Origin of the sequence: Candidatus Methylomirabilis sp., from assembly GCA_036000645.1 — a bacterium.
Classification (GTDB): domain Bacteria; phylum Methylomirabilota; class Methylomirabilia; order Methylomirabilales; family JACPAU01; genus JACPAU01.
Map to the genome: position 1 here is coordinate 1 of DASYVA010000226.1, position 43906 is coordinate 43906.

General features: G+C 71.7%; 43 protein-coding genes. 23 read left to right on the forward strand and 20 right to left on the reverse strand.

From position 1 onward, the window contains the following. The 7 genes from VGT06_13060 to VGT06_13090 form a co-directional block, all read left to right on the forward strand. Positions 1-464, forward strand: a 464-nt coding sequence (locus tag VGT06_13060) for a patatin-like phospholipase family protein (GenBank protein ID HEV8664049.1), incomplete at its 5' end; no start/stop codon positions are given. Then, positions 457-2007: a transglycosylase SLT domain-containing protein gene (locus tag VGT06_13065; protein HEV8664050.1), complete on the forward strand. Its 1551-nt coding sequence runs from the start codon at positions 457-459 to the stop codon at positions 2005-2007. The genes VGT06_13060 and VGT06_13065, both read left to right, overlap by 8 nt. Positions 2008-2099: 92 nt before the next feature. After that, positions 2100-2723: a transcriptional repressor LexA gene (gene lexA / locus VGT06_13070; protein HEV8664051.1), complete on the forward strand. Its 624-nt coding sequence runs from the start codon at positions 2100-2102 to the stop codon at positions 2721-2723. A 123-nt stretch (positions 2724-2846) separates the two neighbouring features. Continuing rightward, positions 2847-3017: a hypothetical protein gene (locus VGT06_13075; GenBank protein HEV8664052.1), complete on the forward strand. Its 171-nt coding sequence runs from the start codon at positions 2847-2849 to the stop codon at positions 3015-3017. A gap of 234 nt (positions 3018-3251) precedes the next feature. Next, positions 3252-3701 carry a hypothetical protein gene (locus tag VGT06_13080; GenBank protein HEV8664053.1) on the forward strand — a complete coding sequence of 150 codons (450 nt, stop codon included), beginning with the start codon at positions 3252-3254 and terminating at the stop codon, positions 3699-3701. A 19-nt stretch (positions 3702-3720) separates the two neighbouring features. Continuing rightward, a complete protein-coding gene (locus tag VGT06_13085; GenBank protein ID HEV8664054.1) occupies positions 3721-4164 on the forward strand; it encodes a DUF3568 family protein in 444 nt (147 codons plus the stop codon). 62 nt (positions 4165-4226) lie between these two features. Then, positions 4227-5174, forward strand: a complete 948-nt coding sequence (locus VGT06_13090) for an AAA family ATPase (GenBank protein ID HEV8664055.1) — start codon at positions 4227-4229, stop codon at positions 5172-5174. Between the two features lie 9 nt (positions 5175-5183). Here the strand turns inward: VGT06_13090 and VGT06_13095 are convergent, their stop codons facing one another. The 4 genes from VGT06_13095 to VGT06_13110 are packed head-to-tail and all read right to left on the reverse strand — an operon-like array spanning position 5184 to position 8520. Further along, entirely contained in the window at positions 5184-5453 is a 270-nt protein-coding gene (locus VGT06_13095; GenBank protein ID HEV8664056.1) for a hypothetical protein, read from the reverse strand. Next, entirely contained in the window at positions 5446-6126 is a 681-nt protein-coding gene (locus tag VGT06_13100; protein HEV8664057.1) for a ThiF family adenylyltransferase, read from the reverse strand. Before VGT06_13100 ends, VGT06_13095 begins: the two co-directional genes overlap by 8 nt. Before the next feature lie 10 nt (positions 6127-6136). Beyond that, entirely contained in the window at positions 6137-6805 is a 669-nt protein-coding gene (locus VGT06_13105) for a hypothetical protein (GenBank protein ID HEV8664058.1), read from the reverse strand. Then, positions 6802-8520, reverse strand: a complete 1719-nt coding sequence (locus VGT06_13110) for an ATP-binding protein (protein HEV8664059.1) — start codon at positions 8518-8520, stop codon at positions 6802-6804. The genes VGT06_13105 and VGT06_13110 overlap by 4 nt, the downstream gene beginning before the upstream one ends. A gap of 171 nt (positions 8521-8691) precedes the next feature. Between VGT06_13110 and VGT06_13115 the strand changes: the two genes are divergently transcribed. Then, a complete protein-coding gene (locus VGT06_13115; protein HEV8664060.1) occupies positions 8692-9555 on the forward strand; it encodes a M23 family metallopeptidase in 864 nt (287 codons plus the stop codon). A gap of 9 nt (positions 9556-9564) precedes the next feature. Then, a complete protein-coding gene (locus tag VGT06_13120) occupies positions 9565-10497 on the forward strand; it encodes a cytochrome c oxidase assembly protein (protein HEV8664061.1) in 933 nt (310 codons plus the stop codon). A gap of 117 nt (positions 10498-10614) precedes the next feature. On the opposite strand, the gene VGT06_13125 is transcribed toward VGT06_13120, so the two are convergent. Beyond that, positions 10615-10989: a hypothetical protein gene (locus VGT06_13125; GenBank protein HEV8664062.1), complete on the reverse strand. Its 375-nt coding sequence runs from the start codon at positions 10987-10989 to the stop codon at positions 10615-10617. Between the two features lie 139 nt (positions 10990-11128). Between VGT06_13125 and VGT06_13130 the strand changes: the two genes are divergently transcribed. The 3 genes from VGT06_13130 to VGT06_13140 are packed head-to-tail and all read left to right on the forward strand — an operon-like array spanning position 11129 to position 15136. After that, a complete protein-coding gene (locus VGT06_13130) occupies positions 11129-12064 on the forward strand; it encodes an AAA family ATPase (protein ID HEV8664063.1) in 936 nt (311 codons plus the stop codon). Positions 12065-12074: 10 nt separating this feature from the next. Next, positions 12075-13076 (forward strand): DUF58 domain-containing protein, encoded by a 1002-nt coding sequence (locus tag VGT06_13135; GenBank protein HEV8664064.1) that lies wholly within the window; start codon positions 12075-12077, stop codon positions 13074-13076. Further along, on the forward strand, positions 13073-15136 hold the full coding sequence (locus VGT06_13140; protein ID HEV8664065.1) for a DUF3488 and transglutaminase-like domain-containing protein: 2064 nt from the start codon (positions 13073-13075) through the stop codon (positions 15134-15136). Before VGT06_13135 ends, VGT06_13140 begins: the two co-directional genes overlap by 4 nt. 4 nt (positions 15137-15140) lie before the next feature. Here VGT06_13140 and rpe read toward each other — a convergent pair whose 3' ends face one another. From rpe to VGT06_13165, 5 genes are read right to left on the reverse strand one after another with little or no spacing between them, the layout of a single operon-like run. Further along, positions 15141-15800 (reverse strand): ribulose-phosphate 3-epimerase, encoded by a 660-nt coding sequence (gene rpe, locus VGT06_13145; protein HEV8664066.1) that lies wholly within the window; start codon positions 15798-15800, stop codon positions 15141-15143. 10 nt (positions 15801-15810) lie between these two features. Beyond that, positions 15811-16539, reverse strand: coding sequence for a PASTA domain-containing protein (locus VGT06_13150; GenBank protein HEV8664067.1), 729 nt, complete (start codon positions 16537-16539; stop codon positions 15811-15813). Beyond that, positions 16536-17891 carry a 16S rRNA (cytosine(967)-C(5))-methyltransferase RsmB gene (gene rsmB / locus VGT06_13155; GenBank protein ID HEV8664068.1) on the reverse strand — a complete coding sequence of 452 codons (1356 nt, stop codon included), beginning with the start codon at positions 17889-17891 and terminating at the stop codon, positions 16536-16538. The genes VGT06_13150 and rsmB overlap by 4 nt, the downstream gene beginning before the upstream one ends. Beyond that, positions 17884-18813 carry a methionyl-tRNA formyltransferase gene (fmt, locus tag VGT06_13160; protein ID HEV8664069.1) on the reverse strand — a complete coding sequence of 310 codons (930 nt, stop codon included), beginning with the start codon at positions 18811-18813 and terminating at the stop codon, positions 17884-17886. The genes rsmB and fmt overlap by 8 nt, the downstream gene beginning before the upstream one ends. Beyond that, a complete protein-coding gene (locus tag VGT06_13165) occupies positions 18804-19259 on the reverse strand; it encodes a Mut7-C RNAse domain-containing protein (protein ID HEV8664070.1) in 456 nt (151 codons plus the stop codon). The genes fmt and VGT06_13165 overlap by 10 nt, the downstream gene beginning before the upstream one ends. Before the next feature lie 125 nt (positions 19260-19384). Between VGT06_13165 and VGT06_13170 the strand changes: the two genes are divergently transcribed. The 3 genes from VGT06_13170 to radC all read left to right on the forward strand — a co-directional run bounded on the left by VGT06_13170 (position 19385) and on the right by radC (position 22856). Further along, entirely contained in the window at positions 19385-20674 is a 1290-nt protein-coding gene (locus tag VGT06_13170) for a CBS domain-containing protein (protein HEV8664071.1), read from the forward strand. 197 nt (positions 20675-20871) lie between these two features. Beyond that, the gene (locus VGT06_13175; protein ID HEV8664072.1) at positions 20872-22113 is read left to right on the forward strand and encodes a divalent metal cation transporter; all 1242 of its coding nucleotides are present in this window, start codon (positions 20872-20874) and stop codon (positions 22111-22113) included. Then, a complete protein-coding gene (radC, locus tag VGT06_13180; GenBank protein ID HEV8664073.1) occupies positions 22113-22856 on the forward strand; it encodes a DNA repair protein RadC in 744 nt (247 codons plus the stop codon). The genes VGT06_13175 and radC overlap by 1 nt, the downstream gene beginning before the upstream one ends. A gap of 55 nt (positions 22857-22911) precedes the next feature. Here radC and VGT06_13185 read toward each other — a convergent pair whose 3' ends face one another. The 4 genes from VGT06_13185 to VGT06_13200 form a co-directional block, all read right to left on the reverse strand. Next, a complete protein-coding gene (locus VGT06_13185) occupies positions 22912-27441 on the reverse strand; it encodes a PKD domain-containing protein (protein HEV8664074.1) in 4530 nt (1509 codons plus the stop codon). Positions 27442-27936: 495 nt separating this feature from the next. Continuing rightward, positions 27937-28065, reverse strand: coding sequence for a zinc-ribbon domain-containing protein (locus VGT06_13190; protein HEV8664075.1), 129 nt, complete (start codon positions 28063-28065; stop codon positions 27937-27939). Further along, the gene (locus VGT06_13195) at positions 28062-28532 is read right to left on the reverse strand and encodes an SH3 domain-containing protein (GenBank protein ID HEV8664076.1); all 471 of its coding nucleotides are present in this window, start codon (positions 28530-28532) and stop codon (positions 28062-28064) included. Before VGT06_13195 ends, VGT06_13190 begins: the two co-directional genes overlap by 4 nt. Beyond that, a complete protein-coding gene (locus VGT06_13200) occupies positions 28492-29313 on the reverse strand; it encodes a tetratricopeptide repeat protein (GenBank protein HEV8664077.1) in 822 nt (273 codons plus the stop codon). The genes VGT06_13195 and VGT06_13200 overlap by 41 nt, the downstream gene beginning before the upstream one ends. Before the next feature lie 350 nt (positions 29314-29663). On the opposite strand from VGT06_13200, the gene ftsE reads away from it, so the two are divergent. The 5 genes from ftsE to tsaD all read left to right on the forward strand — a co-directional run bounded on the left by ftsE (position 29664) and on the right by tsaD (position 34931). Beyond that, positions 29664-30329 (forward strand): cell division ATP-binding protein FtsE, encoded by a 666-nt coding sequence (ftsE, locus tag VGT06_13205; GenBank protein ID HEV8664078.1) that lies wholly within the window; start codon positions 29664-29666, stop codon positions 30327-30329. Continuing rightward, positions 30329-31228 (forward strand): permease-like cell division protein FtsX, encoded by a 900-nt coding sequence (locus VGT06_13210; GenBank protein ID HEV8664079.1) that lies wholly within the window; start codon positions 30329-30331, stop codon positions 31226-31228. The genes ftsE and VGT06_13210 overlap by 1 nt, the downstream gene beginning before the upstream one ends. Then, positions 31225-32430, forward strand: a complete 1206-nt coding sequence (locus tag VGT06_13215) for a peptidoglycan DD-metalloendopeptidase family protein (protein HEV8664080.1) — start codon at positions 31225-31227, stop codon at positions 32428-32430. Before VGT06_13210 ends, VGT06_13215 begins: the two co-directional genes overlap by 4 nt. Positions 32431-32491: 61 nt before the next feature. Continuing rightward, on the forward strand, positions 32492-33805 hold the full coding sequence (locus VGT06_13220) for a S41 family peptidase (GenBank protein HEV8664081.1): 1314 nt from the start codon (positions 32492-32494) through the stop codon (positions 33803-33805). A 25-nt stretch (positions 33806-33830) separates the two neighbouring features. Beyond that, positions 33831-34931: a tRNA (adenosine(37)-N6)-threonylcarbamoyltransferase complex transferase subunit TsaD gene (gene tsaD, locus VGT06_13225; protein HEV8664082.1), complete on the forward strand. Its 1101-nt coding sequence runs from the start codon at positions 33831-33833 to the stop codon at positions 34929-34931. Positions 34932-35070: 139 nt separating this feature from the next. Here tsaD and VGT06_13230 read toward each other — a convergent pair whose 3' ends face one another. The 5 genes from VGT06_13230 to VGT06_13250 form a co-directional block, all read right to left on the reverse strand. Beyond that, the gene (locus tag VGT06_13230; GenBank protein ID HEV8664083.1) at positions 35071-36045 is read right to left on the reverse strand and encodes a peptidylprolyl isomerase; all 975 of its coding nucleotides are present in this window, start codon (positions 36043-36045) and stop codon (positions 35071-35073) included. Then, entirely contained in the window at positions 36042-36950 is a 909-nt protein-coding gene (locus VGT06_13235; GenBank protein HEV8664084.1) for a peptidylprolyl isomerase, read from the reverse strand. The genes VGT06_13230 and VGT06_13235 overlap by 4 nt, the downstream gene beginning before the upstream one ends. A 63-nt stretch (positions 36951-37013) precedes the next feature. Then, positions 37014-40448 carry a transcription-repair coupling factor gene (mfd, locus tag VGT06_13240; GenBank protein HEV8664085.1) on the reverse strand — a complete coding sequence of 1145 codons (3435 nt, stop codon included), beginning with the start codon at positions 40446-40448 and terminating at the stop codon, positions 37014-37016. Between the two features lie 72 nt (positions 40449-40520). Then, complete coding sequence (gene rfaE2 / locus VGT06_13245) at positions 40521-40994, reverse strand: D-glycero-beta-D-manno-heptose 1-phosphate adenylyltransferase (protein HEV8664086.1); 474 nt, start codon at positions 40992-40994, stop codon at positions 40521-40523. Between the two features lie 50 nt (positions 40995-41044). Further along, on the reverse strand, positions 41045-41302 hold the full coding sequence (locus tag VGT06_13250) for a hypothetical protein (GenBank protein ID HEV8664087.1): 258 nt from the start codon (positions 41300-41302) through the stop codon (positions 41045-41047). A 175-nt stretch (positions 41303-41477) separates the two neighbouring features. On the opposite strand from VGT06_13250, the gene VGT06_13255 reads away from it, so the two are divergent. From VGT06_13255 to VGT06_13265, 3 genes are read left to right on the forward strand one after another with little or no spacing between them, the layout of a single operon-like run. Continuing rightward, positions 41478-42038 (forward strand): sigma-70 family RNA polymerase sigma factor, encoded by a 561-nt coding sequence (locus tag VGT06_13255; GenBank protein HEV8664088.1) that lies wholly within the window; start codon positions 41478-41480, stop codon positions 42036-42038. Further along, complete coding sequence (locus tag VGT06_13260; GenBank protein ID HEV8664089.1) at positions 42025-42525, forward strand: zf-HC2 domain-containing protein; 501 nt, start codon at positions 42025-42027, stop codon at positions 42523-42525. The genes VGT06_13255 and VGT06_13260 overlap by 14 nt, the downstream gene beginning before the upstream one ends. Beyond that, positions 42522-43106, forward strand: coding sequence for a DUF3106 domain-containing protein (locus tag VGT06_13265; protein ID HEV8664090.1), 585 nt, complete (start codon positions 42522-42524; stop codon positions 43104-43106). Before VGT06_13260 ends, VGT06_13265 begins: the two co-directional genes overlap by 4 nt. Positions 43107-43111: 5 nt before the next feature. On the opposite strand, the gene VGT06_13270 is transcribed toward VGT06_13265, so the two are convergent. Then, a partial coding sequence (locus VGT06_13270; protein HEV8664091.1) for a hypothetical protein occupies positions 43112-43906 on the reverse strand: 795 nt, incomplete at its 5' end.

Genomic DNA, 43906 nt, shown 5'->3' on the forward strand with positions numbered 1-43906 from the left:
CGCCCCTGACCGATGCGCTTCTGGCGAGTTCGGCCCTTCCCTTGCATTGTCCGGTGCTCGTGGGGGGAACCCCGTACTATGACGGGGGGCTCGCGGGCAATCTCCCGGCCCTCGTCGCGCTGGATCGGGGGTACCGGGTTCTCCTCTGTATGCCCCTCGGGGTCGTCTTCCGCCGGGAGCCGGGCTGGCGGGGGCTCCTGCCGTGGAAGGCGGTGGATGCTCTCGGATGGGCCATGATGCGGCGCGAGATCCGGGCCTGTCGGGCGGCCGGGGCGAGGGTGCTGGAGGCCTACAGTGCAGCGGTGGAAGCGGAGAGCGTTTTTGCCTTCGATCGCCTTGACAAGCTCGAGGAAGAAGGGTATAAGGCGGCGTCCTTCGTCGTCCCATGCCTCCAAAGAGTGCTGGCGGCACGAGAGCCAGCGGGCGGCTGGCCACCTGTCTCGCCCGAGGAGAGGGATGTCTGACCCGATCCAAAGGCTCCGCCAGATCCTCCTGACCGTTCTCCTCGTTCTTCTGCTCCCCTTCTCGTTCTCGGCGCCGGCCGCCGACGACGGACCGCCCGCCACGAGCATCCGCCCCGGCCCCGATGGCCCCACTGGAGGCGAGGCGTCGAGGGGGGGTCCCCCTCCCGCGAGCGCCGAGACCGAGGGGCCATTGGCCAACGGTGGGCCGGCTGCCACTCCCGCGCACACCGAGGCCGCCACCCCCGTGCCGGGCGAGGAGGAGACGGTCCCACCCGGCAGCGAGGAGAGCCAAGAACCCCTCCCCGGCGACGCCGTCCCCGCGGAGACGCTGGTCACACCCGAGGACGCGAGCGTGCTGGACCAGGCTGAGGCGGAGACGGAGCCAGCGGAAGGCACCCCCGAGGAGGAGGCCTTCGGTGTTCCGATCGAGCTGAACGACAAGGTCCGGGCCTACCTCGATCTCTTCACCGGAGAACGCCGGGACCGGATCCAGGAGGCCTTCGACCGGGCCGGGCGCTACCTCCCCATGATGCGGGCCATCTTCCAGGAGCAGGGCCTCCCCCGCGACCTGGTGAACCTGGCCTACATCGAGAGCGCCTTCAAGGTCCGCGCCTACTCGCGGGCTCGGGCTGCCGGGATCTGGCAGTTCATTGCGGGGACGGGGCGGAAATACGGCCTGCGCGTCGATTGGTGGTTGGACGAGCGGCGGGACCCGGAGAAGGCCACCCGGGCGGCGGCGGAGTATCTCAGCGACCTCTACGGAATGTTCGGCTCCTGGCCGCTCGCCATCGCCGCCTACAACGCCGGCGAGGGCAAGGTCGCCGGCGCGATCCGCCGCCAGAAAACGACGGACTTTTGGCGCCTGCGCCTCCCCCGGGAGACGAAGATCTACGTCCCGGCGTTCATGGCCATGACGATCCTGGCGAAGGATCCCGCCCGGTATGGGTTCGTCCCTCCTGCCGAGGAGGTGACCCCCACCGAGCCGCTCATGCTCGGAGAGCCGCTCGACCTCCGCATCGTCGCTCAGGCCGCGGGGGTCGCGCTGGAGGACCTCCGGACCCTGAACCCGGAGCTGAACCACCTGGTGACGCCGCCCCACAGGTCTGACTATCGGCTGCGGGTCCCGGCCGGTTCCGCCGCGGAGTTTGCCGAGAACTTCGACGAGATCAAGAAGACGCGCCGGGTGACCTGGCAGCGTCACCTCATCCGCCGGGGGGAGACCCTCTCCCAGATCGCCCGGCGCTACGACACCTCCGTCCCGGTCCTGATGGACCTGAACCGCCTCCCGAGCCGCCATCGCCTCCGGGCTGGGCGCTCCCTCGTGGTTCCGCTGATGCACCTGGCGCTCGCCGAGGAGAACGGCTCCACCCGCCCCCTCCCGAGCGCGGAGAGCAGCCCCCGCACGTACGTCGTCAGGCGAGGGGACAGCCTCTGGCGGATCGCCCAGGTCTACGACGTGTCCACCGGTGAGCTCCAAAAGTGGAACGACCTCGAGGGTACGGTGATTCACCCCGGCCTCCGCCTCCGGATCCACCCCGAATAGTCCCTCCCGCTCTCGACGCAAACCCCCTTGACAGGCTATACGTTTGTATAGTAAATTCCTCCCGGCGGGCTTCCCGTCTCCGAGAGGGCACTATGGCACAGGGACTGACGCCAAGACAGCGCGAGGTCCTGGAGTTCATCAAACGGTTCCTGGAGGAACAGGGCTATCCCCCCACGGTCCGGGAGATCGGCCGACATTTCGGGTTTGTCCCCCGGTCGGTCTTCGATCACCTGAAAGCCCTGGAGCGAAAAGGATACCTGAAGCGGGAAGCGACCAAGTCCCGTTCTCTGCAAATCACGGATCCCGCTTTCCCCGGCCGCCGCCTCCCCCGGCCTCGAGAGGTTCCCATCGTGGGACGGGTTGCGGCAGGGCGCCCTCTGCTCGCGGTGGAGAACCTGGAGGGCGCGGTTCCCCTCCCGATGGAGTGGACCAACGGGGGCGAGGTCTTCCTCCTTCGCGTCCAGGGGGACAGCATGGTCGGCGCGCACATCCTCTCGGGGGACCTCGCGCTGGTGCGGCGCCAGGAGAGCGCGGAGAACGGCGACATCGTTGTGGCGCTGGTGGAGGAGGAGGCAACCGTCAAGCGCTTCCAGCGTTCCGGCCAAACGGTCACGCTTTTCCCCGAGAACCCCGCCATGGCCCCCATCACCCTCGTCCCGGGAGCCCGCTTCGAAATCCTGGGGAAGGTGATCGGCGTCTTCCGCCGCCTCCCATAGCGCCGGCCTGAGCGCCGTCATCCCACCCGGGCACCCTTCTTGCACTCGTCCCTCCCGGCTCGCATCGTCCCCCGTTCGCCTCCGCGGACGGGCCGGGTCTCATCCCCGGGTCTGGAGGGTGGTATGGCGGAGACGAGGCAGAAGGGAGCGGGGGAGGGGAACAGCATGTTCGGGCTTCTCCTCCCGGTCCTGCTCGCCCTGGTCCTTGCCTTGGTGCTGAATGCCTTCTCGGAGGTCCCGCCCTCGGCCCCGGACGCTCCCTCCTCGGCCCCCCGGACGAGCGACAACCGGTGAACGGACCTGATTGGCCTGGGAAGCCCCCCGCCGCCGGGGTGGAGAAAGGTAACACGGGGTCTTCCGAGGCCGCTCTGTCAAGAGGGGCAGGGCTTTAAACCCCTGCCAGTTCCCAGGGTCCAGCCGACCCCGGCCGGTTGCCCAGCCGGGAACGGAAGTTGCAACTCCCGCGAGCCAGCTGCGTACCACGCGCGAGTCCGGCCGGGCGCGGGACGCGAGATGGAGGCTGCTCCCATGGTCCTCATCCATAGTTTCTCGTTCCTCAAGCAGGTGATGGTGCCTCACGTCCGCCGTCTCGCAGAGCGCTACATTACCATCCTCGCCCTCTCCCCGGAGGGCCGGACGCGCCAGCTGCGGCTCTCCCGCCTGCGCCTCGCCGGCCTCGGGATGGCGGGAGCCCTGCTCCTGGGCGTGGCCGCCTGGGGGTTCCTCGGCGAGTTCCAGGTCCGCGCCCAGCAGTACCGCGTGGCCGCCCTCCGAGAGGAGAACCACCTCCTCCTGATCCAGCTCCAGCAACAGGCCGCCCTCATCCAGGCCCTCCAGGGGGAGATGGGGAAGCTGCAGGCCTTCGAGGGGCAGCTCCGGATCCTCTCGGGGCTGGAGCCGGGGACCGAGCCGCTCGTCGGGGTCGGCGCAGGGGGCGGGCGGGAACTCCACCAGCAGAAGCGCCAGGCACTGCGGTAGCGGCCCGAACGAGCGGGCCATGCGCTGTCCCCCCCGTCTGCTCCCCCTCCTGATTGCCCCCTTGCTCCTCGGCACCGGTTGTGTGGCCGCCTCCGCGGTCGGCTCCGCCCTCGGCGCCGCCTTCAGCGGCATGGCCTATCTCTCCAACGGAAACGCCGAGCGGACCTTCGTGGTCAGTCTGCCGGAGGTCTGGCAGGCCAGCGTCGCGGTCCTGCGCCTGATGGACCTGACCATCAGCGAGGGGACGCGGGACGAGCAGACGGGAGAGCTGAAGGGAGCCACTCCGGACCTGACGGTTACCCTCACCATGAGCAGCGTCACTGCCCGGGCCACCCGGGTGACGATCGAGGCCGTCGAGGCATCCTACGGGAAGGACCGGGCCACGGCCGCCGAGATCCTCAACCAGCTCGCCCTCCTCCTCCCACCCACCCCGTCTGCTCCCCCGCGCCTCCAGGGCGATTGACCCACCCGGGGGGATATGGTAAGGGAGGGACAATCCCTCCGGCGCCACGCCCAGGAGCCCCCATGCCATCCCCCAAGTCGAGCCGCGCCGCACTCCCCGATGTGACCATCCGTCGTCTGGAAGATCTCCTGGCTACCCTCGCGAAGCGCTTCGGCGATCTGCGGGGGAAGGTGGACATGGACCCGCGGCCGGGGGTTACTCTTCAGGAGATCGGGGGGCTGGCCGCGGCCAAGCGGGAGATCCAGAGCCTTGTCTTCGGCCTGCGCCAGCCGGACCTACACAAGCGGTGGGGGACCGTGCCAGCCAAGGGCGTGTTCCTGTACGGGCCCCCCGGCACCGGAAAGACGCTTCTCGCCAGGGCGCTGGCCCACGAGGCGGAGGCGGTCTTTTACCACCTGCGGATCCGCCATATCGCCTTCAAGTGGTACGGGGACTCGGGCGACCTGATCCAGGAGGTCTTCCAGGCGCTCGGGGGCAACGGACGGTGCGTGCTCTACCTGGACGAGATTGAGGCGCTCTCCTTCGACCGGATGTTCCCGGGGGAGGAGGCCCGGGCGGCCAGCCGCCGCGTCATCACGGTGGTCCTGGAACGGCTGGAGGCCCTGGCGGGGATGGAGGAGACGCTGGCGGTCGCCTCCACGAATCGGCCCGATGCGGTGGACCCCAGCCTGGTGGGCCCCGGCCGGTTCGCCCGGCTCATCGAGGTCCCGCTCCCGGACGGGGACGAGAAGCGGGAGATCCTGGCCCTTCACCAGCGGCGCGCCGAGGCGGCCGCCGGGCGACCCCTGTTCCAGAACGTGGACTACGACGCCATCCTGGCGCGGACCGTGAAGCTGAGCGGGGGGGATTTGGCGGAGATCGTCCAGCGAGCGCTTGAGGAGAAGGCCCGGTGCGAGGGCGCGGGGGAGCAGCCCGGCCCCGTGGAGACCGACGATATCCTCCGGGTCATCGAGGACTACCGCCGGATCAAGGAGGTGGTGGAGAAGATTCGCTACGGCCAGTATCTGTGAGGCCGCCCCTCACGCGCAGCCCTTCTCCCCCGCCAGCCGCACGAACTCGAGTTGCTGTCCCGCCTGCAGCAGGTGACCCTCCGCGACCACTTCCCCGCCCACGACCGCGACCGCCCGGGGGCTGATGTTCAGGGGCTGGGCGAGGGCCTGCCGGATCTCTGCCACCGTCCGCCCGGCGACGTCCACCTCCAACGCGTGGATCCCATAGAGGATCCGCACCGTCGTCGCCGTCCGGCCCGCCGGGCCGGTCGCGCTCGCCTGCCGGAGCTCCTCACTCACGGGAACGCCTCCGCTCCACTGGCTGGCTCCTGCCGGCCAGGATGTCGAGGTACACCTCGCCGTACCGGATCCCCCCCTGCTGCCAGGCGTAGAAGGCGTTCAGCATGGCCGACGCCACGGCCAGGTTCGTGAAGAGGAGTTGCGGGGCCCCCGCAGCGGCCGCCGCGTCGCAGGAGGCGTCGGCGGGGGAGCCGTCACCGGGGAATGCGATCTCGGGGTGGAACCGGGTGAGGGGAGCCGAGAGGTCCCGCCCCCCCTCGCGGCAGTAGACCTGCACGTTCCCGTCTGTCCACTCGTTCCCCCCCGAGATGAGGAGGAGGTCGGCCAGCCGCTCGCAGTGGTCACTGATCACCTTCCGGGTCCGGTGGTTGTCCACCCCGAGGAACACCACGTCTCCACTCCGGATCCAATCGGCCGCATTGGCGGCCGTCACAAACTCCGGGACGGCCCGAACGGAGAGGCCGGGGAATTCCTGAGCCACCTCCTCCGCCTTCACGCGCGCCTTGTTCCCGGCGGCCCGGAAGCCTTGCCGCGGGAGGTTCCGCTGCTCGAAGGCGTCTCCGTCCACCAGAGTCAGGCGGCAGCCGGTCCCCGCGTAGTACAGGTACCGGGAGAGCGGCGGGAGGAGGGCGCAGCCGATCCCTCCCAAGCCGATCACCTTGATCTCGAGCATCCCCGCCCCCTCAGATGGCCGCCGGCGGCCCCTCTTCGTGGATGTCCCGGGGAACCTCCTCCACGTGCAGGCGGCGCAGCCACGCGGGATCGGCCGGCAGGCCCCCATCCCCGGGGAGGGCTTCGAAGACCTCTAACGGCGTGAGGGGAAACCGGCGGCCGTCCACCACCAGCGAGCAGGCGTAGGTGGGTCGCCGATCGAGCGTCCCCACGGTCACGTGGAGGCCATCCGAGTGCCGCTCGTCCCAATCGTCGAGATCCGAGTGGAAGGCCTGGGCCCCCGCATGACTGTGCAGGGTGCCGACCCGGATCAGGCCCGGGGGGCACGGCCCGATCTGATAGCGGGCATGTCCCCCGGCCACCACCTGCTCCGGCACCTCCAGCTCGAAGGCCGGCCCCTCCGAGCGGCAGAGGAGGAGGGCGACCGCCTCGGCCTGATGGCGCCGGTAGACCTCCCGGAAGAACCCCAGGGCTCGGGCCAGGAGCGCGGCGGGGACCCGTGGGCCGCGCCAGCGGACCTCCTCCTGCGCTGGGGCGAGCCAGGGCAGGCCCCGAGCCGGCGTGCAGGAACTGAAGACGGGGGTCCGCTTGACCAGGAAGAGTCCGTCCCGGGTGAGGAGGTAGTAGACCGCATCGGCCGGCTCCGCAAAATCGGCCCCCTTGAGATAGAGGGGGATCACGACCGCCCTCCCCGCTGATACCGGGGGGGAAGAAATCGGCGGGAGGAGCAGCAGGCCACCGCCATCGCCTCCTGAACCCGGAGACTCTCCGCGCTGAGCGCCGGGATGAAATCCTCGATGGCCCACCGGTAGTCCGCCTCCTCTATCGCCGGCTCCCCCCGCGCCCGCGCATGCCGGTAGGCGCGCAGGGAGATCTCCTCGATGTCCGCCCCCGTGATCTGGCCGGGATGCGAGGCGTCGCAGTGGGCCGCCAGTGCCGCGAAGTCCACCCGCCCCACCGGGAAGGCGTGCTTGCGCGGCATCACGGCAAAGATGCTGGCCATCTCGGCCGGGTCCGGGAGGACCAGCGGGATCCGCTCGGAGGCCCGCCCGGAGCGCTGCTCGGCCACGTCGAGCCGGTCGGGCCGATTGCTGATCCGGATCCAGAGAACCTGGCCCTGGATGCGGGGGTTGCCCGTGAAGTCGAAGCGCATCTGCCGGAGCCGGTTGGAGACGCCCGAATCGGCGGACGCCTCATCCCGGGAATGCTCGCTCTGGTCGGCCTCATCCTCCACCACCACCACGGGGGTCATGGACCGCAGGGCCTGGAGGATCTTCCAGTAGTTCCGCTCCGACTGCCCCACCCACCGCTCGCGCGCGTTGATCACCTTCACGAAGTTGAAGCCACACTCGTACGCGAGCGCCTCCGCGAGGGCCGTCTTCCCCACGCCGGGGGGCCCGACGAGGGTGATCCCGCGTGGGACCAGCTTGACCTCCCCCTCCCGGAGGGCTGCGATGACCTCGCGGAAGAAGGCCTTGACCGGCTCCAGGCCGCCGATGGACTCCAGGCCGAACGCGGGCTCCAGGACCTCCAACATCCCCTGGAACTCCTGGCGGAGGAGCTCCCCTTTCCGGGCCTTCACCTCCTCATGGGCGAGGGGCCGGGCGCGCCCCGCCGCCTCCTTCAGCAGGCCCTCCAGCTGGACGCGGGAGAGGCCGGCCGAGGCGGTGGCCAGCTCCTCCACGGTGAGCCCCCCGTCCCGCCCGTCTCCGGCTGCCCGCGCCCGGAGGAAGGTGAGGCGCTCGCCGTGGTTCGGCAGGGGGATCTCGAGGGCCTCCACCCGGGAGCTGGGATCTCGCAGGCGTGGGTGCAGGTCGGTCAGGGCACTCACCAGGAGGAGAATCGCGGTCCCGACCGCCGCGAGCCGTGGTTCCTCCGCCCAGCGGAGGAGGGCAACCAGCGTCCCGCGATCCTCCTCCGACAGCGCGGCCAACTCGCCCGCCGGCACCAGCGTCTCGGCGAACTCCAGGATGAGGAGCACCTGCTCCTGCTCCTCGTCCGGGAGACAGAAGCTCCGGAGCGCGCGGTCCAGGAGCGGGACCACCTGGGCGGGCGCAGTCGGGAGCCGGCGCGTCCCCTCGGGCTCCCCCAGCGCCTGGGCGGCCCGCTCTCGGAGGGCCTCGGGGGAGCCCGGAGGGGGCGGTCCGTAGCCTACGAGGGCCCGGAAGCGGGCCTCGGTCGTCCCGTCGAGGAAGGAGAGACCCGCCGACCGGTTGTAGCAGATGACGCGGGCCCGATGCCCGAACCGCCGGGTGAGGAAGGTCCGCAGCAGGACAAACTCCCCCCCGAGCGGGACGTAGTCCGCCACGTTCCCGTGCAGGAGGAAGACGGAGCCGGTCCCCGCCCCGACCTTCGCCTCGAGGGACGCGACCCAGTCCGGTGAACCATCCCGCATCGCCGGTTCCTCTTCTCCCTAACTAGCGGATTTTCCTCGCGCCGCCACTATAGCGGAGCGAGGCCGTCCGTGTCAACGGCGGCGCCGGACCGTCCGAGAGCCTGCCTTGACAGGGCCGGATGAGTATGTTTTCCTGACCCCGCCATGCACCGAGCGGCGGCATCTCGATCCTTGACCCTCCTGACGCTCGCGGTGCTCCTCGTCCCCCGGGGGGCGGCGGCGGGTCTGGCCGCGACCATCTCCCATGCGGAGGCCCGCCAGGGGGACATTCTCGTCGTGCGCGTCAGCGTCCCGGAGGCCCCCGAAACCCTCCAGGGGAGCTTCGCCGGGCGGCCCCTCCTCTTTGTTCCGGAGGGGGACGGCGCGTACCGGGCCCTCGCCGGGATCGACCTGCAACAGCCGCCCGGAACCTATTCGGTCACCCTCCACTGGCGTCCCCCGGAGGGCGACGTGACGCACGAGGTCCCGGTCACGGTGCGGGATGGGGCGTTCCCGATCCAGCGGCTCACCCTCCCGCCGCGGATGGTGGACCCGGATCCAGCAGACCTCCCCCGGATCCAAGCAGAGCAGGAGCTCCTGGAGACGGTGTTCGCCGGTTCGGACCACACCGCCCACTTCTCGGGACCGTTCCTGCCCCCCCTCGACCCCGCCTTCCAGCCCTCGGGGACCTTCGGCCGCCGCCGCCTCCTGAACGGGCGCCTCCGGAGCCCGCACTCGGGGGAGGACTTCGCTGCGCCCGTGGGGACGCCGGTGGTGGCGAGTCACCAGGGCCGGGTGGCCCACGTCGGCGAAATGTATTTCGCCGGCATGAGTGTCATCCTGGACCACGGCCTCGGCCTCTTCACCATCTATTTTCACCTGGACGCCACCGACGTGGAGCCGGGTCAACTGCTCGGGCAGGGCCAGCTCCTCGGACGAGTCGGGGCCACGGGGCGGGTCACGGGCCCCCACCTGCACTGGGGGGCGCGGCTCGGCCCCGCCCGCGTGGATCCCATGGCCCTGCTCCGGCTTGGCGCCGCACCGGCCCGGCCGTAGGAACGCGCCATGGGACCCCGGCCCTTCTGTGGTTGCCTCGCCCTCCTCCTCGCCGCCTGCGCGCCCGGGCCCATCCCGGCCCCGGAGCGAGCGGCTCCAGCCCCTCCCACCGTGACCGGCGCTGCCTCGCCGGTCGACGCGGTCCGCGGCTACGTGCGGGGCCTCTACGCGCGGGACTATGCCGCCGCCTACCGTTTCCTGACCTCGGCCGACCAGCGCCTGAAGTCTGAGGCGGAATATGTGGAGGAGAACCTGGGCTTCGCGGGCTTCCCCCTGGAGCTGAGCCGGCGCCTCGCCGACCTCATTCGGTTCCGGGAGCGAAAGGTGGAGGTCCAGGGGGACCGCGCGACCGTCACGGTGCATCTGACGCTCCCGGATGCGAGCGCGCCCCTTCTCCAGAAGCTCCTCGACGAAGCCGAGAGGCCCGACCTGACGGCGGAGGGGAAGGCTCGGCTCCTCCGGCAGGTAGCGGCCCTGGAGCGGTCCGGGCAGTTCCCGGTCGTGATCGGCGAGGAGTCCTTCTCCCTGCTCAACGAGGGGGAGCGCTGGGGCGTGTTCCTGAACTTCGCGGAGGCCGTCGTCGTGCGCCTCGAGGGCGCGGTGATGGAGGGCCTGCCCTTTACGTTCACCCCCGCCAGGCCCCTGATGCGGGTCAAACCCGGGGAGACGGTCCAGACCACGTTCCGGGTCAAGAACGTCGGGAAGGGGACCGTGACGGGGAAGGCGCGGCACCTCATCCTGCCCGGCGACGCGACCGCATTCGTGACGGTGGTGCAGTGTTTCTGCTTCCTGCACCAGACCCTGGCGCCGGGCGAGGAGCTCAGCCTCCCGGTCATTTTCCGGGTCGAGTTCGACGCGCCCGAGCCGCTCCGCGCCCTCACCCTGCGCTACGAGTTCTACCCGCTCGAGCGCTTCCGCCCGGAGTGGGAACCGAAGGGCTGACGGCGCCGGGGCGGTCCAGCAGGGAGTCCCTGAGGCAAGCGATACGGAAGGGACGAGTATGGGAAGTCGGGGGTGTCCGGGCGAAGGCGCGCGAGGCAACGCCCGGAGCGGGTGGGACTAGCCGGGTTGACCGCTCGGGGCCGGGGGGCTTTCCTGCGCCCCGCCCTTGAGCACCCGGGCGATTTCGGGGTTGTCGACGAAGGGTTGATAGGCCCCCAGGACGAAGGCGACCTCGTCCCCCTCGTCCACCAGGAGACGGACCTTCTCGGCACCCTCGTCGGTGAAGCTGGCGAGGAGCGCTCCCCACTCCGTCTCCACCACCAGGCGCACCGCCTCCTCCCGCTCCGCCTTCTGGAGGACCTCTCCCACGATCAGGGTCTGCGTCGGCCGCCACCCGTCGGGGAGGTGCGGGCCGAGCCAGCGCGGCAGGAGCGCCGTCCCGGCGATCCCGAGGGCGAGCCCGATCCCGAATGCGACAGCCAAGTGGCGCATGCCATCTCCCGGCGGGGGGCGCCCATGATATGGCGGCCCCCACCCCCGTTCAAGGAAAATCGCCGCACCGGCTGGTACGAATATTGCTGCCTTTGCTCATGACGTCCCGGCCATGCAGGCCTCCGACCATGGAGCCGCGATGAATCCTTCCCCTGTTCCGCACGGGACCATCGGCCGCCTCCGGGCCCAGCTCGAGGGCGTGCTGGTGGGGAAGCCGGAGCAGGTCCGCCTCGCCCTCATCGCGCTGTTCGCCCGGGGGCACCTGCTCATCGAGGATGTCCCGGGGGTGGGCAAGACCACGCTGGCCCAGGGCCTGGCGCGCTCGCTCGGATGCTCCTTCCAGCGGATCCAGTTCACCAGCGATCTTCTCCCGTCCGACATCCTCGGGGTCAACGTCTGGAGCGCCCAGGCCGGAACCTTCGAGTTCAAGCCAGGGCCGCTGTTCGCCCACATCGTCCTGGCCGACGAGATCAACCGGACGAGTCCCAAGACCCAGTCCTGCCTGCTCGAGGCCATGAACGAGGCCCAGGTCTCGCTGGACCACCAGACCCACCCCCTCCCGCGACCCTTCATGGTCATCGCGACCCAGAACCCGCTCGAGTACCACGGGACCCACCCGCTCCCCGAGTCCCAGATGGACCGGTTCCTCATGCGGATCCACATCGGCTACCCCGCCCCCGAGGCCGAGCGGCGCATCGTGACGGGGGAGGCCGGAGGGGTCCCGCCGAGCCTGCCGCCGATCCTCTCGACTGCGGAGGTCTGCGGCATCCAGGAGGCGGCCGAACGGGTGGAGGTGGACGTCGCCCTCACCGGGTACGTGATGGCCGTTGCCCAGGCCACCCGGGGGAGCGACGCCTTTGCCCTCGGCGCCAGCCCCCGCGCGGCCCGCGCCCACTTCCGCGCGGCGCAGGCCGCCGCGCTCCTGGCCGGCCGGTCCTACTGCGTCCCCGACGACGTGAAGGGACTGGCCATCCCGGTCCTGGCCCACCGGCTCCTCCCCAGCGCGCGGGGGGAGGCATCGGGGGGCGCCGAGGCGGCTCTCGCGGCCCTGCTCGACGGAATCCCGGTCCCGTAACCCGGCTGCCATGCGGTTCGGCTCCTTCCCCCGCGCCCTCCATCCCACCCAGGAGGGGTGGGGTTTCCTCGGCCTCACGGTGCTCCTCGGGGTAGCCGCGCTGAATTCGGGGAACAACCTCCTCTACCTCGCGGTCGCCCTGTTTCTCAGCCTCATCGTGCTCTCCGGCCTTCTCTCGGAGCAGGGATTCCGGAAGGTCCGGGTCAGTGTCCGCTTGCCCCGCCGTTGCTTCGCCGGGACGCCGGCACCCGTTCGGGTCACGGTCCAGAACGGCAAGCGCCGCCTGCCCTCATACGCCCTCCAGCTCCGCCTGGCCGGCCAGGCCGGCGGCCCGCAGCTCCTGCGCCTGGGACCGGGGGAGGCGGCCACGGCGACCGTGGAGCGCATCTTCCCCCGCCGGGGTCTCCACATGCTCCCGGCGCTCCGCCTGGCCACTCGCTACCCCTTCGGGATTTTCGCCAAGAGCGCCCCCGCCGCGCCGCAGCGGCCGATCCTGGTCTACCCGGCCCTGGCTCCCCAGGCGACAACGCCGGCGCTGGAGACGGGGGACCAGCAGACGGCCCGGCGGCGGGGAGCCGGCAGCGAGCTCTTCGACATCCGTCCGTACCGGCCGGGAGAGGACATGCGCCTCATCCACTGGCCGGTCACGGCCAAGGCGGGCCGCCTGATGCTGCGGGAGACCGCGGGGGAGACCGGGGGGCGCCTCACCATCATCCTGGAGCGGGCTGCCGGCGCCAGCGTGGAGTCGGTGGAGGCAGACGTGAGCCGGGCGGCGGGGGCGGCCGTGGAGGCCTGCGCCCGGGGGGCGGCGGTCCGGCTCCTGGCCGGCCGGCGCCAGGTGTCCTGGGGAACGGGGGAGCGCCATGCGGACCGGATCCTGCGGGAGCTGGCCCTCCTCGACCCCGCGGGGGACGGCCTCCCCGCGGCGGGGGAAACCCGCGTCCCGGGGGAGCGAGGCGGAACGCTGCGGCTCGCCCTCGGGGCCGGCCGGCCCGGAGCGGAGGGACGATGACCTTCGGCTCCGCCCTCAAGTTGGTCCTCTTCCTGCTCGCCGGCGACGGCCTGCTCGCCCTCTGGCTCACGGGGGAGCTCCCACCCCCCCTGGCCGCCGCGGCAGGGCTGCTCCTCCTCCTTGGCTGGTGGGCCGAGCCGCTCCGGAGCCGCGGCCTCCCCCCCACCCCCCTCCTCGCGGCGATCCCCGGCCTGCTCGCCATCGGGGCAATCCTCGATTTCCTGTTCGCGGCCGAGGCCCTCCTCATTGTGGCCGTCCGCCTCCTCCTCGGCCTCACCCTCTACACCTGCTGGACGATGCGGACACCGCAGGATCGGTGGCGGCTCGCCCTCCTGAGTCTGATGGCGGTGGTCGCGGCGGCGGGTCTCACGACCCGGCCGGCCTTCCTCGCCGCCTTCGCCGCAGCCGGCCTGCTCAGCGTCTGGGTCCTCGCCCTCCTGCATCTCGAAGGGGCAGCTCCCCCGGCGGCGGGCCTCTGGGCGCGCCGCGACGTGGCGACGGCCGGCTTCTTCCTGGGGACCGGCCTGCTTGCCTTCACTGCCTTCGCCCTCACCGCCCTGTTCTTTGTGCTCCTCCCGCGCCTGGGGGGGAGCCTCGCCCTCGGACCGGGCGGAGGGGCGAGCGCCACCGGCTTCGCCGAGCGCGTCACGCTCGGGACATTCGGCCGCCTCACCCAGGACGAGACGGTGATCCTCCGAGTGGCCTTCCCCGAGGGCCGGCCGGGGGGGCGGATCTACTGGCGGGGACTCGCTCTCGACACGTTTGACGGGGAGGGCTGGGACCAACGCGACGCCCGGCGAATGCCGCTCGCCAGGCTCCCGAATGGCTTCACCCCGGTCGCGCGCCCCCGCTCGCGTCGGCTCCTCCGCCAGGAGATCTCGCGGGAGGCGCTGGACACCCGGGTCCTGTTCGGCGCGGGCTGGCCGGTGGCACTGTCCGGCCTCCCTCCGGGCCTGAGCCAGGACACGGGGGGCGCCCTCTACCTGCCCGCGGGGCGCGCCGTCCCGATTCAGTACGTGGTCCTCTCGGATCCGACCCCCCCCGGCGACGGGGAGCAGGCCCTCCCGACAGCCGAGCGCGAACGCCACCTCACCCTCCCATCCCTCGACCCCGCGATTCCCGCCCTCGCCCGGGAGGTCGCCGGCGCGGGGGCGACTCCCGCGGAGGCAGCCGCCCGGGTCGAGGCGTACCTCTCTACCCAGTTCACCTACAGCCTGGACCTCACCCGGCCGGCCGGCCGGGGGATCCTGGAGGACTTCCTCTTCGGGCGGCGGGAGGGGTACTGCGAGGTATTCGCGACCGCGCTGGCGGTGCTGCTCCGGAGCCTGGGGATCCCGGCGCGGCTGGTGGTGGGCTTCCTCGACGGGACCTGGAACGAATACGGGGAGTACCTGGCGGTCCGGCAGGCGGACGCGCACGCCTGGGTGGAGGCGTTCCTGCCGGGCGAGGGATGGCGGACGTTCGATCCCTCCCCGCGGGCTGCCTTCGACGCCGCCCGACCGCCCCCACTCCTCGGAGGAGCCGGAGGCTACCTCGATTTCCTGTGGCTCCGCTGGAACCGCTACGTGGTGGGCTTCTCGGACGCGGACCAGCTCGGGCTCGCCGTGCGCCTGCGCGCCCAGTCTTTCGGCTGGGGCGAGGAGGCTGCCCGCGGGTGGGAGCGGCTGCGGGCCGCGGCGAGGGCAGCGCGGCCGGTCCTCCTCCTGGTCCTGGCCGCCGCGGTCGGCGCGGCGGGCCTTCTCGCCTGGCGGCGGAGGGGATCGGGCACCCCGGCTCGCTCAACTGCCGCTGCCCCGACCCCTTTTTACGCTCTCGCCCTCCGGCGCGTGAAGCGTGCCGGCTTCCCGAAGCCGCCTGGCCTCACCCCCGCCGAGTTCGCCGAGTCGGTCGTGAGCCGAGGCGGGGAACCCTTCACCCCGCTGCGGGAGCTGACGCTCGCCTACTACGCCGCCCGGTTCGGGGGAGTGCGCCTGTCGGCAGAGGCGGAAACCCGCCTCCTCGCCCTCGCCCGGGCTCTCCCCCGCCGCCCCCTCGCTCCCCTCCCCCGACGGACCCGGTAGGGGATCACGGCTCCCCCCGAAGCCGCCGCCGGATCTCCCGCAGGGTGGCGGTCCGGTCGGGGCTGGTGAACACCGCGGAACCGATGACCAGAATCGAGGCCCCGGCGGCGGCGACGGCCTGGCAGTTCTCGGGCTTGATCCCGCCGTCCACCTCCAGCTCACAGGAGGCCCCCAGGGCCTGGAGGCGTCCCCGGGCGGCCGCGATCTTGGCCTCCACGAAGGGGATGAAGCGCTGCCCCCCGAACCCCGGGTTCACCGACATGAGCAGGATCAGGCCGCAGTCCCCGAGGACCTGCTCGACATGGCCGAAGGGGGTGGACGGGTTCAGAGCCACCCCCGCCTTCGCCCCCGCCTCCCGGATCTGCTGGAGGGTCCGGTGCAGGTGGGGGCAGACTTCCACGTGCACGGTGAGGCCGTCGGCCCCCGCCTCCACGAAGGGGCCGAGATGGCGGTCCGGGTTCTGGACCATGAGGTGGACGTCGAGGAAGAGGCGGGTCCGCTTCCGGATGGCCCGCACCACGTCGGCCCCGAAGGAGATGGCGGGGACGAAGTGGCCGTCCATCACGTCGAGGTGGAGGAGGTCGGCTTCGGGCTCCACCGCCGCGATCTCCTCCGCCAGCCGGCCGAAATCGGCGCTCAGGATCGAGACCCCCAGCTTCGCCATGGGACCTCCGCTAGTTCCCGACGGTGAGGGCGACCCGTTCCTTGGCCTGGATCCGGGCGCCGGGGGGCGGATCCTGCGTCACCACGAAGCCCTCCCATCCGAAGTGGGGCTCGTAGCTGACCCGGGCCTCCAGGTTCAGGCGCTTGAGGAATGCGAGGGCGTCGGAGGCGCGGCTCCCCACCAGGGAGGGCATGACGTAGTACGGTTCCTCCCGCCCCAGGCTCACCAGCAGGTTCATGGCGCTGCCCCGCCGGGCAGGGAACCCCGGCAGCGGGTCCTGGGCGATGACCTCGCCGCCCGGGAAGGTCCCGGAGTGGACCCGGGCGACCAGGCCCACCGTCATGCCGTGCTCCGCCAGGATCCGCTGGGCCCGGGTGAGGGGCCCGCCCGTCACGCTCGGGGCCAGGATTTCGTCCGTCCCCCGGCTCACCGTGAGGCGGACCTCCTTGTTCTTCCGGACCCGGGTCCCACCCGACGGCACCTGCGAGACCACCGCCCCCCGGGGAATGGTCCGGCTGTACTCCTCGGCCACCATCCGCGGCTGCAGCCCCACCTCCCGCACGAGCGCGGCGGCATCCTTCAGGTCCATCCCGATCGCGTTGGGCACCTGGACCTTGTCCTTCTCCAGGGCCAGGTTCATGGCCACATAGCCGGCCAGGATCGCGAGACCCGCCATCCCCAAGAGGACCCCCGACCCCCTCAGCGCGAGGCCAAGCCACGGGCGCAGGCGTGGATTCATGCTCCCCCCCGGCGCCACCGGATGAAGTAGAAGCCGTCGCAGCCCTGGCGGTGAGGGAAGGTCCGAAGGCCCGCGCCCGGGAGGCGCGTCACGGACGTGGCCGGGAAGCCGGCCGGGACCTCCTCGCGGAATCCGGGGAAGGCCCGCCCGAAGGCCTCCGCCACCGCTTCTCCCTCCTCGGGCTCCGTGCTGCAGACCGCGTACACCAGACACCCGCCCGGCCGGACCGCCTGCGCTGCGCCCCGGACGAGCTCCCGCTGCAGCGCCGCCAGGCGGGTGAGGTCGGCCTCGGGCACGCGCCAGCGGATCTCGGGGTGGCGGCGGAGCGTCCCCAGGCCGGTGCAGGGGGCATCTACCAGAACCCGGTCAGCGCCCCCGGGGACGTGGCGCGCCGCCTCCCGGGCGTCCCCGGCCGTCGACTCCACGCTGGTTGCCCCGAGCCGCCCGCAGGCCTCGCGGAGGCGGCGCAACGCCCGCTCGCCCACGTCCAGCGCCACGATGCGGCCGGTGTTCCCCATCAGCGCCGCCATCCGGATCGCCTTGTTGCCCCCGCCCGCGCAGGCGTCCAGAACCGTCTCTTCGGGCTGTGGGTCCAGCAGGGCCACCGCCAACGCCGCTCCGTCGTCCATCACCTGAACGTGCCCCTCCGCCACCAGGGGATCGTGCCGAACCCTCCCCCCCTCGCGGACCCGCAGGGCCTCGGGGAGGAGCGGGCTCGGCACGGCCGACACCCCGGACGCCGCCAGGTACCTCGCCACGGCCTGCGCATCCGTCCGGAGCCGGTTCACCAGCAGCACCGTCGGGGCGGGGGCCTGGTTCGCCTCGAGCAGGGCGGTGGCCTCCGCCTGCCCGAAGCGGGCGAGCCAGCGCCGGACGAGCCACGCGGGGTGGGAGAACTGCAGAGCCAGCCGTTCCACCGGGTCCTGCATGTCCAGCACCGGGAGGGCGGCCCGGCGGTCCGCCAGGCGTCGGAGGAGCGCGTTCGCCAGGCTGGCCCACCCCTCATGGCCGCCCGGCCCCTTGGCCAGGGCCACCGCCTCGCTGACCGCCGCGTACGCCGGGACGCGGTCGAGGAACCGGAGCTGGTAGGCACCCACCCGGAGGATCTGCCGGAGGCGGACCGGGAGGTCGGCGACGCGCCGGCGCCCCACGGTCTCCACCAGCCAGTCGAGGGTTCCCCGCCAGCGCAGGACGCCGTAGGTCAGCTCCGTGAGGAGCGCGGCCTCCTTTCCCGGGAGTCCCCCCCGCGCGAGGGTCGCGTCCAGGAGAACGGATGCGTAGGCCCGGTCCCGCTCCACCCGGGTGAGGAGGTCTACGGCGAGGGCCCGGGCCCCGGCGGGCCGGTCAGCCAAAGCGCGCCCCCGGCGTCAGCCGACGGCCTCGGGCGAACGCGGCCCCATCCATCGGCCGCTTCCCCTCGGGCTGAACCCGCAGGAGGCGGAGCCGTCCTCGCCCCGTGGCCACCACCGGGCCCCTCCGGTCGACAGCCACGAGGGTCCCGGGCGGTGCCCCTGCGTCCTTCTCCTCCACGACCGCTTCCAGCACCCGGAGCGTCTCCCCGCCGTGGGCGGTGAGGGCTCCGGGCTCGGGCGTGAGGCCGCGGACCCGGTTGCGCAGCGCCGCCGCCGCCTCCGTCCAGTTCAGGCGCTGGTCCGCCGCGGTGAGCTTCGGCGCGGATGTTGCCAGGGCCTCGTCCTGCGGGATGCCGCGTGCCTCCCCCCGCTCCAGGGCCAGCAGAACCTCCGCGAGCGCCGCGGCACCGAGGCAAGACAGGCGCTCCCCGAGCGTCCCGGCCGTATCCTCCTCCCGGATTCGCTCGGCCCGCTGCAGGAGGATGGGCCCGGCGTCCACCAGTTCGGTCATCCGGATGACGCTGACCCCGGTCTCCTGCTCTCCCCGGATCAGGGCCCACGCGATGGGGGCCGCCCCCCGGTACCGGGGGAGGAGCGAGGCGTGCACGTTGAAGCACCCGTGGCGAGCCAGGCCGAGGAGGGCTGGCGGGAGGATCTGCCCGAAGGCAACCACCAGGATGGCGTCGGGCAAGAGGGCCGCGAGGGCCGCCTGCGTCTCCGGGTCCTTCAGGGTGGCGGGCTGCAGGATGGGCACGCCGGCCCGCATCGCCGCGCGCTTGACCGGTGAAGCCGCCAGCGCCTGTCCCCGGCCCGCCGGCCGATCGGGGCGCGTCACGACGGCGGCGACCTGGTGGCCGTCCTTCAGCACCCGCTCGAGGGACGGCACGGCGAACGCCGGCGTCCCCATGAAGATCACCCGCATAGGCGGGCCAGGACCTCGGCCATCCGGGCCCGGTGGGTCCCGGGCCAGTAGACGCGGCGGCAGGCCGGGCAGGTGCGGAAGGCGGCGTGACGGGTGAGCACGAAATCGGGAACCCTCCCGGCCGCCGCCTCCCGGGGGAGCGGGGCCAGGAGCGTGTTGCAGCGGAGGCAGCGCGTCCCCGGGGCCGCCGGCCGGAGGCCGTAGGCCTGCAGGACCTCGCGGATCTGATCCTCCACGCGGTCGCTCCGGATGAAGATGCTCCCGGCGGGGAGGTGCGCCCGCGGCAGGCGGGTGTCCCGGGTCAGGAGCACGCGCCGCTCGGCCACGGCGGTCGCCAGGAGGGCCTCGTCATCCCCGTCCCGGTGGTAGAGCGTGTCGTACCCCAGGGCGCGGAGCCACTTGGCGAGCCGGCCCACCATGGCATCGGCGAGGAAGCGCATCGCCATCCCCCAAAAAACCATAGCACAGGGCCCGGGGACCCTCCAGGAGAAAAGGGCCGGGGATTGACACGCTCCCCGCCCGCATACTAAGAAGGCCCTGCGCGCCGGACAGCGCCCGGCGCCATCCGACGATGGCCGACATCATCCCGCACGCCGACATCACCCTCGCGGAGCTCCGCCACCGGCCGGTCGTGGACGCCGCCGGAGTCCCGGTGGGGCGGCTCAAGGACCTGGTGATCCTCTTCCGAGGGATCTTCCCCCGGGTCACCAAGCTCCTCGTGGCCCGCCCGAAGGAGGCGGACCTGCTCGTGGGCTGGGAACAGGTCGCCGGCCTCGACCCGGCGCCGGGGGGCCCGCTGCGCCTGGCCTGCCCGGCTGACAGCATCCGGCCCCAGTGGCTCCGGCTCAGCGAGATCCTCCTCGCCAAGGACATCCTGGACAAGAAGGTGATGGACACGGCCCGGCGCCGGGTGGTGCGGGTCAACGACGTGGGGCTCAAGGAGCAGGACGGACACTACCTGGTGGTCCGGGTGGATGCGGGGCTGCGGGGGTTACTGCGCCACTTCCTCCCGGAGGCGGCTCTCGAGCGCCTCACCCGGGTGCTGCACTTGCCCATTCCGCGGGACGTGGTCTCCTGGGAGCACGTGGAACCGATCGAGACCGAGCTGACCCGCGCGAAGCGGCAGGCGGTCTACACGAAGTTGGCCCGCCTTCATCCGGCCGACATCGCGGACATCGTCGAGGAGCTCAACCCCAGCGAGCGGGCCACCATCCTCCAGGCCCTGGACGCGGAAACGGCGGGGGAGGCGCTGGCAGAGGCGGAGGCGGCAGTGCAGGCCTCGGTGCTCCAGATGCTGGAGCCGGAGAAAGCCTCCGATCTCCTGGAGCGGATGGAGCCGGACGAGGCAGCCGATGTCCTCTCGGAGATGCCCGAGCCCCGTGCCCAGGAGATCCTGGAGGGCATGGAGCCGGAAGAGGCGGAAGAGGTGGCGGAGCTCCTGGAGCACCCAGAGGGGAGCGCCGGCGGCCTCATGACCACCGAGTTCGTCGCCTTCCCGCCCTCCGTGACGGCGGCCGCCGCCATCGAGCAGCTCCGGGAGCGGTCGGCGGAGGCGGAGACCATCTACTACCTCTACGTCACGGATCCCGACGGGCGGCTCCTCGGTGTCCTCAGTCTCCGGCAGCTCCTCACGGCGCAGCCCACGCGGACGCTCGAGGAGCTGATGGAGAAACAGGTCATCCGGGTCCCCCCGGACGCCGACCTGAAGGAGGTGGCGGAGACCCTCTCGAAGTACAACCTCCTGGCCCTGCCCGTGGTGGGCGGCAGCGAGATCCTGGAGGGCATCATCACCGTCGATGACGTGATCAGCCGCCTCGTCCCGCTGATCTGGAAGCAGCGCGCGGCGAAGAAGTACCTCTAGTGTGACTCCAACCAATTGCAGCTCATGCTCAGGCGACGGCTGGGGTGCGGGGCCAAATGACGAGCATCACGAGGCCCGAGGGAGGAGGCGGCCGGAGGCGTACGCCGTTGGTACGCTCCGGACCGCCGACGACCGAGAACGAAGAGAGGCGAAGTCAGGTGGCCCGGCACTAGCGGTCCCGGTCAGCCGGAGCGTACATGCCCTTCCCCCGGATCCGGAGGCGGCGCCTCCTCCTGTTCCTGTCCATCATGGGTCCGGGCATCATCACCGCCAGCGTGGACCAGGACGCGGGGGGCATTGCCACCTACTCCCTCGCCGGCGCGCACTACGGCACCTCCCTCCTCTGGTCGCTCTTCTTCATCGCCATCAGCCTGGCGGTGGTCCAGGAGATGGGGAGCCGGATGGGGGTCGTCACCGGGAAGGGGCTGGCGGAACTGATCCGGGAGGCCTACGGTATCCGGTTCACGGCGGCCGTGCTGGCGGTCCTGGTCCTGGCCAACTGGGCCAACACGGTGGCCAACTTCGCGGGCGTCGCCGCCGCCCTGGAGATCTTCGGCGTCCCCCGCCTCCTCTCGGTCCCCGCAGTGGCCGGCCTGGTGGGCTGGCTGATCATCAAAGGCACCTACCGGCGGGTCGAGCGGGTCTTCCTCCTGGCCAGCGCCGGCTATCTCGTCTACGTGATCTCGGGCTTCCTGGCCCGACCGGCCTGGGGGGAGGTGCTGCTGGCAACTGTGACCCCCACCTTCCGGCTGCAACCCGACTACCTCACGATGCTCATCGCGCTGGTCGGGACCACCATCGCCCCGTGGATGCAGTTCTACCTCCAGTCCTCGGTGGTGGACAAGGGGATCCGGGTCAAGGAGTACCCCTTCGCCCGCCTGGACGTCTTCCTCGGGAGCCTGGCCGCCGCCGTCATCGCCTTCTTCATCATCGTGGCCTGCGCCGTGACCCTGCACGTGCATGGGGTCCGGATCGAGACGGCGGCGGATGCGGCCCTCGCCCTCGAGCCCTTTGCCGGGCGCTACGCCACGATCCTCTTCGCCGTCGGCCTCTTCAATGCCTCGACGTTTGCCGCCGCCATCGTCCCCCTCTCCACCGCCTACGCCGCCTGCGAGGCCCTGGGGTGGGCCAGCGGGGTAGATCGGGGGCTGCAGGAGGCCCCGGGGTTCTTCGCCATCTTTCTCGCGCTGGTCGGCACGGGCGCCGCCGCGATCCTCTGGCCGGGCGCCCCCCTGATCGAGATCATGGTCGCCTCCCAGGTGCTGAACGGGATCCTCCTCCCCGCCGTCCTCCTCCTCATGCTCCGCCTGATCAATGACCGGGAGGTCATGGGGACCCACGTCAATTCGCCCCTGTTCAATCTCATCGCCTGGAGCACCGCGGGCATCATGATCGCGCTGAGCGTCCTGCTCCTCATCCTCACGCTGCGGGGGGTCTGATGGCCTCCGGGCCCCGGCGCACGGTCCCGATCCGGAAGTGGCCCCCGGCGGAGCGCCCGCGGGAGCGCCTCCTCCGGGACGGCCCGGCCACCCTGACCGACGGGGAGCTCCTGGCCATCCTCTGCCGCACCGGGCGGGCGGGGGCGAGCGCTCTCGCGCTGGCCCGCCACCTGCTCGCCCGCTTCGGCTCGCTGCGCGGCCTGGACGCTGCCCCGGCGGAGGCCCTCCGCGAGCTCTCCGGCCTCGGGCCGGCCAAAATCGCCCAGCTCAAAGCCGCCTTCGAGGTGGGGCGCCGGGCCATCAGCGAAGCGAAGCGCCCGAAGGGGGCGGCCACCTCCTCCCGGGCGGTCTACGCGTTCCTGCAGCCTCTCCTGCGGGACCGGCCCCGGGAAGCGTTCCTGGTCCTCCTGTTGAACCGACGCCACGCCATCCTGGACGTGCTCACGGTGAGCGAGGGCTCCCTCGCGGAATCCCCCGTCTACCCCCGGGAGGTGCTGGCGGCGGCCCAGCGGGGGCGCGCCGCCGCCCTCCTCTGCGCCCACAACCACCCGTCGGGCCATCCCGCCCCTTCTCCGGAGGACGAGGCGGTGACCGAGGAGCTGGTCTACGCGGGGCGGTTGCTCCAGATCCCGGTCCTCGATCACCTGATCGTGGGGGAGGGAGGCTACTTCTCGTTCGCGGACGCCGGCCTCATCGCGCGCTACAACGCGGCGTTCGACCGGGCCTGGCCGCGGCGGCGGTAGGCGCTCCACCCGGGCCCGGGGAAGCCGGGGATGACGGCGGCAGGATCCCCCTCCCTCACCGCCCCGCCACCGCATCGAACCACGCCGAGCCGCTCCCGTCGGCGGTGACGTAGCAGAAGATCCGCAGCTGCGCCGTCCCAGGCGGGGCCGTCTGGGTGGTGCTCTGCACCGTCCAGGGGGTGGTTCCCGTGGTATCGCCGAAGTAGAGGGACTCGATTTTGCTCCCGGTGCTGGTCAGCCACTCGATCCGGCCCCGCCCCACGCTCGTGGTCAGGGTGGTCCGCAGGGCGAAGCTGACCGTGTAGCTCGTCCCCGGCGTGGCCGGGATCGTCTGGTACACGTAGCGGTTTGAGGAGCCGGCGTCGATCTGCAGGGCGAAGGCCCCCGCGTAGGGCGTAAGCGTGGTCACGTACCGCGAGGTGCTGCTCCAGTTCACCCACCCCACCTGGCCGTCTTCGAACCCGCCGTTGGTCAGGAGCTGGGGGGAGGCCGGGGGGGGAGCGTCGACCGTGACGACCCGACTGGCCGGGATGGGATCGGCGAGGCCGAGCCCATCCGTCACCGTGAACGTCACCGTGTAGGTGCCCGGGGTGGCGAAGGTGACCCCTCCCGGATCCTCCACCGTCTGGAGACCCGCCCCGCCCCCGAAGTCCCAGCGGTAGGTCAGGGGGAGGGGCCCGTCCGGATCGCTCCCGGTGCCGCTGAAGCTCACGGACTGCCCCGCCAGGATGGTCACATTGCCCCCGGGGGTGTCTATGGCGCCGTCGGGGGGCAGGTTGCCGGTCACGGTGACGACCTGCGTGACCGTGCCGGTCGCCCCCGCGTCGTCCGTCACCGTGAGGCTGGCTGTCCAGGCGCCGGCGCCGTAGGTATGGGTTGCCGTTGCCCCCGCCTGCGGGCCGACGACGGTGCCGTCCCCAAAGTCGAACCGATACGAGACGATGGTCCCATCCGGATCGCTCGAGCCCGAGGCGTCTGCGGTCACCGCGAGCGGGGCCGGCCCGGAAGAGGGGGTCATCGTCAGAAGCGCGGTGGGCCGCTGGGTGAACGGCGTCACCGTCACCGCCAGGCTCCCCGGGCTGGGGTCGGCGAGCCCGAGACTGTCCGTCACCGTGAACGTCACCGTGTAGGTGCCCGGGGTGGCGAAGGCCACCGGTCCCGGGTCCTCCACCGTCTGATTGCCCGCCCCACCCCCGAAGTCCCACAAAAAGCTCAAGGGCAGGTCGCCGTCCGGATCAGTTCCGGTGCCGGCGAAGCTCACGCTCTGCCCCGCCATGACGGTCACATTGGCCAGGGGACTGTCGATCACCCCGTTGGGGGGGAGGTCCACGGCGCTTATCGTGAAGCTGTCCACGATGCTGCCTTCGGCGCAATTCACATCGTTTACCCCGCCGCCGGGGGGCCCACAAATGAAGGAACCCTCAATCGCGGTCGCTGTGAATCGGAGCTTGAGAGGCCCCAGATGCATGGCGCGAAAGGCGGACCACGCAGGTTGGGCGCACGTGAGCCAGAGGCACGTGCCGTCCTGCTCGAGGCTCGCACCGCCCGTGCCAGCGGTGACGTGGACCACCCCGTTCTGCGGATAGGTGCGCTCGTAGTTGTGGCTGTGTCCATTCAGGTTCAGCACGTACTTGCTGTGGCTGGCCCCCAGGGCATCGAGATAGCCCTTCAGTGTCAAGCTCCCCTGATGGTGGCCAGAAGAGTAGGCCGGTCGGTGGCCGAAGGTGACGATGAACTTGATGCTGGGATCGGCCTGCGCTTCCTCCATCAAAGCGTTGGCCCTGGTATTCCAGTCCGCCCACGCGCCGGACCAGGGCTCGGGATACGCGATGAAGCGGACGTTGCCGTAGTCGAACCAGTGCCAGTCTTCGCCAGCGCAGCTTTGCGGTTTCCCAGAGCAGGTGTTATCAGCAGTCGGCGGCGAGGTCTGCCCATTCGCAAAGTCGAAGCGCCCCTTATAGTTCCTCAGGTCGTCTGCACTCGGTACGTCCCACTCGTGATTGCCCCAGGCTGGCATATAGGCTGCGTCCCGAGACCAGAGCATGACATCGTTGAAATGCTGATCAACATGTGCCTGGCCGTGGGAATTGCCATAAGTGAGATCACCGAGGGCCAAGACGAAGGCCGGCATGTCCGCGGCAATCAGCCGCTGGACGACCCCCATGCTGGCGTAGGAGGTCGTATCGCCAATGTCCCCCTCCGCATAGACGGTGAAGCCGGCGGCCCCCCTGGGGGGCGGGGTCCACAATGTGTGATCCGGCCCATTTCCGATCGCGTAGTGATAGACGGTGTTCTCCTGCAGCCCGGTGAGCTTCGCTTCCCAGAAGGGCCCGCTGGAGGAGAAGGGGAGCGGGCTGGGAGTCTGCGCCGTTCCCACCTCTCCATAGGCCGTGGTCAGGCCGTAGCGGATGGTATTCTCGGAGCCGCGCCAGTGAACGGTCACCGAGGTCTGGCCGGTGATATTCCAGTGGACCTCGTCCACAGGCGTTTCGGTGAGCTCGGCCAGCACGACCACGCTAGCCGAGTCGGTCGCGGCGGCGTCGTCGGTCACCATCACGCTCGCGGTCCAGGTCCCCGCCGCGTAGGTGTGGCTCACCGTCGCCCCAGCCTGCGGGCCGACGACGGTCCCGTCGCCGAAGTCAAACCGGTAGGAGACGATGCTTCCGTCGGGATCACGAGAGCCTGACCCGTCCGCTGTCACCGTGAGCGGGGCAGGTCCCGTGGCAGGGTTGACACTGAGGGCGGCTCCGGGCGGCTGATTCGGCGTGGCGACGAGGACGGCCGCTGCGGCCGAGCCGCTCGCTCCCCCGTCGTCGGTCACCATCACGCTCGCGGTCCAGGTCCCCGCCGCGTAGGTGTGGCTCGCCGTCGCCCCAGCCTGCGGGCCGACGACGGTCCCGTCGCCGAAGTCGAAGCGGTACGCCACGAGGACCCCGTCGGGATCGCAGGAGGCCGACGCGTCGGCCAGGACGTCGAGGGGGGGCGGTCCGGAAGAGGGGGTGACCGTCAGGGCTGCCACGAGCGGCGGCGCGCAGGGCAGGAATTCCAGCGCTCCCCGGTCCGCGTAGGAGACGGGGCCCACTCCGGAATTGGGCGTGGCCGGGTCGTCCTCCCGCCCATGGCCTTCGGCATCGGTCGCCGGCCAGCTCGGCACGGACGAGTTCGCGGAATCGATCGCGGACGATCCGGCCCGGAGGTGGAAGTCCCCGGCGACGGGGTCCACGAACCGCGGATCGGCTTGGATCGACTGGGCGTCGTAACCGGTGGCCGCCGTGAAGGCGGCGACCGTCGCGTACTCGGTGGACCCATACTTGATCGGGACCTGGCTGGCGGCGTTCCAGAAGATGTTGTAATTCGAGACGAACCCGGACGCCGAGTCAGCGTCCACCCAGAGGTCAAACTCGTTCGTCGTCAGCCCGTTGTTGACCGCAATCGAATTGAAGAGTCTCGTGCCGGTGGCAGTGCCCTCAATGGAGAAGCCGTCCTTGTAGTTTCCCCAGGCGACGTTCCCGACGTTGAGGGTGCCCTTGGATCCGAGATGATCGAAGCCATGGTCGCCGTTGTTCCAGGAGAGGTTCTGCAGCGAGATGTTGTCGTTCGAGGACGAGCGGATATTCAGCCCGGTGTCCTGGTTGTCGTGGAAGCGGTTCCGCTGGATGAGGTTGCCCGAGGACCCGTAGACATCGAGCCCGTTGGCCGCCCGCGAGCCGGGCCGGGCGTTGCGGAAGGACTCGTTGTCCTGGACCGTCGAGCCGGTCACCCCCGAGGTCAGGGTGATGCCGTGGTCGTTGTGGTCCGAGACCACATTGGACCCGATCAGGACCCCCGAGGAGCCGGCCACGTGAATCCCATACCGGTTGGCGAAGGTCACGGTGTTGCGCGTGATGCTGCTGTTGTTTGAGGAGCTGGAGAGATAGATCGCGCGGTCCTCGGTCCGGGTGACGGTGAAGCCGTCAATGGTGACCCAGGACCGCCCGGAGAGCCGGAAGCCGTAGCTGCGGCGGCCCACCAGGATCTGATGGGTCCCCGGGTTCCCTCCCCCCGCATTGACGTAGAGCCCCGTCCCGCTGACGTAGCGGAAGCTCCGCGGCGGGAGGGAGGCCGGCGAGGCGCTGGAGCGGATCAGGCGGGCGCCATCGGCGAAGACCTGCTTGGGGCTCCAGGTGACACTGGCCCCCAGCCAGACGTCCCCTGCGGTGGCGACCCACTTCTCCGGAGCGGAGAAATCGTTTGCGCCATCGACCACGACGGGCGACCCCAGGGCCTGGAAGACGAATGGATTGCCCGGCGCCCCCGACGCCGGCACGGTGACCTGCTCCCGGTAGACAGCCGGCTTGATGGAGAGGGTCGTGCCGGGCCCGCCCCGGGCCGCCGCTGCCGCCGAAATGCTGCAGTAGGGCGTCCCGGCCGTGCCGGGCCCGGCATCCGAGCACCCTGGGTCTGCGCCATCGACGTAGAAAGTCCCGGCAGCGACGGCGCTCCCCACGCCCGCTGCCCAGAAAGCCCCCGTCAGGACCCAACTCGCAACCTTCGGGGCGAATCGGCCCCTCTCCCGCGCAGTCGCCATCGAGTCCCGCCGCTCCATGGTCAGCCTCCATCACCTGCACAGACCGCCTTCCGGTCCCGGACGGATCCTCACAGAGGGCGCTTCAGAGGCCAGGCGAGCCCTCCTTACAACCACTTCAGGGCACGGGGAAAAGGCGGAGGTTCCCTTCCCGCGCCGTAGGCTGCGGCATGAAAAAGATTACCGTCCAGGAGGCAGCTTTTCCCTGGAGGGCGTTTGAAGAATAGCTGGAGCGCCGACGGGTGCCTGAGGTGGGCCAGGGACTATGACTACCCCGATTCCATGAGGTCACCAATGAAGGATCTTACATATGTCATATGTATTACTCTACATAATATGTCAAACAAATTTCATAGTCGGCAAAGGACGCGGAACGTGGTTTTGATCCGGTCGAGGGAAGGAGGAGGAGCGGGCGCCTCCTCCCTAAAGGTGGGCTCTGACCGGACGCGGCGAGCGTTCGACCGCCTTCTCGATCAGACTGGAAGGATCGCGCGCGACGTCAGCCCGGCGAGGGCGCTACGCGGAGGGCTTCGGGGGCCGGCTGGCCTGCTTCGCGAGGGGGGCGCCGCAGGCGTCGCAGTACCGGGCGGGGGGGAGGATCTTCGTCGCGCAGGCAGGGCAGGAGATCGGCTCCGGGGCGCTCATTCCAGGAACTCCTCCTTGTAGGTTTCCGCGGGGGCCGGCCGAGCCGGGGTGGAGGGCTTCGGGGCCGACGCCACCGGGCTGTCCCCCAGGAACCGGGCCGCCACCCAGCCCGTCTCCCCCGTCTTCACCACCCGGACCTCGACCCACTCCCCATCCTCCCGGAGCCGGAGGACAACCTCGTTCAGCGGGAGGACAGTCACCCGGCTGCACGTGACCCCCGGGCAGCGGCGGACGTTCAGCGACGGGACCATCACGTACCAGGGGCTGAGGGAGGGGAGAGCCGGGGGCGCGGGGCGGCTCGCCGGGGCAGGCGCGGGCTTGGTCGGAGCCCTGGGCGACGAGGGGGGGCGGCGGGCTGTGGGCGTCGGCGCGGCGCAGGCCGCGGCGAAGAGGGCGACAAGGGCCACCACCCGGAGCGGGCAGCGGTTACGCCCGGCGGAGACGGGCAATCTTGCGCGCAATCTCATCGGCGTCCGGGGCGTCGGGTCGCAGCGTCCGGTACCGCTCGAAGTGCCGGATCGCCTCGGCGCGCCGCCCCCGCTCCTCGTAGATGAGCCCCAGGTTCTTGTGGGGGATGGGGTTCGTCGGATCCACCGCGATGGCCTGCCCGTACATCGTGATTGCCTCCTCGATCCGGCCCAACCGCCGGTAGAGGATGCCGAGGTTGTTGCGGGCCTTGGGGCTGTCCGGCTCCGCCTCGAGCGCTGCCAGGAAGGCCCGCTCCGCTTCGGCGAACCGGCCCGCCCTGGCGTCGGCGATTCCCTCGGCGTTCAGCCGTTCCGCCTCGGCCGCACCCGCCTGGACCGCGGGAGCCTGGCCGCGCACCGCCCGACTCGCGCCGGGCCGCAGGGCCAGGAAGGTGGCGGTGAGAATCAGGAGGGGCACCACGGCCAACGCGGCCAGGACCTTCCAATCCATCCAGGCTGCATTCAGCGGCGGGCGGGAGTGGGGGACCGCCGCCGCCCCGGGCGGGGGCGCGGGGCGCGGCGGGTCCGGGGGGGCAGGCCGCGTTCCTCCCGGGGGGTGCGGAACCGTCGCCACCTCGGTCGGCGCTTCGCGGAGGACCCGGAGTTTCCCCCCGCAGAAGGCGCAGCGCCGGCTCACGCCCCCGTGGAGCAGGCGGCACCGAGCGCAGACCTTCGCCGGCTCCGAGAGGGCCGCGTGGGCCAGGGGATGGCCGCAGAGCTTGCAGTAGGCCTTCCCCTGTTCAAAGTAGAGACTGCAGTTCTCGCAGAGTCGGAATCGCATGGTGCCTCGTGACGCGCCCCCTGAACCGCCAGGGCTCGGCGGGCCCGGAGCGCGCTCGCCACCGTTCCGGCGTTCCGGAAGTTGGCCTGCGTCTCGGGGAGGGGAGGCGGGAACGCAGGGCGCGGGGAGGGGAACCGCCAGCCGCGCGGGAGACCTACGAGCAGGCCGGATGCACTTGCCGATCCCGGTCTGGCAGCGGCGCATCTCTCTCACGTGACTATAGAAGCGGGCCCCGGCCCTGTCAACCGCGCCCGGGATCTGGACGGACAGCTTTTCCCTTGCAAACGCCGTGCGCATCCTCTAGTTTAGGGCAGTTAGCCGGCCAGCCTGCGGGAGGGGCCCGTCCAGGGATGATCCAGCTCTTCCGGGTCGACAAGACCTTCGGCAAGGACGTGGAAGCCCTGACGGACGTGTCCCTGGACATCCGCAAAGGGGAGTTCATCTTCCTCACGGGCTCGAGCGGGGCCGGGAAGACCACGCTCCTGCGCCTGATCTTTCGGGACCTGCTCCCCAGCAGCGGGCAGATCCTGGTGGCTGGCCGCAACGTGGCCCGCCTGCCGGAGCGCCAGGTGCCGGCCCTCCGCCGGATGGTGGGGGTCATCTTTCAGGATTTCAAGCTCCTCATGGACCGGACCGTCGCCGACAACCTGCACCTGGTGGCCAGGGCGCTCGGGACCCCCGAGGCCGCGGCCCGTCGGAAGATCGGCTACCTGCTCCGGCAGGTCGGGCTTCTGCACCGGGCGAATCAGACGCCCTACCGCCTCTCCGGAGGAGAGCAGCAGCGGGTGGCCATCGCCCGGGCCCTCATGAACGATCCCCTCATCCTCCTGGCGGACGAGCCCACGGGGAACCTGGACGCCGAGCTGGCGGCCGACGTCATCCGCCTCCTCCGGGAGGTGAACGCTCGGGGGACGACCATCCTGCTCGCCACCCACAACGCGACCCTGGTGAAGGAGCAGGCCAAACGGACGGTCGTCCTGAAGGCTGGTCGGGTCGTGGAAGACAACGGAGCCTGATGCGCCTCACGCGCCTGTGGACACTCCTGGGGGATACGCTGGGGAACCTCCGGCGCGGCGGGTGGGCCGGGCTCGCCGCGGTCGGCGCCATCACCGTCTCGTCCCTGATCCTCGGGGGCCTCTGGCTGCTCACGGTGAACCTCCAGGCGATCCTCAGCGACTGGCGGGCCCAGTTCGAGGTGGTGGTCTTCCTGCGGGACGACATCACCCCCGACCAGCAGGAGCTCCTCCGTCGGCGCCTGCAGGCCGAGACGGCGGTGGCGGCCGTCCAGTACAGCTCCAAGGAGGAGGCGCTCGCCCTCTTCAAGCGGGACCTGCACGGTCAGGCGAGTCTCCTGGAGGGCCTGGGGGACAACCCGCTCCCCGCGTCCTTCCAGCTCCGCATCCGGGAGGAGCACCAGACCGGCCCCGGCATGCGGGCCCTCGTGGGCGCCCTCGAGCGGCTCGAGGGGGTGGAGGAGGTCCTGTACGGGCATGAGTGGGTGGAGCAGATCGGCCGGCTGGTCTCGGTGTTGCAAGTGGGAGGATGGGCGTTCGGCATCATCCTGGGTGGAGGTGCCCTCTTCATCGTGGCGAACACCATTCGCCTGGCGGTCTATGCCCGGGCCGACGAGATCGAAATCCTCCGCCTGGTCGGAGCGACGCGGGCCTATATCCGCGCCCCCTTCATCCTGGAGGGGCTCTTCCAGGGGCTCCTGGGAGCGCTCCTGGCGCTCCTGTTCCTCTTCGCCGGTCACCAGCTCGTTGTCTGGCGCCTCGGTCTGGCCCCTGCCGGCCTCCTGGCGCTGGGGGCCGGGCGATTCCTGGAGCCGCTCCACGTCGCCGGCCTGCTCGTCGCGGGGGCGGCGCTGGGCGGGATGGGGAGTCTCCTATCGGTGCGTCGGTTCCTGAAGGCATGAGGCGCCTCAGATCTCCCCGGCTTCTGCTCGGCGGCAGCCTCCTCCTGGTGTGCCTGCTCCCGCTCGGGGACGCTCCAGCGGCGCGCCAGACGGCACGGCTCTCCGAAACCCAGAAGGAGCTGCAGGCGGTTCAGCGGGAGCTGGCCGAAGAGCGCCGGCGGGCCCAGGAGGCCGGCCGCCGTGAGGGGGCGCTCGCCCGGGATCTCGAGCGGGTGGAGGCCGTGCTGGCAGCCAAGACCGGCGAGCTCAAGCGCCTCGAGGCCCGGGCCGCCGCCGAAAGCCGCGAGGTGGCTGCACTGACCCGGGAGCTCGCGCGGGCGGACCGGCGCCTGAAACGGACCGAGCACCTGCTCGCCCAGCGCCTCCGGGCCCTCTACAAGCAGGGTCGCCTCGGGACGGTGCAGGTTCTGCTCACGGCGGGTTCCGCGGAGGAGGTGGCCCGGCGGGCCAAATACCTGGCCGCGATCGCGGTGCAGGACCGGGAGTTGATCGCCAGGCACCGGGCAGCTCTGGCGGAGCTCGGCGAGCAGCGAAAGGCCGTCCGGGCGGGGGTCACGCAGCTGGCGGAGCGGCGGAACGCGCTGCAGGACGCCCGGCAGGAGATTGCCAGCGAGCAGTGGAGACGGCGGATCCTCCTGGCGAAGGTCCGGGAGGAGAGGCAGGGCCACCTGACCGCTGTCCGGGAACTCGAGGCGGCGGCGGGCGAGCTCCAGGCCCTGCTGAACCGGTTGCGACTCGAGGAGCGGGCGCGCCGCCGGCCCGCCGCACCAGGGGAATCGCCGCTCGACGGAGCCCTGGCGGCGCTGCGGGGGCGCCTCCCCTGGCCCACGGCGGGCCGGGTCATCTCCGCCTTCGGACGCCAGGACCACCCCCGGTTCCGGACCGTGACCTTCAACCGCGGGGTCGGGATCCGGGCCACCGCCGGAGAGGGGGTCCGGGCGGTCTTCCGGGGCACCGTGGCTTTCGCCGACTGGTTCCAGGGGTACGGCAGGCTCGTCATCCTGGACCACGGCGGCGGGATGTACACCCTCTACGCCCACCTGGCAGACCTTCTGATCCGGGCGGGCCAGGAGGTCCAGGCGGGGCAACTCATCGGGACCGTTGGGGAAAGCGGGTCCCTCGACGGCCCCCAGCTCTACTTCGAGATCCGGGTCCGGGGGAAGCCCGAGGATCCCCTGGTCTGGTTGCAGTCCCGGCCCTAGCGGTCGGGGCGGTGGGCGGCAGGAGCCGCCGGCGCGCCGGGCAGGCGCGGGAGGAGTGGGCATGGGATCGCAGCGGTGGCGGGGCAAGGCCCGGACAGCCGTGGTGGGCCTCGCCCTCATCCTGGTCATCATTGCGAGTGGCGCACGCCATGGGGTGGTCGCCACCGACGAGGCGTACGAGAAGCTCAAAGTCTTCACGGAGGTCCTGACCCTCATTCAGGCCAACTACGTGGAGGAGGTGCACTCCAAGGATCTGGTCTACGGCGCGATCCGCGGGATGCTGGAGACGTTGGACCCGCATTCCTCCTTCATGCCCCCCGAGGTCTACCGGGAGATGCAGGTGGAGACCCAGGGCTCCTTCGGAGGGCTCGGGATCGAGATCACGGTCCGGGACCGGCAGCTCACCGTGGTCTCCCCCATCGAGGGGACACCCGCGGACCAGGCCGGCATCCTGACCGGGGACCGGATCGTGAAGATCAACGGCGAGCCGACCAAGGACATGACCCTCATCGAGGCGGTGCGGAAACTCCGGGGGCCGCGGGGGAGCCAGGTCACCATTACCATCATGCGGGAGGGGTTCACCGAGGGACGGGACTTCGCCATCACCCGGGAGATCATCGAGGTCCACAGCGTCCGATCCTTCGACCTGGGGGACAAGATCGGCTACATCCGGCTGGGCTCCTTTCAGGAGAAGACCGCGCGCGACCTGGAGCGGGCGCTGGAGCAGTTCCAATCGAGCGGGGCGCAGGCGCTGGTTCTGGACCTCCGCAATAACCCCGGCGGCCTCCTGAGCCAGGCGGTCCAGGTCGCGGACCTCTTCCTCAAGAAGGGGCAGCTCATCGTCTACACCGAGGGGCGGGCCCGGAACCAGGATCTCCGCTTCAGCGCGGAGCACACCAAGAACCTCCCCCAGGTTCCCATGGTCCTCCTGGTGAACGGGGGCTCGGCCAGTGCCTCGGAGATCGTCGCCGGGGCCCTGCAAGACCATAAGCGGGCCGTCATCCTCGGCACCACGACCTTCGGGAAGGGCTCGGTCCAGACGGTAATCCCCCTGAACGACGGGTCGGGGCTGCGCCTGACCACGGCCAAGTACTTCACGCCGCGCGGCGAGACCATCCACGGGAAGGGGATCACGCCGGACATCCTCGTGGAGCCGCCCAAGCCCACCGTGACCGCCCAGGCTCCCCCCCGGCCTGAGGGGGGGCCCTCCCCGCGGGAGCGAAAGATCGGTGAGGAGGAGGGGGACACCTCCCAGCCGCTCGGCCGGCGGGCCCCGGACCTGAAGGCCGACATCCAGCTGGCCCGGGCGGTGGATATCCTGAAGGCCAACCTCATCCTGGATCGGGGAGGGACCGGCACCCAGGCGTCCCGGTGACAGCGCCCGGGACTCCCCGCGAGCCATGGGCCTGATCCTCGGGATCGAAACCTCCTGCGACGAGACCGCGGCGGCCGTCCTGGAGGACGGCCGCCACATCCGCTCGAACGTGGTCCTGTCCCAGGAGGCCCTCCACGCCCCCTTCGGGGGGGTCGTGCCGGAGCTGGCCTCCCGCCGCCACCTGGAGACGCTCGGCCCGGTCCTCCGCGAGGCCCTCCGGCGCGCCGGCGCCGGCCTGGCCGACCTGACCGCCCTCGCGGTGACGGCCGGTCCGGGCCTCGTGGGCTCTCTCCTCGTCGGGGTCTCCACCGCAAAGGCCCTGGCCTTCGCCGCCCGCAAGCCCCTCGTCGCCGTCAACCATCTGGAAGGGCATATCTTCGCCGCGCTCCTGGAGCACGCCGACCTCGACTTCCCCTTCGTGGCCCTGGTCGTCTCCGGGGGGCACACCCACCTGTACGAGGCGAAGGCGCCGGGGGAGTACCGGCTGCTCGGGCTCACCCGGGACGACGCCGCCGGGGAAGCCTTCGACAAGGTAGCCAAGCTGCTCGGGCTTCCGTTCCCCGGCGGCCCCGCCATCGAGGAGGCGGCGAGGGCCGGCGACCCGAAGGCGATCAGGCTCCCCCGCCCGCTCGCCGCGGACCGGTCCCTGGACTTCTCCTTCAGCGGGCTGAAGACCGCGGCCCTCCTCGCCGTCCAGGCCGCGGCGCGTCCCGCTGCGCGGGACCCCGGGGAGCGAGGTCGGCGGAGGAGCCCGGGCGCGGCCCGCGGGGCATGGAACACGCTCACGCCGTCCCCGCGGCATCTTCCCCCCGCCTTCGTCGCCGACCTCTGCGCCGCCTTCCAGGAGGCGGTGGTGGAGCAGCTCGCTCGCAAGGCGCTGGCGGCGACGCGGCGGGTCGGCCTCCGCCGCCTGGTGGTCGCCGGCGGCGTCGCGTGCAATCAGGTTCTCCGCAACCGCCTCCGGGCGGGAGCGGCGGAGGGGGGGATCGCGGCCGTCTGGCCTTCCCCGGCCCTGTGCACCGACAACGCGGCCATGATCGCGGCCGCCGGCGCCGCCCGCTACGCACGCGGTGAGCGCGCCGACCTTTCCCTCAAAGCATCCGCCTCTCTTCCCCTCGGCCAGTAGCCAGCCTCCCCCAAAACCTCCCGTGGCCGGCCGGCGCGGGGACCGCCCGAGGGGTGGAGGGGGAACGCGTCCGGTGTGCGGAATGCACCGCACGGATCGGCGAGGCCGACGCAGCAGATGGGTCCCGTTCAAGGACAGCCTAGGGGAATTTGACTTCGATGTAGGCCTTCTGGCGGAGCTCGGCGAGGTAGTCCTGGTAGCGCTTCTGGACCTTCTGCCGGAAGAGCCGGTCGCGGATCCGGTCGCGCGCCTGCGCGAAAGAGACGATCGGGGCCTCCTTGGCCTCGACGAGGAGGATGTTGTACCCGGCGGCCGTCCGGATCGGCGTGCTCATTTCCCCTGGGAGCAGGGCGAACGCCACGCGCTCCAGCTCGGGGGCCAACTCCCCCTGGCGCAGGACGCCGAGCTCGCCCCCCTGCGCCGCCGTCGGCGCGTCGGAGTATCGGGTGGCCACCGCCGCGAAGGGTGTGCCCGCCATCAGGGCCGCCAGCGCCTCCGACGTCCGGCTGGCCGCTGCCGCCTCGGCCTCGGGATCCCCCGCCTTCGGCACCGCCACCAGGAGATGCCGGAGCTGCACCTGGCCGGTCAGGGCGAACTCCTGGGGGTGGGTCCGATAGTGGGTCTCCAGCTCCGCGTCGGTCAGGATGATGCTCCCCCGGACCTTGCGGGCCAGGAGCTTCCCGATCGCCAGCTGGTGCTGGAGGCGCTGGCGGAACTGGGGGGGGGTGAGGCGCTCCCGACGAAGCGCCGCCTCCAGCGCCGCGTCGTCCGGCAGGGCATTCTGGGCCTTGAGCTCTTCCAGGGCGGCGGTCACCTCCGCCGGCTCCACCCGGATCGCCTCCCGCGCAACCTCCTGGAGGAGGAGGCGCCGCTCGATGAGCTCCTCCAGGATCTGTCGCTCCGGGGCGGTGGGGGCAAGCGGGGCCGGGCCTTCCCCCGCGGCGACGAGGCGCGCCGCGGCCGCCCGACCCTCCTCCTGCAGCTCGGTGAGGGTGATGACCTCCTCATTCACCACGGCCACCACCCGCTCGACGGTCACGGCAGAGGCGTGGCCGAGCAGGAGGGCTGGGGCGGCAACGGCCCCGAGGCCCAGAGCCCTGATGCGCCGCCTCACTTGGCCTCCGCGGGCGGGGGAGGGGTTGCCGGCAGGTCCGGGCCCGCCGGAGCGGCCCCCGGGGCCGCGATCGGGAGGAGCTGCTCCTGCACCTCGACCGTCGCGTGCTGCCGCAGTCCCTCCACGAAGGCGTCGAAGGCCGTCTGCTGGCGCTCCCCCAGGAGCCGCTGCTGCAGTTCCTCCCGGATCTGGGCGAGGGGGGCGGCGGGGCGCTCCTCCCGCCTCGTGACCCGGATGATATGGAACCCGAAGCGGGTCTTCACGGGAGCGCTCACCTCCCCCACCTTCAGGGCGTAGGCGGCCTTCTCGAACTCGGGGACCATAGTCCCACGCTCGATCGTCCCCAGGTCCCCCCCCTTCGCGCCGCTGACCTTGTCCAGAGAGAGGCGCCGGGCCAATCCCTCGAACGCCTCCTTCCCCTTCAGCCGCTCCACGACCTGCTGTGCCTCCCCCTCCGTCGCTACCAGGATGTGGCCGGCCCGAAGCCGATCCCGGCTGAACTCCTCCGGATGCCCCTCGTAGTAGGCCTGCACGTCCCCCTCCGGCACTTGGACCTTATCGGAGATCTCCTCCTTGAGGAGGGTCTGGAGCATCATCTGCTCCTTCACCTGCCGCACCCGATCCGTCACCACGGGGCGGCTGTCGATCTGGCGTCGCGCCGCCTCCTGCAGAAGGATCTCCCGCCGGATGAGGTCCTGGGCGTACCGCTTCTGTACATCGGCAGATTCCATCAGCATGTGCAGGTGGGCCGGGATCCGCTCCCGCTCCAGGTCCAGCCGGCGGCGGAATTCCGCCACCGTCACGCGGGTCTGGTTCACCCGAACCACCACCTGCTCCTCGGACCCGCCGGTGCAGGCCGCCAGGACGACTCCCCCCACCAGGACCCCCCACCGCCACCCTGTCACCGATCTGCCTCCTGCGCGGCTCCGCCGCGCCGTGCCTGCCCTGCCCGCATGGGTTGGGGCACCCTAACAGGTCCCCGCCAGCCGCCGCAATAGGTTTTTGACCGCAGCGGCCCGGGCTGCAGGGTCCTCCTCGCCCGAGTGCCACGTGAGCGTGTCCGCCGGGCCGTAGCGGAGGCGCCCGCGGGCCTCCCGGAGCAGCGCCGCCGCGGCCGCCCCGTCCACGGCCGGCTTCCCGTCCAGGCGGATCCGGACGGCGGAAGGCCGGAGGTCCACCTCCACGGCACGCAGGCGGCGGGCGGCCAGGCGGAGCCCCATGCCGGTCAGCAGCCAGGTCGCCTCGGGCGGGAGGGGACCGAACCGGTCGCGGAGCTCCGCCCGAAGCTCCTCCAGGCCCTCCTCCCCCTCCGCCGCCGCCAGCCGCTTGTAGAGGGCGAGGCGGATCGCGGGGTCGTCCACGTAGGTGTCCGGGAGGAGCGCCTCGGCCGGGAGCCGGATGGCCGGGTCGACGGGACTTTCGGGGAGCTGGCCCCGAAGCTCCTGGATGGTCTCCTGGATGAGGCGGCAGTACAGATCGAAGCCCACCGCGGCGATCTGCCCGTGCTGCTCCGCCCCCAGGAGATTCCCCGCCCCCCGGATCTCCAGATCCCGGGCCGCGATCTTGAACCCGGAGCCCAGCTCGGTGAGCTCGGCGAGCGCCTGCAGGCGCCGGCGGGCCGCCTCGCTCAGCGCCTCCTCGCGGGGGACGAGGAGGTAGGCGTGGGCGCGGTGCCGGTCCCGCCCCACCCGCCCCCGGAGCTGGTAGAGCTGCGCGAGCCCGAAGCGGTCGGCCCGGTTCACGATGATGGTGTTGGCCGTGGGGATGTCCAGGCCGGACTCGATGATGGTGGTGCAGAGGAGCAGGTCGTACTTGCGGGCGTAGAAGTCCACCATGATCTTCTCGAGCGCCGCCTCCGGCTGCTGCCCGTGCGCGATGGCGACGCGCACGGTGGGGAGGAGCCGCTTCAGGTAGCGGCCCAGCGTCTGGATGCTCTCCACCCGGTTGTGGACGAAGAAGACCTGCCCCCCCCGGCCCAGTTCCTGCTCCACCGCCTCCTGGATCACGGCCGGGTCGAAGCGGCAGACGTAGGTCCGGATCGCCAGGCGATCCTCGGGGGGCGTCTCGATGGTGCTCATGTCCCGCACCCCGAGCATGCCCATGTGCAGCGTCCGGGGGATCGGGGTCGCGGTGAGGGTAAGGACGTCCACCTCCCGGCGGAGCTGCTTCAGCCGCTCCTTCGCCGCCACGCCGAAGCGCTGCTCCTCGTCCACCACGAGGAGGCCCAGATCGCGGAACCGGATATCCCGCTGGAGGAGCCGGTGCGTCCCGATGACGATGTCCACGGTCCCGTCCCGGAGGCCCTGGAGGACCGCCTCCTGCTCGCGGCGGCTCCGGAAGCGGGAGAGCATCTCGACCCGGAGGGGGAAGGGCCCGAACCGCTCGCGGAAGGAGGCGAAATGCTGCATGGCGAGGACCGTGGTCGGAACCAGGACCGCCACCTGCTTGCCGTCCATCGCGGCCTTGAAGGCGGCCCGCATGGCCACCTCGGTCTTCCCATAGCCCACGTCTCCACAGATGAGGCGGTCCATGGGGCCGGGCCGCTCCATGTCCGCCTTCACCGCCTGGATGGCCATGAGCTGATCCGCCGTCTCCTCGTAGGGGAAGGAGGCCTCGAACTCCCGCTGCCAGGGGGTGTCGGGGCTGAAGGCGTGCCCCGGCAGAATCTGCCGGGCGGCGTAGAGCTGCAGCAGTTCCTTCGCGAGGGCCCGGACCGTGGCCTTCACCCGAGCCTTGGCCTTGCCCCAGGCGGTCCCGCCGAGCCGGTCCAGCGCCGGCGGGGCGGCCGCCGCCCCGACGTACCGCTGGACCAGGCCCATCTTCTCCACGGGCACGTAGAGGCGGTCGCCGCTCGCGTACTCCAGGATCAGGTAGTCCCCGTCTCGCTCGCCGACGGTGAGGCGCTGCAATCCCTGGTAGCGGCCAATCCCGTGGTCCACGTGCACCACCAGGTCGCCGGGGACCATCTCCTCCAGGACGCGGAGGGCGGCGCCGGGCCGGGCGGCCTTGCGGGGAGGCGGCAGGCGGCGCGTCCCGAAGAGCTCCGCCTCCGTCACCAGGATGGCCTTCAGGGCCGGGAACCGGAAGCCGCGGCTCACCTCGCCGATGGCGATGGTGAGCGGCCGCTCCGGCCCGGCCGCCACCCCCAGCGCGGCCCCGAGGGTGTGCTCCCGGAGGATCTCCTGGAGGCGGCGGGCCTGCGCGACGCTGCGCGCCACCAGCGTCACGGCGATGCCCTCCCGGAGCCATCGGGTCAGGTCCTCGAGGAACGGCTGAAGCCTCCCCTGATACGCCGGGATCGCCTCCGTCGCGCAGGCAAGCACCTCTCCCGGGACTCCCCCGGGGAGGGGAAAGGGGGAGAGGGCGACCCGGAGGCGGGAGGCGAGGCCGCCATGGAGCGTCTCCCAGGAGACGAGGCGGGAGCTCGCCGGAGGGACGGCGACGTCGGCTGCTGCCCACCGCGCATCCGCCAGGACGGCGGCCTCGTGGGCGGCCGCCGCCCTCGCTGCCACCTGGTCCGGGTCGTCCAGGAGGCAGAGGGCGTCTGCGGGGAGGTAATCGAGGAGGCTCGCCCCGCCGCCAGGAAAGCACGCCCGGTAGGCCGCGAGGCCCGGCGCGGCGCGCCCCTCCTCCAGCGCCTCCCGCAGGGAGGGAGGAACTCGGCCGTCCGGAAGGCGATCCAGGGCGGCAAGCGCTCCCTGCCGGGAATCCGGGTCGAGGAGGGTCTCCATCACCGGAAGGGCGAGGGCGCGCGGGAGGGGACCCAGCGAGCGCTGGCTCTCCGGGTCGAAGGTCCGAAGCGACTCGATGGCATCCCCGACGAACTCGACCCGGACGGGATGAGCCGCGAGGGGAGGGTACAGATCCAAGATCCCCCCTCGGAGGCTGAACTCCCCCGGCTCGGTGACCTGGGGGGAGCGGCGGTAGCCGATCCAGGTGAGGCGCTCCGCCAGCTCCTGGGGGGCAACGAGGCGCAGGGGGTACAGGTGAACGAGGGCCCGCTCGAGGGCCTCGGGCGTGAGGAAGCGGCCGATGGCGGCGGCGGCGGATGTCGTCACCAACCCCCGCCCTTCCCGCAGAAGCCTGAGCGCGTGCAGGCGCTCCGCGGTGAGCTCCGGGGGGAGGACGGCCCGGGCCGCGGGGTCGCCCGGGAGCTCGGGCAGGTGCCCCACGGCCGGGGCGCCCAGGTAGAAGCGGCAGTCGCGCGCGGCGGCCTCCGCCTCGGGGGCGGTTCCGGTCAGGAGCAGGGCCGCCCGGCCCGTGGCGCGGACACAGGCGGTCGCGAGCAATGCCCGGGAGGCCCCAGTGAGGCCGTGCAGGGTGAGGGTGGCCGGCGCCTGCACCTCCAGGCGGTGCGGCAGATCGAGGGCCGCCATCGTCCGTTTCAGGAGTGTCTCAGGCATCACACCAACACAAATACCCCTCCCCGCCAGGGGCTCGCGGGGAGCCCCGGCAGCGAGGGGAGGCGCACCGCCCTACCGCTGACGGTGCCGCTCCAGGATGCGGGCGATGAGACCGGAGGTGGAGGCCCCCGGGGTCAGGGGAACCGACGTCACCACCCCGCCCCGCGCCTCCACCGCCTCCCGCCCGATGATCTGGTCGGGGGCCCAGTCGGCCCCCTTCACCAGGACGTCCGGCTGCAGGGCCGCGACCAGCGCGGCCGGGTCCGGCTCGTCGAAGAGGACCACGAGGTCCACGGCGCCGAGCGCGGCCAGCACCTCGGCCCGCTCCGCCGCCGGGACGATGGGGCGACCGGGGCCCTTCGCCAGGCGGACGGAGGCGTCGCTGTTGAGTCCGACGACCAGGAGGTCCCCGAGGGCCCGGGCCGCGTCCAGGTACCGGACGTGACCGAGGTGCAGGAGGTCGAAGCACCCGTTGGTGAAGACGACCGTCTTCCCCGCGCGCTGCCACCGCCGCACGGCCGCAACGGCCGCCTTCCGATCCCGGATCTTCGCCGCAGAGCGGGAGACCGGACGCAGAGCGCCCTCGCGGCGGCGCCTCACTCCCCCTCCACCGGCGCCCCGCAGGGCCAGAGCACGCCGTCCGCCATGGCCTGGGCGATCAGGCGCTTCGCCTTCGCCACATACGGAGGCGGGACCAGCACCTGGATCTCCCCGAGGGGGCCGAGGCTGAGTCCGGCGTAGCCCGCCACGCGCATCGAGCGGAGGCGGCAGGGCACGCTTCCCCCCTGCAGGACCTGGCGGATCCGCTCGGCGTGGAGCTCCTCGTACGTCACGTATGCGGGCGTGAATTCCATCCGGCGGAACACTATAGCACGCGGGGGCCGGGGCGCCAACGGCCTTGCCTTTCGCGTCGGCCGGCCCTATAAGCCGGCAGAGGGGAAGCTAAGCGGCCGGGGGCCGAACGGGTCTAAAAGTATTGAAGAAATCCGGGGGACGGCGACGGGGACGGCGGTCGCCGGGAGGGGCTGGGTGCACGAACCAGACGAGGTGCTCCTGACCCGCCTCCGGGCGGGGGATGCCAGCGCCTTCGAGGGGATGGTCCGCACCTACCAGCGGAACCTCTACCGGCTGGCCTACCGGTTCACCCGGAACATGGAGGACGCGAAAGACCTGGCCCAGGAGGCCTTCCTCAGGGCCCACCGCGCGCTGTCCCGCTTCGATGGCCGCTCGAGCCTGTACACCTGGCTCTACCGGATCACCCTGAACCTCTGCCTCAATCACCGGCGGGGACGAGGCCCGGAAGAGACGGTTGAAGCGGGAGGGTTGGCCGACCCGGCGCCCGGGGCGCTCGAGGCCCTGGTGGAAGCCGAGCGGCAGGCCGCAGTGGCGGCTGCCATAGCGAGCCTCCCCCCGCAGCAGCGGGCAACGGTCATCCTCCGGGTGCAGGAGGGCCTCCCCCACAAGGCCATTGCCGAGATCCTGGAATGCTCGGAGGGAACGGTGAAGGCCAACTTCTTCCACGCGGTCCGGAACCTGCGGGCACGGCTCCAGCGATACGGGGCAGGAGAGGGATGCGATGCGATGCGATGAGGTCCAGGCTCTCTTGATCGAGGCGGCCGACGGGAGCCTGCCCGGCCCGCTGCGGGCCGAGATGGAAGGGCACCTGGCCGCCTGCCCCGCCTGCCGGGCCGAGGCGGGCGCCCTCCGGGAGCTGCTGCAGGCGGCAGCCGCGGACCCGGTGCCGGAGCCCCCGGCTCCCTACTGGGCGGCGGCGCGGCAGGACCTGGCCCGGCGCCTCGGCCTCAAGCCGCCGCCCTCCTCCCGGCCGGCCGGCTTCCTGCCCCGGCGCGCGTGGGTCCTGGGGGGAGCTGCCGCCGCCCTCCTCCTTGCCCTCGCCGCCGCCTTCCTGGCCGGCCGAGGCCCCGCGCCCCTCGCTCCGACCGCCCCGAGCCCGGAAGAGCTCGCCCTCCTCCGCAACCTCGAGGTCGTCCAGGACCTCGAGCTCCTGGAGCAGGTGGACATCCTGGAGCACTACGAGCTGCTGCGCACCTTCGTCCAGGAGGGCCGGGCCACATGAGGCGGACCCTGGGCCGGGTGTTCCGGGCGGCCATCGGTCTGGCCGGCGCCCTCCTCCTGGCAGAGGCCACGTGCGCGCCGCTCCTCCTACCGGACGCGCGGGCGGAGTCCCCGCCCGCCACCGCGCCCCTGGCGCCGGACGACCGTGCGCGGCTCGAGGAGGCGTGGCAACGGTGGCGGAGCCTCCCCCCCGAGGAGCGCGTCCGGATCCGCCGGAACTTCGAGCGATGGCAGCACCTCAGCCCCGAAGAGCGGGAGGCCGTCCGGGACCGGCAGGAAGCGCTGCGCCGCCTCAGTCCGGCGGAGCGGGAGCGTCTCCGGGAGAACCTGCGACGGTGGGAGGGGTTGAGCGACGCGGAACGGGAGGCCCTCCGGAGAACCCTCCGGGCCTGGCAGGCCCTGCCGCCGGAGGAACGCCTGCGGCTCCGGGAGGAGTGGCGGGAGTTCCGGGACCGCAGCCCCGCGGAGCGGCGACGCCTGCGGGAGACCCTGCGGGGAACGCGGGAGCGGGGCCGACCGGGCCCCCGGCAGAATCCCCCGGGGCAGGGGGCGCCCGGACGCCGGCGGCCGGAGGAGCCCTGAGGCCGCTACCCCTCCCAACCCTCGACGAGGGCGGCACACAGGAGCGGGAGGAGGAGCTCGTGGTGGCCGGTGAGGGCGTACCCCTGCCCGGCCCCGCCGGCCACCGGCCGCCGGACGACGTTCTGGGTCGGGCGGTAGTGCTGCAGGAAATCACAATTGACGGTGGTGAAGTCGGTCACCGGATGTCCGGCGTTCCGGGCCACGGTGAGGGCCTTCACGAACACCTCGGGGAGCAGGACGGCCGAACCCAGATTGAGGTACACCCCGCCCCCGCCCATCGCCGCCACGACAGCCGTGAGGAGGTGGAAGTCCCTGAGCGTCGCTTCCCCGACCGCGGCCCCGTCGCAGGAGGGATGCATGTGGACGATGTCGGTCCCGATGGCGACGTGCACGGTGGCCGGGCACTGCAGGCGGGTAGCCGCCGCGAAGAGACTGAGCCCCTCGTGCGGCATCTTCAGGGCTCGGATCTTCTCCCCGAGCGCGCGGCCGAATCCCCAGCCCTTCGCCCGCCCCTCCAGCACCGCCTGGTTGATGACCTCCCCCGTCTCGGCGGCCATCCCGAACTCCCCGGCCGCCACCCCCGCCTCCACCTCCTCAGAGGTAAAGCCGGCGTACGCCAGCTCGAAGTCGTGGATGGCGCAGGCGCCATTCATGGCCAAAGCCGTGAGGAGGCCCCGCTCCATCAGGTCGATGAGATGGGGGGAGCAGCCGACCTTGATGACGTGCCCCCCCAGGCCGGCGATGACCGGCTTGTTGCGTCGGCGCGCCGCCAGGACCGCGCGGACCACCGCGCGGAAGTC

What these genes read in the sequence shown, in the direction of transcription:
- VGT06_13165 (HEV8664070.1), bottom strand. Translation starts at nt 19,259, where the DNA reads ATGGCGATGCGCTTCCTCGCCGATGCCATGGTGGGCCGGCTCGCCAAG.
- VGT06_13265 (HEV8664090.1), top strand. Translation starts at nt 42,522, where the DNA reads ATGAGGCGGACCCTGGGCCGGGTGTTCCGGGCGGCCATCGGTCTGGCC.
- VGT06_13120 (HEV8664061.1), top strand. Translation starts at nt 9,565, where the DNA reads ATGGGACCCCGGCCCTTCTGTGGTTGCCTCGCCCTCCTCCTCGCCGCC.
- VGT06_13150 (HEV8664067.1), bottom strand. Translation starts at nt 16,539, where the DNA reads ATGAATCCACGCCTGCGCCCGTGGCTTGGCCTCGCGCTGAGGGGGTCG.
- VGT06_13110 (HEV8664059.1), bottom strand. Translation starts at nt 8,520, where the DNA reads ATGCGGGATGGTTCACCGGACTGGGTCGCGTCCCTCGAGGCGAAGGTC.
- rpe (HEV8664066.1), bottom strand. Translation starts at nt 15,800, where the DNA reads ATGGCGAAGCTGGGGGTCTCGATCCTGAGCGCCGATTTCGGCCGGCTG.
- VGT06_13100 (HEV8664057.1), bottom strand. Translation starts at nt 6,126, where the DNA reads ATGCTCGAGATCAAGGTGATCGGCTTGGGAGGGATCGGCTGCGCCCTC.
- VGT06_13250 (HEV8664087.1), bottom strand. Translation starts at nt 41,302, where the DNA reads ATGGAATTCACGCCCGCATACGTGACGTACGAGGAGCTCCACGCCGAG.
- VGT06_13260 (HEV8664089.1), top strand. Translation starts at nt 42,025, where the DNA reads ATGCGATGCGATGAGGTCCAGGCTCTCTTGATCGAGGCGGCCGACGGG.
- VGT06_13065 (HEV8664050.1), top strand. Translation starts at nt 457, where the DNA reads ATGTCTGACCCGATCCAAAGGCTCCGCCAGATCCTCCTGACCGTTCTC.
- tsaD (HEV8664082.1), top strand. Translation starts at nt 33,831, where the DNA reads ATGGGCCTGATCCTCGGGATCGAAACCTCCTGCGACGAGACCGCGGCG.
- VGT06_13170 (HEV8664071.1), top strand. Translation starts at nt 19,385, where the DNA reads ATGGCCGACATCATCCCGCACGCCGACATCACCCTCGCGGAGCTCCGC.
- fmt (HEV8664069.1), bottom strand. Translation starts at nt 18,813, where the DNA reads ATGCGGGTGATCTTCATGGGGACGCCGGCGTTCGCCGTGCCGTCCCTC.
- VGT06_13220 (HEV8664081.1), top strand. Translation starts at nt 32,492, where the DNA reads ATGGGATCGCAGCGGTGGCGGGGCAAGGCCCGGACAGCCGTGGTGGGC.
- VGT06_13125 (HEV8664062.1), bottom strand. Translation starts at nt 10,989, where the DNA reads ATGCGCCACTTGGCTGTCGCATTCGGGATCGGGCTCGCCCTCGGGATC.
- VGT06_13140 (HEV8664065.1), top strand. Translation starts at nt 13,073, where the DNA reads ATGACCTTCGGCTCCGCCCTCAAGTTGGTCCTCTTCCTGCTCGCCGGC.
- VGT06_13210 (HEV8664079.1), top strand. Translation starts at nt 30,329, where the DNA reads ATGCGCCTCACGCGCCTGTGGACACTCCTGGGGGATACGCTGGGGAAC.
- VGT06_13190 (HEV8664075.1), bottom strand. Translation starts at nt 28,065, where the DNA reads ATGAGCGCCCCGGAGCCGATCTCCTGCCCTGCCTGCGCGACGAAGATC.
- VGT06_13130 (HEV8664063.1), top strand. Translation starts at nt 11,129, where the DNA reads ATGAATCCTTCCCCTGTTCCGCACGGGACCATCGGCCGCCTCCGGGCC.
- VGT06_13085 (HEV8664054.1), top strand. Translation starts at nt 3,721, where the DNA reads ATGCGCTGTCCCCCCCGTCTGCTCCCCCTCCTGATTGCCCCCTTGCTC.
- mfd (HEV8664085.1), bottom strand. Translation starts at nt 40,448, where the DNA reads ATGCCTGAGACACTCCTGAAACGGACGATGGCGGCCCTCGATCTGCCG.
- VGT06_13185 (HEV8664074.1), bottom strand. Translation starts at nt 27,441, where the DNA reads ATGGAGCGGCGGGACTCGATGGCGACTGCGCGGGAGAGGGGCCGATTC.
- lexA (HEV8664051.1), top strand. Translation starts at nt 2,100, where the DNA reads ATGGCACAGGGACTGACGCCAAGACAGCGCGAGGTCCTGGAGTTCATC.
- VGT06_13215 (HEV8664080.1), top strand. Translation starts at nt 31,225, where the DNA reads ATGAGGCGCCTCAGATCTCCCCGGCTTCTGCTCGGCGGCAGCCTCCTC.
- VGT06_13090 (HEV8664055.1), top strand. Translation starts at nt 4,227, where the DNA reads ATGCCATCCCCCAAGTCGAGCCGCGCCGCACTCCCCGATGTGACCATC.
- ftsE (HEV8664078.1), top strand. Translation starts at nt 29,664, where the DNA reads ATGATCCAGCTCTTCCGGGTCGACAAGACCTTCGGCAAGGACGTGGAA.
- VGT06_13195 (HEV8664076.1), bottom strand. Translation starts at nt 28,532, where the DNA reads ATGAGATTGCGCGCAAGATTGCCCGTCTCCGCCGGGCGTAACCGCTGC.
- radC (HEV8664073.1), top strand. Translation starts at nt 22,113, where the DNA reads ATGGCCTCCGGGCCCCGGCGCACGGTCCCGATCCGGAAGTGGCCCCCG.
- VGT06_13175 (HEV8664072.1), top strand. Translation starts at nt 20,872, where the DNA reads ATGCCCTTCCCCCGGATCCGGAGGCGGCGCCTCCTCCTGTTCCTGTCC.
- VGT06_13080 (HEV8664053.1), top strand. Translation starts at nt 3,252, where the DNA reads ATGGTCCTCATCCATAGTTTCTCGTTCCTCAAGCAGGTGATGGTGCCT.
- VGT06_13075 (HEV8664052.1), top strand. Translation starts at nt 2,847, where the DNA reads ATGGCGGAGACGAGGCAGAAGGGAGCGGGGGAGGGGAACAGCATGTTC.
- VGT06_13200 (HEV8664077.1), bottom strand. Translation starts at nt 29,313, where the DNA reads ATGCGATTCCGACTCTGCGAGAACTGCAGTCTCTACTTTGAACAGGGG.
- VGT06_13135 (HEV8664064.1), top strand. Translation starts at nt 12,075, where the DNA reads ATGCGGTTCGGCTCCTTCCCCCGCGCCCTCCATCCCACCCAGGAGGGG.